The sequence below is a fragment of the Stomatobaculum sp. genome (assembly GCF_057248925.1).
Genome location: NZ_DBHIHF010000002.1, coordinates 1 through 57,671 on the forward strand (window position 1 = coordinate 1; position 57,671 = coordinate 57,671).

Genomic DNA, 57,671 nt, shown 5'->3' on the forward strand with positions numbered 1-57,671 from the left:
TTGCCGGGCTCGTCGGCTTGTCATTCATCACATAGGTGATCGGATAGACAATCGCCGGGCTCCACTTCATGTGGAAGTTCTTGTCCTCGAGATCCTGGACGTGAAGGCCGGTCACCGGAGTCGTGTACGCCGCATCCGCGTACCAGCCCTCGAAGGTATAACCGGTTCTCGTCGCCGGAGCGAGCGTAAAGTCGGAACTAAGGACATTGTAGCTTGTCACCGTGTTCGGGTTCGTCGCCGGGTGTGCCGCCGTGTCATGCGCGTGATAGTAAATCTGATAGTCGTTCGGGTTACTCCAGCGCGCGTAGTAGTGCTTGTCGGTAGCATCCATCGTGTGGAGGTTCGTGACCGGGCTTCCCATGAAGGTCGGGTTATCAAACCAGCCCTGGAAGGTGTAACCGGATCTGACAGGCGCTGCGATTGCGATGTCCGGATCCTCGACCGTGTAGCTCGTCACGGTGTTCGGGTTCGTGCCGCTTGTGCCTGCCGGGACGCTGTCATTCATGTCCCACTGCACCGTATAGCTCTTTGCCGCACTCCACTTCGCGTAGTAGTGCTTGTTCTCGGCATCCATCGTGTGGAGGTTCGTGACCGGTGCACCGGTGAAACCGGGGTTATCGTACCAGCCGAGGAAGTCATAGCCGGTTCTGGTCGCCGGGGCAATCGCTGTGTCCGGATCCAGAACCGTGTAGCTCGAAACGGTATTCGGGTTCGAAGCCGCATGGCCTGCCGGTGTTCCGTCATTCAGATCCCACTGCACGGTATAGGTCTTCGGCGCGCTCCACTTTGCGTAATAATCCTTCGCTGCAGCATCCGCCGTGTGAAGGGTCGTGACCGGCGTGCCGGTTAACCCAGCGTTATCGTACCAGCCCTCAAAGTCGTAGCCGGTTCTGGTTGCCGGGGCAATCGCGATATCGGAATCCAGAACCGTGTAGCTCGTAACCGTATTCGGGTTCGCAGCCGGGTGACCTGCCGGTGCCGCATCGTTCAGGTGGAAGTTCACCGGATAACTGTTTGCATTGCTCCACTTCGCGTAGAAGGTCTTCGGCGCCGCATCCATCGCAGAGAACTGCGTGACCGGCGTACCGGTGAACGCTGCGTTATCGTACCAACCGAGGAAGGTGTAGCCGTTCCGGAGCGGCTGCGCAACCGTAATCGGCGACGGCAGGGTCTCAACCGTATAGGAAGTGAGGTTCACCGCGGGATTGGTCGCCGGGGTTGTCGGCGTATCGTTCAGCACGTAGTTAACCGGGTAGCTAATCGGCGTGCTGTCCCACTTTGCGTAGTAGTGCTTATTCTCGGCGTCCATCGTGTGGAGAGTAGCCGGTGCCGGGGTTGTGAGCGCGGCATCCGTAAACCAGCCGAGGAAGTTGTAACCGGTGCGGGTTGCGGGCGCGATTGCGACATCCGCGTCCTCGACCGTGTAGCTCGAAATCGTATTCGGGTTCGCAGCGGGGTGACCTGCCGGTGTGCCGTCATTCAGCGTCCACTGCACGGTATAGGTCTTTGCGGCGCTCCACTTTGCGTAAACGGTATGGTTCGTCGCGCTCGCCGGGTTAATCGTCGTAACCGGCGTCGTGAGGCCCGCATCCGCATACCAGCCCTGGAAGTCATAGCCCGGGCGGGTCGGCTGCTGCAGCGTGATGACCGGATCCGTGACCTGGAAGCCGCCCGGATTTGCCGCGGCATTGGTCGCAGGGTGACCTGCCGGAGCTGCGTCATTCATCACATAGGTAATCGTGTACGGCAGCGGCGCACTCCACTTTGCGTGCAGCTGCGTCGGGTTCGTATCGCCCTGCGTCGTGTCGAGGGTCGCCGGAGCCGGGGTCGTATAGCCTGCATCCGTATACCAGCCGAGGAAGGTGTAGCCCGGGCGGGTCGGGGTCCCGAAGGTGTGATTCGGTGTCTCCACGGTATAGGTCGTGAAGCCGGAATCCGGGTTCGAAGCCGGGTGACCTGCCGGAGTTCCGTCGTGCAGATCATAGCTAAGCGTATAGTTCTTCCGCGTCCACTTTGCATAGTAGTCGCGGTTTCCTGCCGGTGCCGCACCGGTGACCAGCTGGCTCACAGGGCTGCCGCTTAAGCTGCTGTTGTCATACCAGCCGTCAAAGGTGTAACCGGTCATGGTCATCGGCGCCAGCGTGACATTCGGGTCCGTGACCTTGTAGTGCGCGATCGTGTTCGGGTTCACTGCCGTGGCTGCCGTGCGGGAGCCCGCCGGAATGTTCTCATGGTAGTGAATGTCATACTGGTTTTCCGTCCAGTTTGCGGTCATCGTAATCACGCCGTTATTCGTGGTCACGAGGTTTGCCGGGGTCGCACCGTCCGCATACGTTTGGCCGTTCGAACCGGTCCAGCCGTTAAAGGTATAGCCGTTCACGGCAAAGTGGTTCGTGAGGTTTGCGGTTCCCGTGCTGCCGGTAATCGTCTGATCCGGCATGGTGCCCGTCGCGGTCTGGCCTGCCGGTGCGTTCGCGACAAACTTGACCGTATAGTGGTGCGGGTTTCTTGTCACCAGGCCCGGGACATAGGTAATCGTATAGGTACCGATTGCCGTGCTGCCCGCCGTGCCGTTATCAAGGGTGGTCGGCGCAAGCGGCGTCGCATTGTCCGTCGTCGTGGTCGCGACCGGCTGGCTGTTGTCAAAGTTCACGGTGACGCCCGTCACGCGGTCGTTGCCAATGAGACCCGTCACCGTCACATCGGACGGACTCCAGGTGAGGGGCTCGGTCGCCGTCACGATGCGCTGATTCACGGTAATCGTGAGCGGCACATTGACCGCACCGCTGCCCGCGTTGGTGAAGCCGCCGTTTGTCCCCTGTGCCACAAACGAGCCGCCTGTGCCCACATTGATTGTGCCGTTGTTTGTGACATTGCTGCCAGCCGGAACGCCGAGCGTGTGCGCGCCCGTGTTGATCACAACGCCAGCCGGAATATTGGTGGTCACTGTCGTATTGTTGGTCAGCGTAATCGGCGGATTGCCGTTCTGGTTCGACCAGGCAATCGCATCGTCGAGGTTGCTGAAGTAATGACGCTGACCGCCCACTTCCACATAGGCGACATCGCTTGTGACCAGCGGAATCGACTGGTCGGTCGTCGTCGCATTCTGATTATAGGAGCTGAACTCAACAAAGAAACCAAAGACATAGATAGCCGGGTGCCAGTTATTCAGGTTCGGCAAATCGTTCCAGGTGCCGGTGCCATGGTGAACCTGCATAAAGCCCTCTCGATAGTTTGTGCCTCCCATCATCGCAGAGTCCGGCTGTCCGGGGCCCCAGTTCGTATAGGCACCGTTAATAGCACCGCGTCCGTTGGCTTCATAATACTCTGTGTTTGTCTCCGGACCGTCCTGCCATCTCCACTGATGCCAGCTTCCGCCCGCTGTGTTTCCGTGTTGCAGCAGGTTGGAGAAAATACCTGTGACGCCCGCTGTACTGTTGTCGTACCAGTGCGGTACACTCGACGCATCATTGACACCTTCGATACGCGCACCGCCGGACCAAGCGCCTTTCATTGTAATATTGTCAAGGGTCCGATCTTCCGCCTGCGATGTGATGGTAGCAAGATAACCCTGCATACCGTTCAGCTTATAGGACTTCGCGAGGTTATAGCTCTCTGCCCAGCTGATTTCCGTGTTTGCCACAGGCTCCACATACATATAATAGTGCTCTGCGCCATCGCCCGCGACCGGATTCGGAATGATTGCCTTGGTGATGGTCGCACCGCTCGGCAGGTTATTTGCGCCGTTTCCGAGCGTAATCTTGACCTGCTGCGTAGCCCCTGCGCTCGGCAGATGGAACTTGATATTGTTCTCGATAAAGGTCTGCGCGTCCGCCGCGGACAGAGCCGTCGGGAAAATAATCTGATAGAACTTGTGCGCGCTCAGAATGTCCGTAAAGGTCTGGACACCGGTCGGTGTGCTGAGAAGCTCAATGCTGCCCACATCGACCTGGAAGTTCATCGAGGTAATGCCGTTTCCGGGCGTGTCGGTGACCGTCACGTCCTTTAACTTGTAGGCCAGACGATTGTCGTCGTCGTAGTCGAGACGCTTAAATGCGACCGAGAGCGGCAGCGGTGTCGCGGAGGTCGGCGTATAGTTCACGACCGCGAACGGCGAGAAGTGCTCTGCCGCGGCCTGTAAGACCGGCAGGTTCTCATTGAGACCCTCGCGGAGCGTGTCGACCTTCTCGTTGGTCTCGTCGATATGGAGGACGGAGACCGCGTTCTTCTCGATTTCCGCCGCGTCGGTACCTGTCTCTGCGCTCGCCGCCGAGACTATCGCAATGTTCCGGAACGAAACCGCGAGGGTACCCTTCGCATTGTCCGGCTGAATCGGCTCACCTGCCGCATTCAGCACCGTGAGGTCGCAGAGGAACTGGGTCGTCGCGGACTTGCCCGCCGCTTCGGCGTGCTCGTTGATCTTTTCGAGCACTTCCTTCTCTTCCTCTTCGGTCAGTTTCCGCGCTTTCAGTGTTGCGCCCTCCGGGAGCACACCGGCCGGGGCGCTGACTTCAATCTCAACGCCGTCCAGCTGCGTGTGCAGCACTTTCACCGCATTGGAAGGTGTGCCCCAGCGCGCGGAACCGGCAGTCAGATCCTCTGCCTTCTTTTCCTTCGCCGCCGCATCAGAGGGGCTTGCGCTGCCCTTCAGCGAGAGCTGCCGCTGTACGTCCTTCGGAAGCGCGAGGTCGTTGATGAGCTCGGCATCCTCCCGGTACTCCTCGGCAGACGGGGCTGCGAAAGCGGGCGTCGCCGTCGAAATGTTCAGGGCGACCATTGCCGCACTGAGCACTCCGGCCAGCAGACGCTTTGACCAGTTCCTTCGTTTTCTCATATGCTATCCTCCTTGTTACACTAACCTGCTATAAGCTTTTCTTAATATTTTAGACGGGTTTGTAATGATTTTCAATATTATATGAAGAAATTTTTAAGCTTATTGTCAATCACTTAAGATATAAAGTGGGCTTTAATGAACAAAAACTTATAATAGTGATGAATAACAGGAGTGCAAGACAGCGCCCGCACCATCCTTTCGGTTGGTGCGGGCGCTGTCTCTATTCGAACTGTAAGGCAAATCACACTTGCCGGTACGGAGGCCTGCCTGAAACAATTACCTGTTCTTTCGCTGCTCCAGATAATCGTTCAGCTCGGCATTGACAATATCCGTGATGAACATGTGACCGGGGACATGGGTGATGACAATCGGCGGCTTTGCATGCTCCACCGCCGCCTGGGGCGTCACACCGCAGGGCCAGAACACGGGAATCTCACCCTCGCGAATCTCCACCGCGTCGCCGTAATCCGGCTTCATCACATCTCGAACGCCGATTTTCTCCGGCTCACCGATCTGCACCGGCGCGCCGTGGACATTCGGCATCTTCACCGTGATGTCATAGGCCTTCTTCGCCTGCTCCGGTGTCATCGGGCGCATCGAGCAGACCATGGGACCCGCAAAGGGGCCAACCGGCTCGGTCTGAATATTGGTCTTAAACATGGGGACATTCCGCTTCATCTCAATGTGGCGAACCGGAACCCCCGCTGTCATCAGCGCTTCCTCGAACGAGAACGAGCAACCAATCAGGAAGCCCACATAGCCCTCTTTCCAGTAGGCAGAGACATCGGTGAGCTCCTTGGTCACGACACCGTTCTCATAGACCCAGTAGCGTGGCACATCGCTGCAGATGTTTCCGTCCTCGCCCATCGCATGGGTCTCGGGGCTTCCCTTGACGATTTCCAGCACAGGGCAGGCAAACGGATTCTTCTCGGCGTAGCGCTCAAAATCGGCCGCGTACTCTCCGGGCAGAATGACCAGGTTTGCCTGGGCGTAGCCCCGGCACATCCCGGCGGTCGGGAAGTCAATCTTCCCCTCCCGAATCAGCCGCCGGACCTCAGAGGGTTTCCTGTCGATATAAGGGGTGATGTCAAAAGCCATAGGTTTGCTCCTTTCTTAAATCAACGCGCACTGCCTGTCTCTGTTACCTTCCGTCGCTTACCTGCATCGCAACCACAGTTCCGCTGCGCCGCAAATGCCGCGTCTTATGCGCGCACCGCCGTGACGCCGATCTCCACCTTTGCATTCTTCGGGAGCGCCGCGACCTGGAATGCCGCGCGCGCCGGATACGGCGCCGCAAAGAACTCCGCATAAACCTCATTCATCGCCGCAAAATCCGCGATGTCCGCGAGATAAACCGTCGCCTGCACGACATGCTCAAAGCCGAGACCCGCCTCTTTCAGAATCGCACCGATATTCCGGAACACCTGTCTGGTCTGTCCCTTGATATCATCCGCCGAGAACTCGCCGGTCGCCGGGTCCAGCGGAATCTGTCCCGAAATAAACAGGGTGCCGTTTGCCTCAATCGCCTGCGAGTAGGGGCCGATGGCCGCCGGTGCTGCCTGGGTTGCAATTGCTTTCTTCATACCAGATATCTCCTCTCTGCATCAATCAACTGTTTTTTCAGTATACTACTTCGACTGTGCCGCCGGTGCGAAAATTTTCTCTGCCTCCAGCGCCTCCGCAATCTGCTGCCGGATGTGTTCGGAGAGCGCGGCCTGCGTGCGGTTTGTTTTGCCGGGGCGCAGCGCAAAGGTTTCAAGCGGGAAACTGTCCGAAGTGAGCGGCAAAGTGACCGTATCGGGTGTCAGAGCCATCACGCGGCGCACCGGATGGGTTCTCAGCACCTTTCCTCTGCCGCCGTAAATCTCATCGCTGCACGCATTTTTATAGTAGGTCTCCAGCTGACCGAGACTCGAGCGCTTTCCGCTCCAAATCTGCGAAATCTTCCGGTACTTGCACTCGAGGATGATGCTGCCGACATACCAGCCCGTCCGCTTGCTGAAAATGTGCAACAGCAAATCCGGGTGGTTGTGGCTGCTGCCGTTGTGATCCGCCGCAAAGTAGAGCGGATCCCGCCCGGTGTCCCGGTTCCGCTGCTCCAGCGTCTGGTTATAGACCAGCGTGAAGCGCGCCGTGTCGTTTTCAAAGCCGACCCGGCTGCCGTCCCGCAGGGAAAGCCCGCCGCCCTCACCGACCGCGTAACTCTCCTCACGGATGGTCTCGGTCGCGAATTCCTCCAACACATGCTGAAGTTTAAAGTAGCACCAGAGCTCATAGAGAAGGCTGCTCTTTTGATAACTCAGGCGGTACAGCTCCTGCATGGTCACGCCGAGATGATCCCGTTTCAGCGCGAGATGCAACCGGTAAACCATGTAGTAGCGGCTGTCCGCCAAAATCCCCTGCGGCACGGTATACAGCTCAGTCATAGATACCGTCTGATACCAATGGCTGCTTCGAAGCTCTTCCAGCATGTGCCGGTAGCGCCGCACGGTTTTCGTGAACGCATACATGCGACCGCCACTGAGCTGCGGGTCCTCGGTATACCGCGAAAATTCCGTCAGCTTCGCGGCAAAGGCATCCGCCATAATGCGGAGCATCCGATTCTCGGGAATGTCATAGTCGAGGCGCTTTTTCGGAATCAGCTGCACATGCGACACGCCGCCGCGCGCCAGATCGGCGCGCAAACTCTTCTCATCCAAGCGACCTCCCGCTTCTATGGGCTCCTTCTCGTAGACAGTCTTAATCTCGTAGCGCGGTTGCTCTCTGATTTCAAGAAGTGCGGCAAAGAGCTGGCTCTCTTCGGTCTCGAGGCGCTCGAGATCCCGGAATGCGCGAAGCGGGAGCGCCTGCTCACCGCCGATACCGCGCCCCGCCTGTCCCTTTTTCCAGCTTCTGCTGAGCCCCTCGAACTCTGCCTCGAGCTCCTGCTGCATAATCTTCCACTCGCTGTGATCGAGTTGCCGCGGTGCCACCTCAAAACTGCCGTAGTAGCGCGTGCCCTCCGCGAGGACAAAAAATGCCATGCGCTCCACCAGCAGTCCCTCTTTGCCGGCGCCGCAGAGCCGGAACCGCTCTGCCGAAGGCGCGATATAGTCGCCCGCATCGTCATGCAACACACGGCCCGCATCTTCCGCGACGTCCAGACAGGGGAGATAGAGCCTTGCCCCCGCATCCGCCGACTCGAATAAGAGCTCCACGCCCTCGTTCTCCCGGATAAAGACCGTCGCAGCGCCTGTCAGGCTGTTTGCCCCAGGCAGGAGGACAAATTTCGTGGCCTCTTTCTCTGCTGTCACAGCCTGTCCGCCCGGCTCGTACGCGAACGTGCGGATCACCGACAGCGAAAAGGGAAGTTTAGTTGCAGTAACCATAGCTCTCGACTTCCTTCTTCTTCTGCGCGAGCAGTGCCCGACTCTTCGCAAACTGCGAGAGTGTCTCATACTTGTCCAGTACCGCAATAAGACTGCTCTCGCCGGTCTCCTGCAGCGCCGGTCCCACCACACTCTCCACACCGCGGAGTTTGGTCAGCACACGCTGTACCAGCTGCAGATCGAGCGCGCGGTCAAAATCCAGCGCCTCTTCCTTCGGCAGGTTACTCAGGTACTTTAAGACATTCTTTACGACACGCGGCCCCGCGCCGTACTTCGGGCTCAGGCTCTGCAGTGCGCAGTGTACCTCCCAGAGCAGGCTTCGCACCTCCCGTGCATCCGGAATCTGCTCCTTCACAATCAGCTTCTCATAGTCCTGGGTGCTCCAGATCTGTGTCTTACCGACCGCCGCAAAGGTCTTATCCTGCCACTCGGTCGCATAATTCAGGACCTCGAGCTCAATCACATTCGCGCGGTCCAGCACCTTGTCCGAGAAGTGATGCGTCGTCTCGTCGATATTGACGGTACCGATGAATTTCACATTGTTGCCGATTTCAATCTGGAACGGATAGTCTGCCGCGTTATAGAGCTTGCCCATGTACTGCTTGTCATAGAGCTGTAACTCCCGCTGCCCCGCCGGGCGCTCCAGAATCGAGAGGAACTGGCTAAAGTAGTGCTCGACCCGCGCGAGATTCATCTCCTCGAAGCAGACCAGGAAGAGCTTATTCTTATTCTCCTCCCGCTGCGCGCGCACCAGAAAGTCCACAAAGCCCGAATCCGCCGCGTGGTAAACCATATGCGCGAGATCCACATAGCCGAGAAGATCCGCGTCATCGCTCCAGGACGGACGCACCGGCACCATGAGCATCTGGCTGTCCTCGAGGTCTGCGCTCGCATTGAGGCCGAGCGCCTTTGCGTAGACATTGACGAGAGAGGACTTTCCGGTGCCGCTGAGACCCGAGAGAATCACGAGATCGCTGCACTTCACCGCCGTGTGGAAGTTCACAAAGTCGCTCCGCTTATAGTAGCAGCGGCTCTTCTGCGCGTAGTACTCCATCATGTCAAAAATCAGCGCCTCGTTCTTTTCCGTCGTCGCGATCTTCTCGAGCTCCGTTTCGTCGAGCTGTTCCTTCAGCTCCTGCCCCGCTGCGGACTGACCAGCCGTATCCTCTGTCTCCTCCGCCGCGCTCTCTTCTCTCCTGCCCGCGGCTTCCGCTGCCCGCAGCGCCGCCTCCGCCGCCGCGCGCTCCGCGGCAGCCTTCTGCCGCGCCTCTTCCTCGTCCTTCTCGGCCTGCAGCACGGCGCTCTTTAACTGGTTGTCAATCTTGCGGTAGATGTCGGCCGGCACATAGCTCACGCAGGGATTATAGCTGTCATCGTAGACAAAGTTCTCGATGTACTCGCTCATATCAATCGTGAACAGATGCTTTCCCTGCAGCACGCAGGCGCCGACCGGATCCGTCTCCGCGCTCTCGATGCTACCGGCGGCAAAGAGCTTTCCGTCCGCATCCCGCCAGAGCACAAACGCGGGCGCCGAGCTCTCAATGTCATAGCCGTAGAGACTGCCGAGCTGCTCGCCGACCTTGATATCCGCGAGAAACTCCGCGCGGGTATCGTAATTCCGGTACAGGTTCCAGCTCTTGTTGTACTCCCAGTCGCGCACCTCTTCATCGTTCTTGCTGCAGAAAACCGGCACCGCATAGAATTCCGTACTCTGGTCGAAAGACTTCGGCACCGGCACCAGATGCACATCCGTCATGCTGCGCACTTCCATGCCGTTGACATTTTTGGTCTGAACCTTAAAGATAAAGAGCTGATTCTCCATGAACGCCTCGAAATTGTCGATGCGCGCATCATCTCCCGCGTAGATGTCATCCGAAAAATCCGGCAGCAGATTTCCGAAACCCGTGACAAACGAAGTCGCGGCATCCGGCAGGAGCAATGTCTTTACATTATACTGAATGATATTCATGCGGTTAATGAAGATAGAGCTGCGCCCCGACTGATCATACCGCGCCAGACGTCCGATGTATTCCCGATAATTCTTGTTCATTTCCGTTTCATCTCCTCGATTGCATTTTTCAAGTTACCGATGCTAAGTACCTTAAGGCTTGTGTAGGGTTTGAGTTTCAGCTTGTCCGCGTAGCTCATGGTTCCGCTTACATTCCAGATTTCTTCGTATTCTTTCCAGGGCAGTTTCTCTAACCCCGTCAGATCCGAGCGAAGATCACAGTTTAAATCCTCTGCCTCCTCGCTGATATCCACGCGTGAGAAGATTAAAATTTTCGGGAGCTTGCTCTTTTCCCGGAGCTGCTTTTCCTCGTACTTTTTCAGTAATTCCAGTCGCTTTTGCAGCTCCTGTTTCTCATCTTCCGCAGCCTTTACTTTGTCCATCGCCTCGCGGACCTTTTCTTCCCGCACTGCGAGCTCCTTTTCGAAGTCGGACCTAAGCTCCTCTTTTTCTGCCTCAAGGCGCCGTACCTGCTTTTCGAGATTTCGCTTTTCTCCCTGCTCATTGTCGAGCTGTATGCGAAACTCCTGCTTGGCCTCTTTGCTCTGCTTCTTATAAGCCTGGAACTCCTGCTGTAACGCTGCCAGTTGCTGTTGGAGCACCTCTATCTTTCCCTGTAAAGTCGTTTCGTCCACGTCTTCCTCCTGCTTTCTTGTTTCCGTTTCTGTTGTCTGTCCTGTGCTGTCTGTTTCCTTTGGATCCGTCAATATCGCACCGGAGACATCCGCCTTCACCTCCTTGTAATACAGCTCCTGTAACGCAGCCTCAAACTCGGGCGATCGGTCTATCTGCTGATAGATAATCGGCAGCGGCATCAAATGCGCCCGTTTCAACGAGTAGCCCGGCAGCGTACAGCCCGCGCTCTCAAAGAATTGCTTCAGAATACGCTGCCGCTCCGCAACCGGCGTCTGTTTCAGCTGGTCTTTGAAGACCTGCCGATTCACAAGCGCTGGTTTCGATGGCTTCTTTTTACTCAACCTGTTGTACCTCCTTCTCTTCGGTATACATCCATTCTGCTTCAATTTTCCACAGAATGCAATTCCCACATTTGTCAAATTTTACATATCTTTTTTGGTCTAATCTCCCATTTTCGATATGTATCAGGTATGCTTCCACAAATTTTCACCGTAAAACCAGACAATTCTTACATGTATCAGAAAAATAAACTTATTTTTGATTGACATCACTTCATAATTTCTGTATAGTACGGTAGTTCGTTTTTGAGAGGACAGAGAAAGAGGGTAGCGACAGAAGTGTCGCCGCCCTCTTTTTTTGTAGCAATCAACCGAACTCTCACGGCGATATCAGAAAATAGCTCGCCAGTACCTGAGATGTACCTGTAGTGGTACAGTGAATTTGTAACACCTCTGCCTGATAGATTATAATGTCAGCAGAGGTGAAAAGCACATGACCCGAATATCAGACAAAACCAGACGAAAAGTTGTTCGTGCGCACATCCAGGACGGACGCTCGATTGCCAGCCTTGTGGCTGAGCACGGCATATCCAGAGCCGCCGTTTCCAACTGGGTACGCTCATATCGCGAAGAATGCCAAAACAATGATGAGGAGAAGTCTCAGTTGGAGATGATGGAAGAACTTCGTCGTCTCCGGCGTGAAAAAGCCGAATTAGAAAAGGGGAACAGCAGGAGTTCGGATTGAGATGGATCTCATTGTTGTCAAAGGATTCGAGCACTATATCATGATTCCCATGGGATCATGGGGCGCCGTAAGATGAGGGTGTTTCTGCAAAGAGAAGGACTCTCATTGAGTAAAACAACAGTCCACAAGTACATGAATCGTGGACTACAACTACACTTGATTTGTCGCCGAAAGAGACCTGCGTACCATCGGGGATTAGCTCATAAAATTTTCCCGAATCTATTAAAGCGGAATTTTTCTCCTGAGCAGCCGAATCGTGTGTGGTTACCGACTTCACATATATGACACTGATAAATGGAACCATGCGCTATAATTGTTCCATGATTGATTTATACGACAGAAGTGTTGTTTCCAGTGAAAACGGCTCTTTTATCACGAGTTCCCTAGCCGTGCGTACGCTTGAAAAAGCGTTGTCGAGTGCAAAGGCGATCCCACAAAACCTGATTTTGCACGCGGATCAAGGAAGTCAGTTTACTTCCACAGAGTTTGTACAACATTGCCGGAAGCTCGGGATTTCTCAAAGCATGAGCCGTGCGGGCTGTCCGTATGACAATGCGCCGATGGAGCGCTATTACAATACCTTAAAGACCGAGCTGATCTATCAGTATCGTTTTGAAACTGCCGCAGAACTGGATTATGCCGTTTCAGAGTTCGCTTACGATTGGTACAATCAGGTACGCCCACACACGTATAACGGATATCTGACTCCGTTTGAAAAGAGAGCGGAGTGTAACATTAAGCAGTGGTGTTACAAAAAGGGTTGACCACTACAATGACCTTCAAGCGATTCTGTCCTTTTATACCATATTCCTTATACCTTACAAAACATAACTCTTGATTTCTCACTACAAGGGCATATCTTCACAAGATATACCCTTGTTTCGACTGATAATCAATCAGTCATCTTCAGGTGAGTCTCAGTTCTTGCTTATTCGGCTCGCGCAAATTGCAATTATCTTCCGGTATGCGTCTGCAGGTCTGTGGTGTCCGCAATGATGGCAATACTCATATTCCATGAAATTCGGCCATCCGCAGTATTTGCAAGTCCATGTCATAGCTTTTCATCTCCTTTCTGTAAGTCTATATTAATCACCTTAAGCAGAGCCAAGCATTGGTTATGGAACGCATGTAAACTCACCTTCGTATGCAAACCACAAAGCAACCTAATCCTTATTTAGCTCTGCTATAAAGCAGCAAAATAAGTCATTATTTTTCTAGTTCAAATGAATGTATATAAGAATCACAAAATTCTCCTACTCTTCAATACTTAAAGCACTTCTTCCACCGAATATGCTCCGGCAATGATAAAATCTGCCAACGCTGGAACTACAAGTAAGAAACGAAGTTGTGTATCTATCGCCTCCAATCCATGTTTCCATATTCTTAGATCAACATATGTCCCCAGAACAAATGCAGCAATCAGAATAAATGTCTGAAGCACATTAATCTCCCAGTTGACTATACGATAAGTATAAATATTAATATAGTACCCCTCCGTTTGGTCAACAATCAATGCAGTCCCCAACAAGGCTGCACATATTAATACCAGCCAAAGAATAATTGCCACCGGTCCCTCGATAACCCCAAGAATCAAAAGTATAATTTCTATTGAAATAGCCAGCTCTGTCATAAGCCATGTTCCAACCAACCGATGGAATGACCCTGTTAGAAATTGAATCATCAACCACGCCAAAAAGACTAGTACAATGGGTATGATTGTTATTGCTTTGACTAGAGTTTCATTTGCCTGACCAGTTTTATAGAAATTTTCTAGATTTAGTAGAAAGAGAATCCCTCCTCCTGCTCCTAAAACTGAAATAATTATACAAATAACCTCAAATACTCCAGCTTTTCTGTTTGAACGCTTTTTTCTAATCTCCATATTCAACACAGGAGTAGCCAATCTTAAATAGCCTCCTGCCTCCTCAATGTGCTTATGTGTTTCTAAAACTATGCTGTCAAATCTCATGTTAACCTTGCTTTTGCAATGCAAGCAGATGCATAAGAAACAAGCCAAGTTTTATTTTTTGATTGAGTGCGGATCACAGGTAGAGGTATTTCCCGCTTCGTCCGTGTAAATTACATTACCGATAATCTTCCCATCCTTATAAACTCCTGTATAATGAGAGCCGTCCGGAAATGTTGTTGTGAATGCCCCATTCCACTTCCCGTTTTCCCAGGTACCAACTGTAATTTTACCATCTTCAAATCTATATGTTGATTCTCCAATGATATTGCCTTCCTTGTAGTTGTTTTCCCAATATTCTCCGTTGTCAAAAGTAGTTCTTACCAAACCTTCCAACTTCCCATTGACCATCGTTCCTCCCTCTTTTACATAATGATGATTATTATCGTTCACTCCCTCTTCTTTAAACTCACCAGTCCAAGTACCATTTTCTCGAGTACCTGTGAAAATCACACCATCGCTGTCTACATAAGTCGCAGCTCCGCTTTCTATCCCATTTTTATAAACTCTCTGAAAATAGCCGCCTTCTTCATAAACAGTTGTACATATTCCTTCCCATTTTCCATTTACTTTTTGCCCGAGTATTACATATTTCTTCTTGTCTTTATTCGTTCCTTCTTCTTTGCACCGCCCATTCCAGTTTTCATCTTTCCAATAACCAGTTGTTATTGTTCCATCAGTATCCACATAACGAACTTGTCCATCCACCTCTCCTTTTATGTATGTTCCTTCAAAGTAACTTCCATCTGGAAAGCTTTTTTTAAACTGCCCTTCCCACTCTCCATTTACCCTTGTTCCCTCTGTTACATTCCCATTCTCATTGCGATAAACACAATGTCCGTTTTCTTTTAATTCATTCGTTACCGATGTTGTACTATCTGTACTCTGCACCGACTTGTCAGAGTTTTCCGCAACTTTTACTTGTGCTGCCGTTGTCCCTTGACTGGATGACCCGGCTTTTCCCTTGGCTGGAGAGCATGCCACCAGAGAGCTGGCTATAACACTGAGCATAAAGGCAATCGCGATACTTCTTGATGTTTTTTTCATATTCTCCTCCTTACTCCAGTTGTAAAAAAGAGCTGTCATCTCATCATAAGGAATCGACAACAACTCTTTTTTCAAGGTTCTATTTCCCACTACTACAATTGTTAATATGTCTTATAAATTTTCTCTGCCACATGATCCTTGGATATCTGCTCATCGGAAATCAGAAAATAAGTATATCGCAACACGTCTTTCCCATCACTTCTGACGGGATCATCCCAAGTGCAGTCCACATAGTACCACCGGTTATCGAGCAGCACCCGGTTCCAACTATGATTTCCTGTCCTGCCGGATGAATCTGTCGTTTTTCCGCTGATGTGCTCATGTTCGATTCCAAGAACATACATAAAATAATCAAATGTCACTGCATATCCGGAACAAACAGCCTTACCGTTCAGCATGACGCCCGCAATGCTATACGAGTCTTCCGGTATCGTGTCGTTGTCAAAATTCTCTTTGTCATATCTGGTGTGATTCACAATCCAGTCGTGTACCGCTTTAATCTTATCCCGGTCACTCATCCTGTCATTCGTAATGCTTGCTGCCGTATCAAACACCTTAAGCTTTGCGTCCACATTATAGGAGGTCCCATAGGCAGTGCGTCCTTCCTGAAGGCCACGCGTCTTATAGTGATTCCAAAGTGCTGCCTTGTTATATCCAAAGGCTGCCTTTAAGTCCGGATTGTCATCCGCATAGCGCTTCGCATCAAAATAATAGGACTCATCTCCCTGATAATCGAAGACTACAATTCGCTCCGGCTTATCGGGCAATGTGTGGGCCAATCTTCCCTCTGCCTTTCCGGCGTTCTGATAATGCTGGTAGAGCTTGCCCTTGTCATAGCCATATGCTGCCAGAAGATCCGGGTTGTCATTGGCATAGCGCTCATAGTCAAAGGTCTCCGGTGTAATCCGCTCATACATGTAATACACTTCTGCATGCGCATCGGTCGTCGCCATAGCGAATAAGCTGCAAGCCGTCAGAATCACTGACAGAATACGCACTAGTTTTCTCATTGTGATGCCTCTCCCCCAAAAAAAGCAGCACAAAACTGTAAATATATTGTATATAGTGTCGATATGCCACCTCTTTATTCAGTTATTAATATATTTTTAAGTGAAAGTCAATGAATAAGTCTGAATATTCTACTTTCGGGCACCTATTATTCCACTTTCGGATACCCATCATTCTACTTTCGTCTACCACGCAAAGGAGCCTCCAGCAATCTTCCGATTGCCGGAGGCTCTCCTTTCTCATAGAGCAGACGATGTCTGCGTTTCATCCAGCCACAATGGAATAGCCATAGTACAGCCGCAACGAAAAAGTCCGCCGGACAATACCCTCGTATTGTCCGGCGGACTCTTTTCATACTTCTTCTGTTTTATAACGCTTCGCCTTACGCGCTCTCTTCCTCGTCGAGCAGGTTGGTCATGCTCTTTAGGCCTGTCACAATGGTGGAACCGTTGTGCAGGAGTGCACCGGTCGCCGGCGGCAGGATACCGCCGACACCGAGCGCTATGAGCAGCGCGTTGAAGCCGATGATGAAGTTGTAGTTCGAGTGAATGCGGCGCATCAACGCCATGCTGAGCTTCCGGAGGAAGACCAGCTCGCGCAGATTATCGGCCGCAATCGTGACATCCGCGACCTCACGCGCAATCGCCGCACCGTCCGAAATCGCAATGCCGACATCTGCCTCGGAAAGCGCCGGCGTATCGTTCACGCCGTCGCCGATCATGATGACCTTGCGGCCCGCTGCGTGTTCCTTCCGCACAAACTCTGCCTTCGTGCCCGGCAGAACTTCCGCGTGGAATTCGTCGAGATGCAGTTGTGCGGCCACGGCCGCCGCTGTCTTCTCCGCATCGCCGGTCATCATGCAGATTTTTGAAATGCCGAGTTTCCGGAGGCCGTCGATAATCTCCGGTGCCTCCTCGCGAATCGGGTCAAAGATGCAGATGACCGCGCAGAGCTTGCCGTCGATTGCGAGATAGAGTTTCGAGTACTCATCCGGCAGCGCTTCGAGCTTCTTCTCATCGCGCTTTAAGAGCTTGCACTTCTCATCCTCAAAGACAAAGTGATAGGAGCCGATGAAGGCTTTCTTTCCGTCAATCTCGGAGGCAATGCCGTGTGCGACCACGTACTGCACCTTGGAGTGCATCTCCTTGTGGCGGATGCCGCGCTTCTTCGCCTCTGCAACGACCGCATTGGCAATCGAGTGCGGATAATGTTCCTCCAGGCAGGCTGCAATCTTCAGCGCCTCGGATTCCTCCATGTCGCCGAAGGTCTCAATGTGCATGACGGTCGGCGTCGCACGAGTCAGCGTGCCGGTCTTATCAAAGACAATCGTATCGGCCTCTGCAATCGCCTCCATGAACTTTCCGCCCTTCACGGAGATCTTTCGATCACCCGCCTCGCGGATTGCGGAGAGCACCGAGAGCGGCATCGAGAGTTTCAGCGCGCAGGAGAAGTCGACCATCAGGAACGCCAGTCCCTTTGCCACATTTCTTGTGAGCAAAAAGGTCAGCGCCGCGCCGCCGAGCGAGTACGGCACCAGGCTGTCCGCAAGGTGGTAGGCTCTCGCCTCGGTGTTTGACTTTAACTTCTCGGACTCCTCAATCATCTTGACAATCTTGTCGTAGTGACCGCTGCCCTTTGCCTTTGCGACCTGAATCACGCACTCGCCTTCTTCGACGACGGTGCCGGCATAGACATAGGCACCCGCGTGCTTCTCGACCGGCACGGATTCGCCTGTCATCGAAGCCTGGTTCACGGTCATCTCGCCTTCGAGCACCGTGCCGTCGAGCGGAATTACGTTCGAAGTGCGAACCACGATGCGGTCGCCGACCTGTACGTCCTTGACATCAATCAGGACATCGGCGCCCTCGGTCTTCATCCAGACCTTCTCGACCTGGAGGCTCATGGCGCGCGCCAGATCGCCGACCGACTTCTTGTGCGTCCACTCCTCGAGAATCTCACCGAGCTCTAAGAGGAACATGACCGAAGAAGCCGTGTCAAAGTCACTGCGGAGAATGGACGCCGTGATTGCGGTCGCATCCAGCACCGGCACTTCGAGGCCGCGCGTCAGCAGGCAGCCGAGGCCGTGCACCACATAGCGGAGACTCTTGACCGTTGTCCAGACCGCGCGCACCGGCGCCGGCAGGAGCAACATGGTCGCCGCACGTCCCACAACCTTCCAAAACAGTTTGTCCTGGTAGTGGCGCGTCAGTGCGCGTCCGCTGTCTTCGGGCACTAACGAGAGCGCGTATTCATCCTGGTATGAAAAACCACAGAGAGCGTCTAAAAGCCGCTCTCTGTGGTCCGCCTCCCGATTGTACTTCACAATTGCGTCGCCCGTCCGCTCGAAGACCTTGACATCTTCCACAAAGGGCAGGTCACGCAGGTAGTACTCCAGAATATCCGCCTCGCCGAGGGACATACGCGTCCCCGCGAGGTGGATACGCATTACGCGTCTGGATTCGTGGCGTATCGTATATCTCATGCTTCCGTCGCTGCCTCGTGCTCCTCAACCAGAGCCTTTGCCTCCTGGTAAGCTCTCTCCGCGTCCGCTGCATAACGGCGCTCGTTCAGATCCTTTGCATCCTCATAGATGTCATCGCAGTTCTCGCGAAGCGTGGAGACAGTCTTCATCACGCAGTCCTTGCCGCGGAGCACCGCTGCGGTTGCGTGCGTGTAAGCGCACTTTGCGTCTCTCGACTTCAGAATTGTGATACCTGCCGTACCGAACACCGTACCACCGACAAACAGACCAAGCTTAAACAGCTGCTTTGTACCAAACATCATTCTTACCTCCTAGGTTGAAATTCATTGTCTATAGTTTAGCGTTTTTTCCGGAAAGTGCAAAATAAACTTATTTTGAAATCTCTAACCGCGCTTAGTGCAAATATCGCGGCAAAATATTCGCAAGAAGAAACAGACCGGACAAAAGCACCAAAACGAATATATGTAAACGATAGCTTATGCTAACATAACCCACATACTCGCGAATCAGGGCGTTCAGCGTGTAATACCACTTGGTTTTTGCCCCGAACCCCTTGCACGGAAGATGCATCCGTCGCGCGAGGAGCAAGGCCCGGAATACATGATAGCTTGTCGTCACCACAGCGACGCGCGGATGCGTTCGCTCCATCAGTTCTCTGGAATATTCCAGATTTTGTCTCGTATTTCTCGATTGTTTTTCGACCAGTATTTTTTCCGGCGGAACCCTCCTTGACAGCGCATAACGCGCCATAGCCTCGCCCTCTGTGATATCCTCCCCCGGGCCCTGTCCGCCCGAAAGAATGAGCAGCGCCTTCTTATTCTTTTTTAAGAGGGCAATGCCGCGGTCCAGTCTCGCCGCGAGCAGCGGCGTGATGCGCTCCCCCCGAATGCCCGCCCCCAGCACGACAATATAATCGAAGTTCTGATTGTCCCGCCGGTGAATCAGGTTCAGCACCGCGGAGACGGCATAGATTGCAAAGAGCATCAGTCCGTACACAATCCAGAGTCCCACCACCCCATAGACCATTCTACCCGCGAAGTTACTCTGCCAGTCGCCGAGCTGCGGCCAGAAAATCAGATAGGCAAAGAGTAAGATTGCAAAGAGAAGGGACAGCGCGTTCTGCGGACGCAGTCCTTCGCGCCGCAACACCCGTATTCCCTGAATGAAAAAGGTGAGCACCAGAAGTAACGGAAACAGCAGGATTGTCAGCATGAAGAGAATCATGAGCAGCACAAGTAAAAACCAGAGCGGCGGATGCACCTGCAACCAGTCCGAATAACGGAATAGCAACAACAGGAGCAGGATACCTACCCCCACAAGCGCGAACAGAAAGCTCACACCGCTCCAGAGCGTACGCGGCTCTTTTACCATCACATAGATAAAGATTCCGATTAGCAACAGCGAAAACAGCTGACTGCCGTGCAGAATCAGAAGTTGTGTATTCGGATTCAAATATTCACCTCCCAAGGCTTTCTCGAATTGCTTCAGAATAGCATAAACCCCGATTCTCCCGCCAGTTCCAATTCGCAATCACAAGGTATCACTTGAAAGCTATACCTCTTATAGACTTATGCTTACACAAGTTTGAGAAACTCTCGCACTGCGCGGGACATGTAGCGATTCCGACGGAAATAGAAATTGACTTCGCGCACGGCCTCCCGCGCGTTCAGCTTGTAGAAGCACAGATTGGTATCGTCAGGAACATGTTTAATCAAAACGTCGCCGTTGAATGAAATACCCATGCCGTAGCAGGAGAAGTTATAAGCTGTCACCTGCTGCTCCGGCTCAAGCCGCAGTTTCGGCGAAAATCCGGCCTCATGGCAGAGTCTGTCCGCCCGCTCTCTCGTGTCATTGCCCTCGCGGAGCAAAAGAAAGCGCTCCTCCCGGAATTCCTGCAGCGGCACCGGCGGGATGCGGGAATTTAAGTGCGCGTTGCGCTTGATATCCTCTGCGGTCAGCGCGTAGTTCCGCACTCTCTCATTCACTGCAAGCGCCTTCGGCACCGTGAGAAGGAGATGCTCTTCGCGAAAGAACTTTTTCTCATAGGCCGCGGCATTCAGCTCGGTGTTGTCGATCAGCAAATCCAGCGAGCCGTCCGAGAGCCTCTCTTTCAGTTCCGAGGTCACGGCCTCCACGAGCTCAATGTGAATCTGCGGAAACTGCTCGGTGAACTGGGAGACCAGCGGCGGCAGCGCATACGAGGTGAAGACATTGGTCCCGCCAATCGAAACCGCTCCGTTTTGCAGGGCGTTCCGGTCGTGCACATAGGTCACAAAGCCGTTTTCCACGTCGAGAATCAGTTCGACCGCGCGGATATATTCCCGCCCGAGATCGGTGAGGCCGATCGGATTCGTGCTCCGGTCAAAGAGCGGCGCGCCGAGCCGCTGTTCGGTCTTTCGGACCGCATTGCTGAGCGAGGGCTGAGAGATAAAGAGTTTTTTTGCCGCGCGTGAAAAACTCATCTCCCGGTATACTTCATAGACATAGCGCATGCCCTGAAACATATCTTCACCTGACATTTTTCTCCTTTTTATACTTTTTATCTGTCGGCAGTTATATTTCTTTTTTCGAATATTTTATATCATTTTATTGATATTTGTGAATAGTATAGCGCTCTGTTAGACTGGAGACAAGCACTTCAAAAAACCTATTTAGGGAGGTTTTACTATGACGGAAGTAAGAGAAGGGTATCGCCTGGAGCACGATTCGATCGGTGAAAAAGAAGTCCCGATTGACGCCTATTACGGCGTGCAGACGCTCCGCGCACATGAGAATTTCAACATCACCGGGCTCAAGATGCATCCGGAGCTCATTGTCAGCGTTGCCCAGATCAAGAAGGCCGCTGCGATCACGAACTTTGAGGTCGGCGAGCTCTCGAAGGAGCGCGCAAGCGCGATCGTAAAAGCCTGCGACGAAATCATCGACGGCAAGCTGCACGACCAGTTCATTGTCGACCCGATTCAGGGCGGCGCCGGCACCTCTCTCAACATGAATGCCAATGAGGTCATCGCAAACCGCGCCATCGAGATTCTCGGCGGCACCAAGGGCGACTACAGCATTGTGAACCCGAATGACCATGTGAACTTCGGCCAGTCGACCAACGACGTGTTCCCGTCCTGCGGCAAAATGGCGGCTCTCACGCTGCTCCGCCGTGCGCAGATTCAGCTGAAGCGCCTCGAAAAGGCACTGCTCGAGAAATCCGATGAGTTCGACGCTGTCATCAAGATGGGCCGCACCCAGCTTCAGGACGCCGTGCCGATTCGTCTCGGTCAGGAGTTCCACGCCTATGCGAGCGCCATCGGCCGCGACATTCGCCGCTTTGACAACGCAAAAGAAGAAATCCGCTCCCTCAACATGGGCGGCACGGCAATCGGCACCGGCTTAAACGCCGACACGACCTACTTCCACCGCGTCGTCAAGAACATGTCGACGATTACCGGCGAGGAACTCGTGCAGAGCTACGATACCATCGATGCGACCCAGAACCTCGACAGCTACGCGATGGTCTCGGGCATCGTAAAGAGCTGCGCCGTGAATCTCTCGAAGATGTGTAACGACCTTCGCCTCATGTCTTCCGGACCGCGCACCGGCTTCTGCGAGATCAACCTGCCCGCAAAGCAGAATGGCTCTTCCATTATGCCGGGTAAGATTAACCCCGTCATCCCGGAGGTCGTGAACCAGGTCGCATTCAACATCATCGGCAACGATGTCACGATTACAATGGCGGCCGAGGCAGGTCAGCTCGAGCTGAACGCGTTTGAGCCGATTATCTTCTATAACCTCTTCGAGTCGATTCAGACCCTCAGCAACGCGGTCCAGACCCTCGTCGACAACTGCATCGTCGGCATCACAGCAAACGAAGAACACTGCCGCGAGATGGTTGAGAGTTCTATCGGCATCATCACCGCCATCTGCCCCTATGTCGGCTACGAGACCGCGGCGAACATCGCGAAGGAGGCACTCCGCACCAATCAGTCCGTCCGAGAGCTGATTCTGCAGAAGAAGCTGCTCTCCGAGGAGCAGTTAAAAACCATCCTCGATCCCTACACCATGACGAAGCCCGGTATCCAGGGCAGAAATCCGGCGGATTTACTCTCCGACTGAGTGTCCCTCAAAACAGCACATACAAAAAGCGCTCTGCAGCGATGCAGAGCGCTTTTCTTTGCCGAAAACAATTACCACTGGGAAATCAGGTAGATGAGACCCGATCCGAACATGTCCGCCATCGAGTGAACCAGCACAATCGGGAGCAGGTTCTTGATGAACTTGTGGTAGGAAACATAGTAGAGCAGACCGAAGAAGATACCGATGATGAGCGCCGAAGCCATGCCCTGGTAGGTGTGGAACGAAGCGCGGATAATCGTCGAGAATACCAGCGTGCCCCACTTGTACTTCTCCTGCACGGTGCCGAGCAAGCCGAGGAAGTAAAACTCCTCATAGAACGCGTTCAGCAGCGCGTAAATAATCGCGACCTTGGAGAGCGCCGCAAATTTGGGAAATACCGAGAGCAGGTTGATGTGGCTCAGGCTCTCCGCCGAGAAGTAGTTATAGCCGTTGTCGAAGATCAGATACAGAATATCTGCGCTGAGACCCATGATGATGAAGAGCACCAGGTACTGCGGAACAATCTTCCAGCTCAGCTTGAACTTGACCTGCTTGAAGTCAAAGTTCCGGATAAAGAGGTAGATGAAGACAATCGCCAGCATGGTCGCCTGATACCTCAGGTTACTGGAGTAGGCGGCTCCCTCGGTTGCCACATCTGTTGTTGTCTCCGCGACCTCCGTTGCAGCTTCCGTGACCGCTGTCGCAGCCGCCTCAACGGCCGGTTTCAGGGTCGCGAGGTACATCTGCGTGGAGATGACAATAAACTTCCCGAAGAGAATCAGGGTGATGATGATGACATCAAACCATCTGAGATTTTTTGTCTTCTCTCTCGGGAGGATAATGTCGCGTATATTCATGCTAAGTTACCCCCTTTATGATTTTGAGTGTCCTCATTATAGCAAGGACAACATAAACTTACCACCTCATTTTAACATATGTAGAATTTTGCACAGAAAATATCCAAAACTTATCAGAAATTTGCGCACAATTCAGGTTCCGTCTCTTCCGGAACAGAAAAAGCGCCGCACTGTGGTGATTATCCACAGTGCGGCGCCGTCTGTCCGCTTTCCTCTCAAAGCTGTGCGTCCAGCTTCTCCTCCAGTGCCTGCTGCGGCACTGCGCCGATCACGCGATCCACAACCTTGCCGTCCTTGATGATGACAAAGTTCGGAATGCTCATGACCTGGAACATCTGTGCAAGCTCCGGCTCATCGTCCGAGTTGACCTTGCCGACCTTGACCTTGCCCTCGTACTTCTCCGCGAGCTTCTCAACCACCGGCGCCATCATTTTGCAGGGGCCGCACCAATCCGCGTAGAAGTCAATGAGCACCGGCTCCTTGGACTCCAGAACTTCCTTCTCAAAACTATCTTTTGTGAAACGATATTCCATCGCACTACCTCCTTAGAGTTTGATTTTATCTATAAAATCAATAACTGCTCCTATTTTGCCAGAGTCTGCGACAGATGTCAAGCCCCCTCAGAGACCGAATTCTGCCGGATCCAGCGTCACCGCTCCGTTTTCCCGGACAAAGCAGGGAATGCCGACATAGCCGCCCTCTCTGACCGGCCGGAATGCCTCCTCGCGGTCGCGCAGCTGTAAAAATGCCTTCAGATAGGCCACATGCTCGCCGATATTGATGATTTCAAACTCGCTCTCTCTGCCGCTCGCCTTGATGTTTGCCGCAACTTCCGCGCAATCCGGACAACTCGGCATCCCGTACACCTTAATCATTCTGCTTCTCTCCTCCCTGCTGAAAATGTCTCTTTGCAAATTCCATATCCTGCACAAACTCGGCGGTGCCGAGATAGTTGCCCTCCGCATCCCGCACGGCGCGGTAATTGACCAGCATGGTCTTTCCGCCCTTCTCGGCCCAAATCGAGACACTGCTCTGCCGTCCCGCGCGGAACTCTCCGATAATCTGGCGCACCAGCGGCTCTACCTTCGGCGGATGGCAGGAGAACACTTCGCGGTCCAACGCCATCTTCGGGCGCTTAAATGCCTTCTGTCCCTCGTTCTCGTTGAAGTAGCGGTTGATGTTGTCGGCGTCGACAAAGGTGATTTCCATCGGAATCGTATTCAACAGCCACTCGAGCTGATCCAACTTCAGGTGACCGCCCGGCATCACAATCTCGCCGACAAAGGAAGAGCTGCAGCGCTTTGTCACCGTCGTATCGACCGCAACCTGCACTTCCGTCTCCTTTGCCGCAGGCTTATCTTCCTCTGCCGCTTCATAGACCTTGCTCACGACACCGAGGCAGTTCTCATAGTCCTTGGAGTCGCGGTAAATCTGCTTCCACTCATCCTCCGTGAAATTCACGGCGCAAATCGGGAACAGAATGTTGGTTTCCTTGTAAATCATCTCGTCCGCGCGCTGCACAACAGCCTCTGCCGCCGCCTTCCAGGCATCGTCCTCGACTTCTGCCTTGTCAAGGCGCCCAAGCTCGTCGCGGATTTCATCGTCCACCGTCCACATCACAGAGGACGGACCCGTCACATCATATTTTACCTTTAACAGCGGATAGAGTAAGTCGCCCTTCTTTGCGTAGTGCACCGAGACCTCACGGATTGCGTGCACTGCATCCTTTAAGGAGACACCGAGTTTTGCCGCATCGCGGAAACTCTCGATGCGCAGCGCAAGCGCCTGATTTTCTCTCGTGAGGGTCTCAAGCGGATGGCCGGGAATCGCAATGAGTTTTGCAGCCAGTGCGTTCTTATCGCCATACTGCGCCTGCTGCTCCGCCTTCTCGTGGTCGGCAATGCGAATCATCGACGCCGCGACTTCGCGCTCGGCATTCGCAATCCGCTCTTCCTTGGTTGCCCCGTGGAACAGCGCCGAGTGAATGTCGCAGAGCTTCTGCACCTCCTCGAGCGGCATGCCGTCCTTCATGAGCTGCTGCTCCGCCTGCATGATTTCGGACGCTTCGACCGAGTGGAACTCTTTCCGGAAATCCTCCCGCACCGTGTCGAGCGACTCACCTTGACTGAGACGCGTGAGGTAGCTCTTTAATGCCTCCGCTCTCTCCGGGTTTGCATTCGGAAAATTGTACTGTGCAGTCGGCGGCACCGGAGGCTTTGCCGGGGGGGTCGGCGGCGTGGGGGGCGTCGTCTTGGTCGGCGGCACCGGCGCGCCGTCGGCTCCGCTCACCTGAAACCCCTTCTCCTCAAAGGCCTTTACAATCTTTTCCATCGGGATGCCCTTCATCCGGGAGCCCTTCGGCACCGTCATCACCTTACCCGCCGAAGCCAGAATCTCCGGCTCCGTAATCTCCTTGAAGCCGACACTTGCCATAATCTCCTTGAATTCCGGGTACTCCGTTGCGAGCTCATATACTGTTTTTCTGAAATCTATGATTTTATCCATGGATATGCCTCCAAAGTGGTTTGTTCATCCTTACCGTTCCACTATAGCATATCTCCCGCAAAAAACCGTGATTACGGCAACAAAAGCTGAAATTTCATCTCCCTACATCCTGTACAGCGTCATTTAGCCTCGTCACGCCTTTGCCTGCCGCATGAGTAGCAGACGAACAGGACACTTAGCGCTACCGGTCCGTTCCGCAAACGCGTTACCTCAGAAAGAGAGACTTTTGTTCCCATGTCTTAATCAGCCCTCAGTCTAAGTTCAGCTTATAATAATGGGCGTCAAAATAGGTTTCTTCGCCCCATTTCCGATAGCGCGTTTTTCTGTCCTCCGCAAACCCGAATTTGCGAAGCAGCGCGATTGAAGGGAGATTCGCGTCGGCCACTTCTCCCGTAACGGACTTTCCGCCTTTTGCTTTCACCCAGCGAAGGATGGCATCGACCATCTCGGTTCCGAGGCCTTCTCTCCAATGCTCCTTCGCAATACAATACCCAATGTCATAATTATCGTTTTCGGGGAATATACAACAAGTCCCGACAGGCATCCCATCCGCTTTCCGTTCGGCAAGCAGATAATATCCCTCCGGATTATCCTCCATCTCGTCGACACATTTGAGATACGCTTCATCCATATTCTCACGAACAGGATCACTCATGTACTTTCCGTTTTCTCTGTCACCCCACAGAGATAAGGTAAAGTCTTTGTCGGATTTTCGCCAAGAGCGGAGCCTCAACCTTGGTGTTTCCGGATTTTTGATAAGAAGCATTGTGTACGGTCCTCCTAGCTCATAGGGCTTCCCTCCCCTTTCGGCGTCAGGATGTCCCCGTATATCTCATATTTTCCCCCGCATGTATCTCATCAGGGCTGTGTCCGGTTCCTTTTGACTCGGCTTGCGGTGATAGTCATTCCAGCTGAAATACGCCGCAAGAGCGCCCAGGCCCAGGATTACTTTGGGGAGATAGCCGAGCAGGAGATGTCGTTTCCACCGGTGACTCTTTTTTGTACTCTTGCTGCATTCCTTGTCCTCCCTTGCGACTTACATCTCTGAACGCTCGTCTAATTTACCGCAATTCGGTTGCAACGCTCGCAGAAGGCTGCCTCTGCTTCCTGACAGCGGCGCATATAGCTTCCGAGTGCTTCCCGGTGATGCAGTTGCTGTGCCCGCCAGCGGTTTATAATCCCCGTCATTTCGTCAAGCCCGTCATGCGACACCGAGACATAGCGAAGCCCGGAAAGCGTATGCCGGAGTTCGCCGATATCGCTTAGAATGTAATTGCACTGCAAAGCCATCTCTTCACAGTTCTGCATAGACTCTCCGGCATCCGCATAAGAGATACCGACTTCTCCCCGGTAAGTACTGCTGTTGTCTGCCGGTTCCTTCGCGAGGAAGCCCTCTGTATCAAACAACTTTGCTGCCTCTCCTGCTGCGCTCCCCGCGGGAAGACACGCAAACTGTGCCTGTAATCCCTTCTCCAGGCGTGCCGCATAGTGCAGCAGAATTTCTTCGGTCTCGCGCGCATCGTAAAGAACTCGCTTGGCAAGCGCAAACAGCGGCCGCTTACCCGGCATATCTGATTTGAGCTCTTCCAGTGTGGAAATTCCGCAGGTTTCCAAAATGCATGACTCCAGCGCTGCTTTGTCACGCTTTAAGCTATCAACACCCGCCTGAATTTCTGCCGTATGCTGTTTCCGCAAAAGTTCAGCCAGTTTCCAAGGATACTGTGCCCCGGCCGGAATCCAAAAGAGCGGATAGCAACTCTCCTCACAGCTTCCGATTGTCTGATCTACACTTCGACAAACATAAGCAACATTCTTGCTCAGCGCAAGAGAAGGCGGTGCCTGGAATCTTGGGGGCCAGGGATATCCACCTCTGCTCATGCACCCCGAAATCGGATCTGACACCTGCTTAAACGGATAATTCAGATTGCAAAACACCCTATAATCATCCAAATAATACGCTTGTGTGACATCCATCCATGCGGATTTCACCCAATCACAAGCTCCTGTAATTGCTTCACTATACGCCTCGATTCCAAACTGAAGCATACCGATTGTACAGCGATTAAATGTCTGATCATGGCGTATCATCGGCAATCCGCCTTCATCCCGATAGAATGAGTTCGGCCTTATACCGTCATTGTCAGCCAGTTGCTTCGCTGCCTCCAATTTTTCTACTATGAATTTGCTCATAGATTGACACAATACCCCCGGCAATCCAATAACGCATCCGATTCCTTCCCGATAAAAATCCAAAGATTTATTCCAGGCATCCCCCGCTTCATTCAAACCGTTCTGTATGTCTTTGGGAAGCATCCCTTTCAGTTTTAGTACGATTTCCCCGGCTCCTGTCGGCCATCGCTCAAGCGGATGCTCCTTTGAGTAACTTTCAGAATAATATCGATAGGCAGAAAAATGTAACAGCGGAATAATGTCAGGAAGAAATTTCATTGTTCTCCCGCCGAGTTTGAGGTGCTCAATAAAATTATAATTATGCGGTAGTGAGTTTGCGTGAAATACCTGTATCAGCGCCATTGTGGGGTGCATGAGATCAGCCCGCTTGTCCGGCGGGAGTTTCATCAGTTCATCCGAAACAACCTTGGCATATTCGGCCCAATTCCCTTCCTTTTCTACTTTCTCCTGTAACCTCACGCTCCCGTCTCCGTCGATATGGAGCAGCCGAAATGCATAGTGATATGCCATTACATTTGCATTCCGGTCATTATCTACTTCCGGCACATCTAAGGCCATCTGATTTCGCGCAAAATATCCTCGCTGTTCTGTATATCCGATTCCGTGTACAATATCATTATCGGCATAGATACTATATATATCATTGCGCATCTCTTCTACTTTTTCCGCGCCCCAGTGTTGCACAAGCTCATCCCAATGTTCCGGCGGAATTCCCGGCGCATCAAACACATAGCAGCGCGTATTCTGCAATTCCGGAAAAACTCCCTTTGCGGTAACCGCACGTTTCCCTCCCTGTGAATGAGCGCTGAGGACCAGTTTATTCTCTTGCATGAACTGCCTGCACATTTGGGCAGTCTCATCATCTCCTTCTTCGATTTGCCGTAAGGTATCCTGCATGTTCAATAAACTTGCTCTGTCAAGCGGAGAAATCCGCTCGTAAGTAAATCCGTCCTTTTGAAAATGACCGGTACAGTCACTCTCCATATTCGCATTGTCACTCCAGGCTGCTCTCGGCGTCCCGCGAAATACCATGCTCACGCCTTCTTTGATTCCCTGTCTTTCACTACCTTTGTAAATAAAAACCGCAGCTGAAATTGCCTTTGCGTCTGTGATAGAGTCTGCTTCCTTTCGCGTGACTCCGTGCGCAATCAGATCATTGGTATTTTTGTTGAAACTTGTATAGTATATCTTCGCATTTCCAATATCGGAGATACCGGACTCCTCTTTGAGGCAGGCTTCTAATGTCTCTAACGCACCATCCTCCACCTTACCATTCATATTCTTGTAAGCCCGCGCCCTATTTACAATTTCTCTAATTTCGGTCCCGTCTGTAATCCCCATTTCAGCCAAAGGCAAATATTCAACAAGATTGTACACAACCTCCTGAGTTATCTCCGATTTGCTCGGATTCTCTCTTATTTTTATTCGCATACTTTCTCTATATCTCCTTAATATTCTTTCTTCAATACCTCTTTTCTCTTTCCTTCCAAGAGTAGATATAATAGGAATCATCTCCTCTATTCCAATATACATTTACAGATAATTCGCAAGGAAACTCTCTCGGACTCATCCATTCTCTTTTTCTAATATCGCTATCAAATTGATTCTGCGTAACATAATAAATACGCCCATCTATATCATATCCATGCTCTTTTAATATCTGCAAAAGTTTCTGCATATCATTTTCTCTTTTTTCAGGCTCTCTTATCACGCAAACATTGACACGGTTCCATGGTATGATTTTCAAGTATTCTGTAATCAATTCTGTTGCATTTTGCTCACGCCCGTTATATGGCACTATGGGTACTATGACGGCAAGCTCGTATGTTCCCGGCTCATAGATTCGATCAAAGATCTCCCGGAACTTTTCTTCCGCCTGATTGCGCAATACAAAGCTCATATAGTTGTCATGCAGCGTATTCTTCTCATAATCATAGTCAAGGACGATTTCTTCTTTTTCTTCTTTCTTCGGAAACTTCTCGGAAGTAAACGCGAGTTCATAGGTATTGCTGGTCGAATAGAAAATATCACTCGCCAGATACGTTACACTTCCCTCTCCCTTCGGTGTCAGGGTATCTCCGTATATCGCATACTTTCCCCGCATGTATCTGGTCAGGGCTGTGTCCAGTTCCTTTTGACTCGGCTTGCGGTGATAGTCATTCCAGCTGAAATACGCCGCAAGAGCGCCCAGACCAAGGATTAATTTGGGGAGATAGCGGACACAAAGACGTTTCCTTTTCTCCGCCGCTCTCTCTGTCTTCGTTTGTTCTTTCATGTCCGGTTGCATGTCTGTTTTCCCCTTCCTATGCCTCTTATCTCATCAGAAGACAACTGTCATCCGTATTTCCCTCGCATAGCAGACCGCACCGGTACAGAGCAAGGTAGCGAAGCAAATCCGGTATCTCATGACCGGGTATCTCCCGCTGACGGATTTCCACTGCATTGTGCGAAACCGAGCAGTTGCTTTCCGCTTCCCGGCAAGCAGCCGGTCCTTGAAAAAAATTCTTATCCTGCGTTTCTCCCGCTGTATTTTGCCGGGATGTTCCGGCTGTTTTCTGTCTCTCAGTCATCATCATCCTCGTGGTAGGCGTCATCTTCCTCCTGCATTGCCGCAAGATCGTCTTCTGCCGCCCAAATACAATTTTCCAGATAGCGCTGGTATCTCTGCTGCGCTTCCAATGCCCGCGCAGAGAATTCTTCCGTTTTTTGTCGCATCCGTGCCCGCAGGCTCTCTTCAACCGGATAGGCTCTTTCATCCTGTTCTTCTCCCGCGTGTCCGCTCGCCGCAAGTGTACGGATGCGCTGCCCCAGTTGTCCGTTATCCCGCAGCGCTCTTTGCAGCACATGCAAATCCCGCTCACAGTCGCGAATATCGCTACAACGACAGCTCATGCTTTCCTTCCTCCTCTCTGAATCATCGTCCCGAGTGCTCGGTCAAAGTCCTCTGCCGTGTGGTTGACTTCGTCCAGCTGTGCGAGCAGCGATTCAAAAATATCCGAGAGCTGTGAAGCCTGCGCGGTCGAGCGCTCCGCAGCTGCCCGATAGGCACTCTGCATGTCTCCCGTGAACATCTGCGCGAGGTCTTCATCTACCGCTTGAACCCCATCCCAAATTTCCCGCAATTCTTCTCCGAGTAAGCCCCACTGATCGTGCAGCAATTGCAAAGCCTCATGGCGTAACTCTATTTTCATGGCCTTCCCCCTCAGCTCTCCGCAGCCGTAAACGCCTCACAAAAGCCTTCGGTTTCACTTTGCAGACACTGTCCTGCCTCAAGAGCAGCCTCGCCAAGCAAAGTCTGCTTCTCATCCAACGTAGCCTGCATGCCGTCCAGCGCCTGCTCAAAAAGCCGAAAGAGCCGCACAAACCCATCTCTTCCCTTGCCGCTCCAGACGCTCTGATCCATGCCGCGCTCCAGCGCCCGGATATCCCGCGCCGCGCAAGCGAGTCGGCGCTGCAGAACATGTGTCTTTTCCCGCGCCGCTTCGAGCTGCGGCAAATTCACATAGAGATCCATCTTCCCTCCTTTTACGATTCCGACGATGCAAACACTGTGCCTTCGTGAAACCCGCCTTCGTCATCATTGCCGGGCCAGAATTCGAGATACATGCGGATGTGCTCATTGCTCGCCTTCCACAATTCCGTCCGGTTATCCTCTCCCTCTTTGACAAGCGGGCCTCCGTGCCCCGCCCGGTACGAGAGCAGCAAAATATAGCTTTTTCGAAGCGGTTTATATTTGGCTTGCCCAAGCTTCGCGCGAATGCTCTCATAGGCAAACAGCTCCTCCCGGTTAAATCGGTCTTTGCGGTAATTTGCCTTTCGCAGGATGTCGTCCAATGTCCAACCGGTATTGACGCCCATTTTTTTGAGCGGCAATTTCAGCACCGCGCGATAAATCTCGTCCTGCGTCTTCTGTTTCTCCGGATCCGCATAAGCCTCTCTCCGGAGTGCCCAGAGATCCGGCATATAATTTCCGGCTCTCCACTCGGCCCTGCACGCTTCCCCGCGCTGCGGATTGCAGGTCACCACAGCCTTGCAGAGGCAGTTGCCGTCATACTGTCCCTGCGCTAACACTTCTGCCATGTCGGCGGCACCGAATTGCTCGTCGTCGACATAATAGAGCAGCAGATTCACACCGAGGTCTCGTGCCTTCAGGAGTTTCCCGAGTTTTTGGATATCCTGCTTCTTTTCCTTTTCGTCTTTTCTCACCAGCGCGATGATTTCCTGCTCGTCGACAAGCTGCATATAGGTCTCAAAGCTCGTATCGCCGTCGATTTCTTCGTCGGTCCAGATGTAGGCAACCGGCTCTGCAACCAGTTTCACATGGTCCGCACCGTAAACTTCGGCCAACAGATTTTGATACTCTGTCTCAACCCGTTCGCGATACACAAAGGACATATAGTTATCCTGTTCCCGCAACGGATTCCCACTGTAATAAACATTGACCAGCTGATTGGTCCCGGCATACCTCTTTGTCTGAAAGGTCGCGGAAAGGGCAGTATGAGGCGCTGTCTTAGGCGTATACTCTGCCTCATAATAAGATGTCAGTGTGTCGCCGTATTTCGCGTATTTCCGGGACAGATAGTCGGCCGTCTGCCCTTTCGCCGCTGTGAGCGCCGCCGAAATCCGCTCATCGGTCTGTACCGCAGCTGTGTCCTTTGGCTGCTTCACCGTACCGCAGCCTCCCGCTGTGCACAAAAACAGCGCCGCCATTGTCAAGGCGACGCCTCTCTTCCATCCCTGCGCGCAGTTCTTTCCCATTCCGCTTCCCCTTTCAACCATCTGCCTTTCGGTCCGGTCTCTCTCGTTTTGCTCATACGGCGCAATCACTCTTCTGTTTATTTCCCGAAATTCATTCGTAATCTTGTACTATTGAATCTGTTTTATATCAACATTCTATGGCTTTTATTTACTTTAGTCAAGCTTATTCCCGCTTCCGTAAGCCGTCTGCGTTGACTTTCCACGGCTTTCCCGCTATTCTGACAATAAAAAAAGGATATTTTCACAATATGATGCGAGCAGCAACTTATGTCTCTCCCGTGCAGGCTGTCGCCGCCGTGCGGGACGGTGATTATATCGACTACGGTTTCGGCGGCAGTTTTCCCGAACTTCTGGACAACGCGCTTGCCGCGCGCACAGGTTCCGTCCGCCATGTGACCGTGCGCGGCGGTCTGGTCATCGCTCCGAAAATTGCAGTCCTCGAGGCCGATCCGGAGGGACAGTCCTTCCGCTATGAGAGCATTCACCTCGGCGACTACGAGCGGAAACAGTACCGCGCGGGGCGCATTACCTTTGTGCCGATTGCCCTCCGCCTGGTTCCGTTTTTATACCGCCAGGGCAAATTCCGCTCGGATGTCGCCTTTGTCCCGGTATCCCGCCCAGATGCCGACGGCAATGTGAGTCTCGGCACAGGCTGCTACCTCTGGAAGACCATCATCGACTGCGCAAGGACGGTCATCTTTGAGATCAACGAACACCTTCCCTTCCTGCCGGGTGTGGACGGCTCCAACCTCTGCCGCCTCGATGAAGCAGATATGATAGTCGAGGGCACACACGCGCCGCTGGCCGAGCGCACTTACCGCGCGCCTTCGGAGATTGACCGAAGAATTGCGGAGCTCGTGGTGAACGAGATTCCGGACGGCGCCGTACTCTCGCTCGGCGTCGGCACGGTTCCGTTTGCGATTGCCTCTGCCCTCGCGGACTCCGACAAAAAAGACCTCGGCTGCCACACCGGCACCATCAGCGACGCCTATCGGAAGCTGTATCTCGCGGGTAAGCTCACGAATGCAAGAAAGGAGTTCGACACCGGGCGCAGCAGCTTTAATCTCGCGATGGGCAGCTCTGACTTTTACGACTGGCTCCGCGAGAACCCGGACTTGTTCCGCCCCGACTCGATCGACTACATCCACGACCCGGCGCGCATCGGGAAACTGAGCCGTGTCATCAGCATTAACGGCGGCGTACAGGTGGATCTCATGGGGCAGGAGAACGCCGAGTCGGCAAACGGCATGCAGCTCTCGGGCATCGGCGGCCAGATGGACTTTCTCGAGGGCGCGTTCCGCTCGGCGGGCGGCTGCGGCTATATCTGCATCAATTCCTCCCGCCTCACAAAGGACGGCGTCCGGAAGTCGAACATACTCCCCTTTATTCCGGGCGGCAGCACGGTCTCCGCACCGCGCACGCTGATTGAGGCAATCGCAACCGAGTACGGCATTGCGCATCTCGCGGGCAAGAGCCTCGCCGAGCGACGCGAGGCCATGATTGCGATTGCACACCCCGACTTCCGCGATGCACTTCGCCTTGAAAAACCGGATCTCTCGCTCTTTCTCTGACGCGGGCGCAAAGGAACCGTGCTCATGAATTTCAATTTACTGCTGATTACACTGATTATTTTTTCCTGTATCTTCTTCAATAAAATCTCGTTCCGTTTCGGCATTCCGACTCTCTTTGTCTTTATTCTCCTCGGAATGGCCTTCGGAAGCGACGGCTTTGCGCGCATTTCCTTCAATAACTTTGCGCTCTCGGAGACGGTTTGCTCCGTCGCCCTGATTTTTATCATGTTTTACGGCGGTTTCGGCACCAACTGGAAAATGGCGCGCCCGGTGGCGCGCCAATCCGTACTGCTGTCGACGGCGGGCGTGTTTCTGACCGCTCTCTTTCTCGGGCTCTTCCTCTTTCTCTTGCTTCGGCGCGAGCTCTGGCTCTGCTTTCTGACCGGCTCAACCCTCGCCAGCACGGACGCGGCCTCCGTCTTCTCGGTGCTCCGCTCCCGGAAACTTGACTTAAAAGAGAATACCGCCTCGATTCTGGAACTCGAGAGCGGCAGTAACGACCCGATTGCCTACATGCTGACACTGGTCTGCCTCTCCTTTCTGACCGGCAAAGCCGATGTCGGCAGCATACTCCGCCTCTTGACCGCGCAGCTTGTCTTCGGCATCGCAATCGGCGTGCTCTGCGGCCTTCTGTCCTACCGCATTTTAAAGAGCGTTTCCTTTGAGGTAGACGGTTTCGACGTTATCTTCATCGCGGGCATTGCGCTCTTTTCCTATGCGCTCTCCGCGGCGCTCGGCGGCAACGGCTATCTCTCGACCTACCTGACCGGCATCATCCTCGGAAATGTGAAAATGAGCGGCAAGAAGAACATTGTCCACTTCTTTGACGGCTTGACCGGCCTCATGCAGATAGCGGTCTTTTTCCTGCTCGGCCTGCTCGCGACGCCCTCGCTGCTCCCGGGTGTTCTGGTCTCCGCGGTCTCGGTGTTTCTGTTCCTCACCCTGATTGCGCGCCCGCTCGCGGTGAAACTCCTGCTTCTGCCGTTTCGCGCGAGCAAGGGACAGAGCCGCCTCATTTCCTTTGCGGGACTCCGCGGAGCCTCCTCGATTGTCTTTGCGATTATGGCGGTGCAGACCTTAAAGAGCGACACGCGCTTTTTCCACATTATCTTCTTTGTCGTTCTCTTGTCTCTCCTGGTGCAGGGCAGTCTCCTGCCCTTTGCAGCGCGGCGCTTCGATATGATTGACTTAAGCAACGATGTCATGAAGACCTTCACCGACTACAGCGAGGAGCTACCGGTGCAGTTCATTCAGCTCACACTCGCCGAGGACAATGAGTGGGTCGGGAAACGCATTTTCGAGCTTTCCCTGCCGCTCCAGTTCCTGTTTCTTCTCATTGTGCGCGGCGAGCAAAAGCTGATTCCGAAGGGCAGCACACTGCTGGAAGCAGGCGACTCTCTGATTCTCTGCGCCCCCGCGGTGCAGACGAAAAACGCCATGCAGCTCTCGGAGATTGAGATTGACAAGTCGAGCGAATATCTCCACAGCCATATTCGAGACATAAATTTACCGCGCGGAGAGATTATTTTCCTCATCCGGCGCGGTAATCAAAGTATTATTCCGAACGGTCAGACCGAAATTCTTGAGGGCGATACCCTGATGCTGACGCGCCTCAAAGAGAAGGAGCGCTCGCCTCACTCACCGTCAAGAGTTCTGACATCAGGGCAATGAGCCCGACCCGGTAGCCTGCTGCGGAGAAAATCGCGCAGTCACGGCCGCGACGCAAAATGCTGAGCGGCAACTGACCGGGTTCCAGGAAGAGCTTGCGAGCCAGGACTTCCTCCTTGGCATCGTAATCCTCCGGGCAGGAAAATGCCTCGGGGAACAGGCTCTTCAGTGTCTTACAACTTCCTCTCTCTGCCGCGGCTACCTCTCTGAGGTAGAAGCGCAGGGAGAGTTTTTTTTGCGCGCAGAGCGCCTTTAGAGACTCTGTCTCCGCGAGAATTTCATTTGCGATGTGCTCACTCGGCTCTTCGCCCGGCGCCAGGAAGAACTCCATGGTAAACGGGGTCTCGTAAGCCTGCCCGCCGATTTCCGGAATGACAATCTTTCCGAGCAATTCCTCTGCCGTCACCTCCGGGAAGCTGAGCAAATGCGTTTTTTCTTCGCCGCCTGCGAGCGCAAAGGCCACGCGCTTTCCGTAGGCATTGCCGTTCGGCAGGCGCTTCTCGGTAAAGAGCTCATACTTGCCGTCCGGCAGAAGCAGCGTGAGCGTATTCTCTTCCCACTGCTTCTTTTCAAAATCCAGTTCCTTTCCGTCTCGGTAGAGCGTCCAGTGCTGTTCGTAGCGGAGCTCTCCCTCCGGCTTTTGAAGCGTGAGATGATTTCTCGCCGCATCCACCTCGCGGAAGGGGCGGAAGTCGCCGTCCGCAAAGAAGAGCGGTGCGCCGTCCTCATTTCTGAGTTTCACCGGAATGCCGCTGCCTCTTAGGCGGCGGAGTGCCGAAAGGATCTCCGCATCACTCAAGTTTTCGCTCGCAAGGCGTGCGCCGAGCATCTTCTGCTCGGCTGCACTGAGTTCCGCTTCGCCGCGGAAACGGCAGAGCGGCTCAAGGCCAAAGCGCTCCGGGAGTACGCCCTCCAGAAAGGCGCGCGCCGTGAGCGTTCCGACCTGCCGCATGGCAGCCTGAAACTCTGTCTCAAGCAGTTCTTCTCTTACGTCTATCCTGTCTTTTTCGGAGAGCGAAGCCACAAAGGCATTCCGATACATGCGCTCTTCCTGCGATGTCGCTCGCTCCAAAAAGGCACGCGTGCGGTCGCGGCGTGCAGCGCGCTTTGCCTTAAGCTTTTCATTGCAGCGCACATACTTTTCGCGGCCGAGTGCCTGCTCTTCCGCGGTCTGCTTGGGCGCGCTGCGGCTGCCGTTCGGCGCAAAGAAACGGAATTCTTGCTCTTCTGCCTCTTCTTTGCAGTCGCACTCCGCAATGCGCAGATCTCCCGCGCGGAGGTCAGCCATGACAGCCTTATTCTTGCCCGGGTGACGGAAGCGGACATACACACTGCCCTTTCCGAGGGAAACGGTCTTTTCGACACCCGCCTCCGGCTTGTACATTGAGATGGGGCGTATGCCCGCGCTGTTTAGGAGGCAAAGCTCCACGAGTTCCGCATCTTCCGCCTGAACGGTCAGTTTCACCGGATCCGCATAGCGCGCAAGCTGATTCAAGTAGAGGACACCGTTCTGACCGCCGAGTATCTCTTCTCCCGCGAGGGTTGCGCGGTCCAGCGCCGTGTCGGCCGCGGGTGTCAACGGATAATAGCGGGCGTGCACAAGCATGGCGCGCGCAGCCGCCGCAATGAACCAGCCGTTGTCATCCTTCTCCGTGGGCTCGCAGGCACCCGCAAAGTGCCAAGCGCCGTCCACCCAATACTCAACCCAAGCGTGATTGTCCTCGCAGTGCGCCCACCAGGGTGCATAGACCTGGCGCGCCGGAATGCCGACTGCGCGGAGCGCATTGACATAGAAGACCGACTCTTCACCGCAGCGCCCCTGCCCGGACTCCAAAAAGCCCGCCGCGGAAATGGTTCTGCTGTCGCTCGACACATAGCTGCCCTCGGAAGCGCAGGCATAGTTCACCGCGCGCGCAAGCGCTGCACCGCTCAGTGCCTCTTCGCCCTGTTCCGCCAAGTGAGCGGCAATGCAGTTTGCGAGCTTTTCCCGGACCGGGCGGAACTCCTCGTTGTTGACGCGCGGCAAAAGGACGTACTGGAGGAAATAGCTCTCCGGGAGTTCACGAACTGCCGCACGCTCACGGTAAAGCCTGAGCGTGGGGCGAAGGAAGGAGAGCAAAGTCTCGGGCGAGAAGTCATAGCCGCAGAGATCGCTCTCCGGAAGCAGCGCATAATAGTAGCGGAGCGCCGTTCTCTCACCGCTGGTCAGCGTTCCCGCAGCGGCAACACTCGCGCGGTAGCCCGCTCTCAGCCCTTCACACTTTTTGAGGCGCGCAAAGAAAGCCTCGTTGATTTCCCGCTCCGTATCCGCCGTGGGGTGCCAGTCCTCCGGATTCCGCTCGCGGTCAAGGCGCTCCAGCACTTCTCTTGCCGCTTTCACCTTTTCCGCAGAAGTATAGCTCCTACTGTACTCGCTGAAGCCCGGCAGCCCCATGGAGACGCCCTCTCGCCGGAACTGCATGGGACTCTCCCCGTTTACCTTGCCGGACATATGATACGAGAGAATCCCGGTCTCGCGGTAAAGCGCCTCGATTTTTTCCGCCGAGACACCGGAGCCCGCCATAAGCCGAAGGCTCTTTGCCTCCTGTGCGAGAGAGGCAAGGGCTACGACGCCCTCTTCAGCGGTATTTGCCTGACCGGAAGTAAGGATGCGCGCTATCCCGAGTTCCTCCGCTGTCCGAAGCGCCTCAAAGGGATCCTTACAGAGATCAAAGCAGCGGTGCAGGGTGACCGGTCTGCCGCCGCAGTGCTTCATGAGTTCCGCAATGCGCTCACGGTCCAAGCTTCCGTCGGGTTTCAGCATACCGAGCACAAACCCATCCGCCCCGGCCGCCTGAAAGCGCTCTGCCTCCGCCGCGAGCTCTCGGCACTCTTCCTCCGTATAGCAGAAATCGCCGAAACGCGGACGCAGCATGACAAAGAGCGGCAGCGTGACCCGCTTTCTCAGTTCTGAAAATAAGCCGAAACTCGGCGTGACGCCACCTATCTCTAAGCTCCCGCAGAGTTCCAGACGGTCCGCCCCGCCTGCTTCCGCAGCAATGCCGGACTCCACGCTGTCCACGCAAACTTCAAGTTCAAATCCCCTATTCTCGTTCTCCTGCACTTCTTTTTCCTCCACCGGATGTTGTTAACGCAAGAACAGGAAAAACAACGCGAGTATCCCGGCAATCACCACCACGGCGCCTGCCAGTAAGCTCACACCGAAACCGATAATCCCGATTGCCGCGAGCAGTATGTAGCCGATCACGCCAAAGGTAAGGCTGAGCGCCTTACCGATAATACGAAACAGAAGACCCGTGCACTTTAAGATGAGCCACATGAGCAAAGCAAAAATTAAAAACGGCATATATCCTCCCTTCTCTTACGACTCCAGAAATTTCATATTCGGCCAGAGCTTTCTGACCCTTTCTTCCGGATAGTAGCGGTCTATAAATTCCTCCACGACGTTTGCCGCCTCGGGCTTTGTAAGCCTCGCGTTGGCGCGCACCATGACGGCCGCCGTGACCAGCATATCACAAGTTAGGAATATCGCGATGCCCCAACTGAGCACCAGGCCGAGTACCGGTGTGATTTTCTCAATCTGCGCGGAAATCGGCGGGTACGCGTAGCGGAGCCAGACAACCGAGAGCAAGCCCCAGAATACCATAAAGGGCACATTGGTTCTCCCGTCTATATTCAGCGGGATATGACTGTAATCCCAAAACTTCATGCCGAAAAAGGCCTCGGTAAAGACCGAACAGAGATACTCAAAGGCACCGCCGAAGAAGAAGCCGGCAAAGAATATGCTCAAATTATTTTTCTTCTCGACACGGGATAAGACCAGCGTCAGGACGACCGCCCCAAGTCCCCAGACAATGCTAAACGGCCCGAGCACCAGACTGGAGCGCCGCATCCAAACGCCCGCCGTAAAATAGACATAGAAGGTCTCGATGACATCGCCGATCAGAGCACAGAGAAACAGCATCCAGACCAGTTTTCCGAAGCTGATACCCTCCGCAAAGACCACGCCCTGCGCGCGGAGTTCCCGCTCTGCCGCCTCAATGCCGCCGCTTTCGGTCTGCCGGAGTGAGGGATACACGCGGTATACCCTGTCCCAGAGATGCTCGGACAGCCGTTCACCGAGTTTTTTCTTATGCATCTGCAAAAATTGCCGTTCCGCGGAGTCCGCGACATAACGCGCCAAAACAGCCACCAGCACGAGGTCACTAAGTAAAACGAACATCAACACCCCGGCAATGATGCGCAGCGCGAGTACAGGCAGCAGAGAAATGAAAGAAAAGAGCAAAGGCTGCACGACGATCAACAGGGATTCATAAATTGCGCTGAGCCCGAGCGCCCATAATAAGCGCAACATAAAATTAGGTCGCAGTTTGATTCTGCCTAGGGCAGAGCGCTTCTTTCGGAGCAAACGCTCCGCGAAGAACTCCGAAAGGTACCCGATTGCCAAGGTCTGCACCAAGCCGAACAAAAAGCGTGAGCGCTCCGGCATCTCCCCGCTGCTCACCAGAATTAAATTTGCCATGGCCGCACCGTGCGTTAGGAGCAACGGTAAATCCAGAATACCGCAGTTTACAAAGCGCTGTTTTTTGAGGCTGAAAAATAAAGTCTCAAGCACCCACGCCGCAAAGGCGTAAAAAAAGAAGTACAGCACCAAATCCGTGCCGCCGAATAATCTCATGCTTTTCCCTCACGACGCTCCCGGGGAGACGCCGCTGTCAAAAAAGCTGCGGCTTTGACCCCGCAGCTCTCTCTTATTTTTTCAGTACCAGACCGTCGTGGTACGCCTTGCCGACCACCGGCCCGATCACGCGGTAGCTCATGCTCGAAATGTCAAACATGATGGGGCGTAGCTTATCATAGTCCACTTTGCCGTCCGTTAAGACCGCTTCGTCCGCCTGCATCGCCACAATCTCGCCGACCAAAAGGCCGGTCTCATCGCTGTAACTTTTCACCTTGCACTCTAAGGTGACCGGGTACTCTTCAATAACGGGTGCGTTCACATGCGCGCTCTTTCTCACATGGCAGTCCGCTTGTTCGATCTTATTGATCTTATTGCCGCTCTCGATGCCGAAATAATCGGAGATGACCACCGTGCTCTCGGTTGCAAAGGCGACCGTAAAGCCGCCCGTCTTCTTCAAATTATCCGTGGTCTTATGCTTTGCGAGCTGGATGGTAATTTCCCCGTAGTCACTCTGCATGCCCCAGGCTGCATTCATTGCGTTCGGAACACCGTTCTCATCGTAAGTTCCGATAATAAATACGGCCTCCGGTGTGATAATCGACTGTTTTGCACTGAATTCCCGCTGCATACGCCTTTCCTTTCCGAGCGCCCGACATGGGCTTCTCTCAGCCTGTTATAGCAGGTCTATCACAATCTTGCAATGCGAACCGCCCGCGCACACGCGCTAGCATGGTCTCAAGATCCAGCACGCCGCGCGCAAAACCGCGGCGCACGAGTTCCTCCGGTACATAGCAGTCAAACTTTTCAAAGACCGGGACCTCGCGCTCGTAGAGCAACTCTTCCGGCGCAAAGTCTTTTTGGGCCTCGTCGAGCAAAATCTCAAAGAACTCCTCTTCCCCGACCTCCATTGAAAAGATCATATAATACGGCCGCGCGGAGGTGAAGCCCCTGAGACCGAGCCTATCCTTACAGCGCAGCTTTAAAAAGCGCTCCAGCGCGAGAAAGGCATAACTCCCAAGCCAGGGAAAGAGCGCCCATATTTTTTCACCGAGCGGCAAGAGCGAAGTCTTTTTAAGCCGCGTGCGCGCTGCCAGCGTTCGCGCTTCCAAAAGCCGCCCCGCCGCATTCCTCTGTAGATAGGGATAAATCTGCTCTTCCAGAAGCGCCTTCCGCATGCGCTCCAGAATGCGCGTTTCGATCGAGCCCGAAACATCGCCGAAGTACGCCGGAACCCTGCCCTTGATTAAGGTGCAGAGCACGGTGTGCGCCTTATGATCCACCTCGTCCACGGCCCAGACCCGCCCCGCAATCGCGATTTTTTCGCCCGCGGGCGGCGGCTTCACAATGGTTCCCAGGGTCTCGCTCCCGGTTCGCACCGTGTACTCCACATTCTCCTGAAAAACCGCATAGAACTTATGATTGTTCACCACACGCTCTCCCGCGATGCCGATGATGAGCCCGCCTTCCGCCGTGCGGTTGATGTGATCGATGCGGAGTAAATGCTGTAAGAGGAAGCCGTACTCCTCCTTCGAGATGCGTTCAAACGGCGTGAGCGTCAAGACGCGGAGCACAAGCTCCCGTGGTGTGAGTTCTCCCTCCGAGGCAAGTGTACTCATGGTCTGGTGGTAGAGGAGACTGTAGGGCAGACGCCGCGTGTCCGGCGGCTCCACATAGCGCTCCTCCGCGTAGAGCTGCACCAAGGCAATGCCCTGCAAAAGATACCAAGGAAAGGCCTCCGGAAGCGAAGCCCGCGCTTCGGCTGGCTCTTCCCGCATCACGAACCAGAGCTCCGCGGGGGCACCGCGCCGCCCCGTTCTGCCGAGCCTCTGCAAAAAACCGGAGACCGTAAACGGCGCATCGAGCTGAAAGGCGCGCTCCAGCCTGCCCACGTCAATGCCGAGCTCCAAGGTTGCCGTCGCGCAGATGCTCTTTAAGGAGTCCGCGCGCTGCATCTCCTCCTCCGCGCTCTCGCGGTAGGAGGCCGAGAGATTCCCGTGGTGAATGAGAAAACGATCTTGTTCTCGCATGGCCTCGCAGTACTGCCTTAACTCCTGACAGACCAGCTCGCACTCCTCGCGGGAGTTCGTAAAAATGAGGCACTTTTTGCCGGCGCTGTGGGCGTAAATATAGCCGAGACCGGGATCTGCCCCCCGCGGCGCGCTCTCTAACGCCCGGTCAAGCGGCAACGTGGGAAAGCGCGTATCCCCTGTGCCCGACTGCGGCCCCGTCTTCCAAAAGTGTTCGAGCGATAAGCGCCAGTGCTCCTTCCCGGGCTCCATGCGCGGAATCGCGGTCGCACGACCGCTCCCCGCGGCGAGCAGGCGCCCCACTTCCTTCGGATTGCCTATGGTCGCGGAGAGCCCCACCCGCCGCGGTCTGCAGCCCGAGAGCCGCATAAGACGCTCAATCAGGCAGAAGGTCTGCCGCCCGCGGTCCTGCCGAAGCAGCGCATGAATCTCATCGATCACAATAAAGCGTAAATCCGAAAAGAGAGTCGGAACCGCCGCCTTCCGATGGAGAAGCAGAGCTTCCAGCGACTCAGGCGTAATCTGTAAAATCCCCTCCGGGTGCTTGATAAGCCTCTCCTTTGCGCTCCGCGAGGCATCTCCGTGCCACTTGGTAACCCGTATGTCCGCGCGCTCGCAAAGCCGGTCGAGGCGCTCAAATTGATCGTTGATCAGCGCTTTCAAGGGTGCAATATAGAGCACGCCGACCGAGGTAGCGGGTTCCTCCGAGAGCAAGGTTAAAATCGGAAAAAAAGCAGCCTCCGTCTTTCCGGAGGCTGTGGCCGCTGAGAGCAGCAGGTTATCCCCGCTGTTAAAGAGCACATCTCCCGCCGCATTCTGCACGGCGCGGAGCGACTGCCAGCGCTCGCGGTAAATAAAGTCCTGAATGAAGGGCGCATAGCGCCGAAAGATATCCATGCTCTGTCCTCAAAAGGAAAAATCAAAGGGCGCATCGTCCCCGCCGCCGGTTTTCCTTAACTCGCTCGCAACACTCTCTAACGCCTCGCCGCTCTCTTCCGGCTTAAGCAACTGCTCCATGCTGCTCTCCGGTTCCCGATGCAGCGCGTCCAGTAGAAAAATAAAGTCGCGCGTCATCTCCCGCGGTGTAATCTGTGCGCTCGCCCCGACCCTCGCATAGCAAGTCCGCACAAAGAGTTCCAATTCGTCGGTGCGGAAACACCGTGCATCCCCGTAGAGTGCCGCATGCATGTCGGAGAGCTTCTCCGTAAGCACCAGCATCTCCTCCGGCGTGAGCGCCTCGAGGCGGAGCACCGGCGAAAATAAATCTTTGCTTCCCGCCCGGGAAAAGCGGCTCTCCGCAAGCCGCGAAGAAAGTGCCTCGTAGCTAAAGAGACCGCGGCGCTTATCCTCGAGTGCCTCCGGCGTCGCTCCCATCCAGATTCCGATGTGCTGCGCCTTCCCCTGCATCATGTCGTTGTACATGGTGAGCAGCACCTCGTAGTTATACTGCCTTGCAATCGCATTCGGAATCTTACAGAGATTCGCCGCCTCATCGAGCAGAATCAGTGTGCCCGCATAGCCCGCGCGGCGAAAGAACTGCGAGAAGAGTTTGATGTAATCGTACCAGTTCTCATCGCTCACAATGAGGTTGATGCCGAGCGCCTCCCGCGCTTCGCGCTTATTCTCATACTCCCCGCGAAACCACTTGAGTATCCGTTCTTTTCTCTCATCGTCGCCCTCCGCCCCCGCGAGATAATAGCCCCGCAGGAGCTTGGCAAACTCAAAGCCGTGCACCATGTCTTGCAGCGAATCGACCGCAGTCGCAATCTTTTTTTCGACCAGCGCAAAGAAAGCCCTGTCCTCCCGGAAGCCGCCCTGCTCCTCCGCAGCTGCCTGCTCCGCCTGAGAAACCCAGCGGTCTAAAATAAGACGCAGCGCGCCGCCCTCCGGTTTGGTCTTGGTCGCCAGATTCGCTATCAGCTCGCGGTAAGTCGCAAGCCCCTGCCCCTTGCTGCCCTGCAAACGCCGCTCCGGCGATAAATCCGCATCCGCAACCACAAAGCTCTGCTCAAAGACATAGTTCCGCATGGTCTGCAAGAGAAAGCTCTTGCCCGCGCCGTATTTTCCGATCAGAAAACGAAAGGAAGCGCCGCCCTCCGCAATGAGTTCCGTGTCGCGAAGCAGCGCCGCAATCTCCTCCTTCCTCCCGACCGCAATGTACGGCAGGCCGACGCGCGGCACCACGCCGCTCTGCAGGGAATTTAAAATTGCCTGTGCAATGCGCCGCGGCACGGCGCGTCCCGTCTCACTCATCCTCTGTCTCCCACAATAATGTCTCAATCTCTTCCCGGTAATCCGGCACGAGGAAGAGTTCCTCACCCTCGGACGCAAGGCAAATATCTTGAAAACAATCATACAGCTTCTCGTTGACCCGCTCGGCAAAGAGGCTTGTCAAACAATGCGCCGCGCGCAGTTCCGCGCGCACGCTCTCCCCGCGAAGCAAGGCCGCAAGGCAGCGGCGTTCGAGCGCATCCAACATTTCTGTTCTTTCCGCTTGGTCTCTTTGCTTCGTTTCGCTTCTGTTCGCAAGCTTTGCACCGGCCGCCGCAAGGCGAATCCCCTCTATCTGCCGCGATGCGCCTTGTTGTCCCTGTTTGCCCTCTCCGCTCGCATTACTCTCTGCGGTGCCTGTCTGCTTGCAATCCTCGCCGTTCATACGCTCCGCTAAGCCGGAGCCCTTCTCCGCAGGAAGCTTCTGCGCTTCCCGCCGCCGCAGTTCTTCCCGCTCGGCCCCGGTCTCTGCCTCCGTGAGCAGGGCCGCCGTTGTGACTGCGGCCGCCGCGCGTATGTCCGCGAGCTTTTCCCGCCGCACGGGGACCGCCGCAAGCTTTTGCGCCGCCTCCATAGCCTCACAACTTTCAAAGGCACGCGAAAAGGACTCTTGCAGCGCGGCATCCTGTGTCGCAGACGCGGTTTTCGAAGCCTTGCCGCGCAAATAACGAACGCGAAGCGCTGTATCCGCCTCTTTTAAAAAGGCAAAGAAGCGCTTGCTGTCAAACTGCTGCCGCAAGTAGCTGTATTCCGTAAAGCCGTTTCCCGTCGCCGCGAAACTGCGCAGCTCATTCAGTTGATAGGAAAACGCTTGTCCCGCGTTCTCGCAGACCGCATTAAGCCGCGGCGCATCCGAAAAGGGCTTCCACTCGCGCATGCGCATGTTTCCGAAGCAGGCCGCAAATAAAAGCGGCGCACAGCTTCTCCAGATTGCGGCATAGTAAAACGCTGCCTTGTCCCCGAGTCCCTTGACGCTCCGCGCTTCTGTTAGCTTCTTGCCGCCTAACTCCGCAAGTGCCGCAAAAACGGCTTCATCGCTCTGCTTCTCCGGCTCCCGCAGCACGGTGAGCGCCTCGTCCCAATGCCTGAGCGCGGGGTTTTCATACGCCCGCACGCGCGCCGCATCCACACGGTTTAACACCGCGTACTCAAAACGCCAATTTTTAAAATTCCGCTGCAGAGCCTCGCTCCCGTGCCCCGCAGAAAAAAAAGCAGACGCAAAGGCATCCATGCAATCAAGCGCCTCGGCAGCATTCGCCGCGCCGACCCCCAGCATGAGTTCGCTGAGATAGAGATACACAAAGGCATCGCAGTGTGCAGAGACCTCTCCTCGCCGTAGCGCCGCGCGCCAAGTGAAATAACCGCGGAGCTCGTTCGGCGTCAAATCGCGATACTCCGGCTGATAGAGAGGGACCGTGCCCGCAAAGGGGCTATTGTCCTCATAGTCCTCCATGGCACGCGCCGCAGAGAGAAAGTCCTCACAGGCGTAGATTGCCTCTATCCGCGCCGGAAGCTCGCTACGCCCCGGTATAGCCGTCTCACGGTAATACCCTTCCACCTTCTCTGCCTCTTCCTCCACTGCAAGATCAAACACATGTAACAGGAATGCTCGCTCCGTTTCCGCACCAAAGCGCACACCGAGCCAGCCCGGCATGCGAAAGCCCTGCGTGAGATAGTCCCGCGCAGGCAGCTCGCGAAACGCGCTGTACTTTAAATCACAGCGCTCCCTGATTCTTCCGCCCGCATCCCGCTCCCGCATGAGCAGCGCAATCCACTTTCCGCTTGCCGGAGAGACTAAGACCGAGAGTCCCGGCATCTCCCGCCACTTGTGCAGCTCTTCGATATGATGGCGCTCCCGCGCATAGCTAATGAGTTCCGACAGTCGCACAGCCCGTTTCTCCGAATGTATGTTCTGATTTCAGTGTAGTCAAAACATACGTTCTTGTCAAGTTTCGTCCTCAAACCAGGCGACTGCCCGCACCGGTGCACCGTCACTGTTTTCGAGCTTCAGCGGGAAACAACTGAAGGAAAAGAGTTCTTCGCCGCAGAGCCCCAGATTCTTGAGATTCTCGATGTTCACGATATCCTTCTCGCGGAACAGCTTCTTATGCCGCGGCAGTCCGGCATCCGCAATCGGGTCGAGGCCTATCACATCAAAACCGATGCCCTTATATGCGCCCCGAATTACGAAGTCGAGCGCCGCATCATTCAGACAGGGATAGTCGCCGAAATAGTTCTCGCTCCCCCAACGCTTGTCCCAGCCGAGGTAAAAGAGAAGAAAGTCCGCCTTCTCGGCCTTCTCCCCGTAGCGGGTGATGTGGGCAAGCGTAATCTCTTCCCCTTCCTTCAGGCTGCTGCAATCAATCACAAGTGCCTTGCCGATGAACTGCGACGCCGGGAATTCGTCCAGCGTGGTGCGCCCCGGAAAGAGGTGCGACGGCGGGTCCATGTGCGTACCCGTGTGCGTGGTCATCCTTAAAAGACTCTCCCGAAAACCATCCTTTTCATATACGCTCACCGCTGTGAGAGTCGGCGTCTCCGTGCCGGGATACACCGGCATGTTTTCTTTAATCGTGTGGCTTAAATCAATGACTCTCATTTCTTTCCCTCGTAACGTTCCAAGCGGTTCTTTTATTGGCGCAAGCGAGCACTTTGACTGCTTCCGCTCCTAAACTGAAGCGACAACGTGAACTGTCGGGACTCAGCTACACTGAATCTGACAGGAACGCAGAGTCTCCAGCGCCGCCGCATGTTTTTCCGGCGTCACACCGGCGCAGCAGGCGGGATCCACGGAAATCTTCACTTCCGGAAGCCACGCCTTTAAGAGCAGTGCGTTCGAAACCACGCAGATATCCGTGCAGAGGCCGATGAGTTCAAGTTCCACGCTCTCCCGCACCGCGCGCTCTTTCACAGCCGCTGCGAGTCCCGTCGAAGCAAAGGTACCCTTGTCGAAGATATGGTCTTTCGGAATCAACGCCGCGATTTCCGGATTTAGTTCCCAGCCCGCCGTCCCGCGAATACAGTGCTGCACCGGAAGATAGTGCCCCTCCTGCGTATTCAGATAGTCCTCGCCGTGCGTATCCCGCGTCGCAAAGACATCCTCCGGCGCATAGCCCTTGATTTTCTCTATAACCGCCGGGACTATGGCACGCGCCTCCGCCGTTCCGAGTGCGCCGTCGATAAAGTCTCGCTGCATATCTATAACCACTAAGATTTTCCGCATGATTCTCTCCTTTTATCTGTCAAAGCTATCCATTAAACCTTCAACGAAACAGTTAACCCGCAATGCCTAACAAATCTCGCTCCGTGCCTTAAAACACAGCGGCTCCGGCGAAACAGTTGTCCTCTTGATGCCTGTTATTCCGTTCTCCACTCTGCGGTCTCCGAAAGGGCACGCCGCGGCCCGGCAGCCGGTGCTTCCGCCGCATAGCCGAGCGCCAACAACGCGTAGAGCTCACTGTCTCCGCCCGCCTCCGCTCTTAACTCCGCCTGCGCAAAGAAACTGTCGCAAATCCAGAGACTGCCGATACCGAGCGCCGTCGCCTGCAGACACATGTTCTCGATGGCCGCACCGACCGACTGTGCCGCGCAGATTTCCGTGACCCGCTGGTCTAGCGTCATGGTCGCAGAGAGCGGCCGTGCAATCGGCGATGTGATTAGGATAACTGCTGCCGCCTCCCGCATCACCCGCAGGGTCTCAAATGCCCCGTCCAGATAGTGGCGCGTATCGGGCAGCATGGGGGAATGCCGCTCCCGCTCGATACCCGCCTCCATGGCCTTGCAGACCCGTTCCTTTGCCGCCCCCGTTGTCACGACGAAATGCCAGGGTTGCAAGTTCTTCGCCGAGGGTGCCATAGAACCCGCGTTCAAAATTTCCTCCACTTGCTCCTTGGAAAGCTCCGTCGGCAAAAAATGTCGTATACTCCGCCTCGCCTTGATTGCATCCACCATCATCATGCTCCTCCTAAATCAAATCATAGCATAGACAACGCACATGCGCGCGGGCAGATTGACAGCGCTTTTTTGCTTTGCTATACTCCCCTGAAATTTACGAGACACGCGGAGGACATATCAACACATGATAGAACGAAACGAAATACCGCTTTTTGAATATGATGCGACTTCCTCCGAAGTGATTCCGCCTGCGCATGAATTCGGAGACTGCCGCTTTCCGAAAAAGTGCCTTTTTGCCTTCCTCGGCGATACCATCCACCGCTACGCCGAGGCAAAGCATGCAGAAAAGCGCTGCGAATTTCGCACCGTCTCCGCCACCTACCCCATCTATGTGTTTGAGGAAAACGGCGAAGAAATCTGTCTTGCGCAGGCGCCGATCGGTGCGCCGCCCGCAAGTTCCCTGTTGGATGCACTGATTGCAAGCGGTTGTCACAAAATTCTGGCACTCGGCTCCTGCGGTGTGCTGGAAAGGCTCCCGGAAAATGCGTTTCTGGTTCCGACCCGCGCGCTGCGCGACGAGGGCAGCTCCTACCACTATCTGCCCGCTTCCCGCTATATCGAACTTGACAGCGCAGTGCTCACGGTCATAGAAAGCGTACTGAAAGCAGAAGGCCTCCCCTTTGTCCCCTGCACCACTTGGACCACGGATGCTTTTTACCGCGAGACCAAGGATATGGTCGCATACCGCCGAAACGAAGGCTGTCTCTGCGTCGAGATGGAGTGTGCGGCGCTCGCAGCCTGTGCCCGCCTCCGCGGCGCAAGCTTCGGACAGCTGCTCTTTACGGCCGACTCCCTCGCCTGCATCCATGACTACGACGCCCGTAACTTTGGGCGGGATGCGCACGAAGACGCCCTCTTACTCGGGCTGCGCATCTTGCGGGAGATGTAAACCGCGCCCCTATTTCGCTGACACAGAAAGGAGTTCCATGTCCGAGACCGCCGCGCTGAATGATGACTTTGCCTATGCCGTGCTCTCCGCCGTCGCGGAAATTCCGGAGGGCAAAGTTGCCACTTACGGACAAATTGCCCGCTTAATCGGGTATCCAAAAAACGCGCGCCTCGTGGCGCGCGTTCTCTCGCATGCGGACTATTACGGCGACTATCCCTGTCACCGTGTGGTAAATGCAAGCGGCCGCCTGGCCCCCGGCTGGGCAGCGCAGGCTAAGCTACTGCAGGAAGAAGGCGTTGCGTTAATCGACGCAACACATGTGTCCCTCCAAAAATATCAGTGGAGTATGTGACCCTTTTATCATACCTTCTGCATACAAGCAGACAAACACTTGCCTCAGTTCTTTCTGCCGAAGTTCTGAACCCAGTGCGGCGTTCCGTCCTGTGCCGAATAGCCGACGCCAATCGAATCATAATTCGGATTCAGAATATTGGCCCTGTGTCCGCTGGAATGCATCCAGGAATCCATAACCGAAGCCGGGTCCTGCTGGCCCATGGCGATATTCTCACCCCGATAACTGTAGCCTCCCGGATAAGCCGTATAGCACTTTGTGCCGTCCGGTCTGTCATGCGAGAACAGCGTTTCCAGTTCCTCCGCGCGTACATCTGCCGTATTCATCAGAGCTGTGTCCTTTTTGAGCGGCGAAAGTCCCTGCTTTGCTCTCTCCTGATTGACCAGCGCAATCACCTGATCCTCGTATTCTTCCGGAGAAGCCGAATCGTTTCCAGCATTCGAACGCTGCCAAGCGTCCGCATCATCTGCGGTCGTATCGGTATTGTCGGTGATGATTCGATTGACAGTCGTAGTCTGCCTATTTGACTGCGGCTGATATACACCGTTGCCATCGACATAATAACCGTCCGGCGTATAGCCGTTTGCAAGCATACGACCGCCATCCGTCGGGCTCAGATAATACCAGTTTCCGTTCACATTAACCCAGCCGACACGCATCGCACCGCTCTCGGTATCCATGTAGTACCAGCCGCCGCCATCCCGCACCCAGCCGGTCTCCATGTATCCGGCACTGTCCATACTGTACCAGGTGCCGTTGATTGAAAGCCAAGACGACTTCACATAGCTTCCGTTCGAGAGCTGATACCACCAGCCCCGACCGTCCCGATTCCAGCCGTAGTTGCCGGCAAAAACAGGCGTAGCCATGAGCATGGTGCCAAGTGCCACTGCCGCCGCAAGGAAAATGTTCTTCTTCATCTCTGCCCCCTGTTTTGAAATGATTGCTTAACTTTAAGCAATCTTAACAATTATCATTCTACTCATACGCCGAACAAATGTAAAGGCAGCCCCCTCCCTTGGCATCATGATGCATCTCAAAGATGCATCATGATGAAAGTTCCCAGCCAAAAGCAGAAAAAAGAAAGCAGCCCTCTGATTGCGATATTGCGATTCCTTCTGTGACCTGTCAGCTTATATTCGATATCCGAAAGGTATGAGCTTATCCCGGCGCCGATAAACAGATAAAGGCCGATTAAATAGATAATTGCCGCATATCCCATAGTGCTACCTCCTTAGACTATCCCAACGCGTTTCTATATTGAGAGTCTACCACAGGACCTGTACCAAATTTCGGACTCGATAGGCTTTCGTATTCTTCTTCTAATCACGGCACTCGTCTAATTCGACTTCTCGGATTCCGGCAAGATACCCTCTATGCGGGCTTGTCTTTCCAGTTCAGCTATGATCAATCGCAGAAATCGAGAAACAGAACCGGTTGCATATTACCGATACATGGAAGTATAGTCCTCGCATGCGGATGAACTGTTTCGCGCGAACAGGAACACGGTATATCGTAGGCATTCATATAAACATGTTGTATAGTAAGAATCGCAAACGCCGAAAGGAGACAGAAAGGTTGAAGAAGAGAATTTTTGTTTTGATAACAGCAGTGGCAATGCTTGGATCTGTCCTCGTTGGTTGCGGAAGCGAGAAAAGCGAAGTTGAAACCACAGCCAGCACTTCTGTTCAAGCGTCCGCCGAAACAAGCGCAAGCCCTAAGCGCGAAGTAAAGATGTATACCTATAATGACGGAACATACGGCCCCTACAACATTCCGTCCTATGACGAAAACAACCAATATGCGCAGAGACTCAAAGAAACCTACGCATCCGATGCATACCCAGGGGTTTACATTGCCAAGGTAGATAAGGGTTGGATCTGGTATTGGGAGCCTGAGACGGACGACGGAAATTATTACTATATCGGCAGCGTAGATAATCCCAATTATCTTCAGGGCGATGATCTGAATCGCTTTCTTATGGATATTAGAATCAACCTGAATAAGTTCATTGAGAAGTGTGATGCGGGAGAACTGCATCCTATCGATCTCGATGGCGACGGAAGCATTTCTTATCCCGAAGCGTATATTCAGTCCTTCTTTGCGATTCAATCAAATCAGGATAAGCCCTATAACGGTTTGATTACCTTTTTTGATTTTGATGATATTCTATGGGAATAAGCCCGAAAAAATGCTTTGATTGATTTTCCTAAAGAAAACGCATGTAGCGTGATCCCCGTTAAGCGCGAAAGGAGGTTTGAATGAGAATCAAGTTCACCGAAGAAGAGAAGCGATTGTTTGATAAAGTCATGCCTTATGCAGCGAAAGGAGGAGGAATTCGCCCGGATGCACCTCCGGAGATTCAAGCTATCTATGCCAGACTGGTAGAGATAACCAACCAATATCTGAGCCCGTATTCGACACCTATGACACCTATTCATAAGGATTCTTGCGATTTATCGGACGATAACCAAGACAACTGAATCACAGCGATGAAAGCACAGCTATAACGGCTGTGCTTATTTTGTGCTCAGGGTGGCGGGGTAAGGTCGACATGCCGCCTTCATTCCATTAATCCCAGTAAACGTGATTCTGGGCAGCGATGTCATCATATATTCTCTGAATCTTTCTCCCTTCCTCATCCGGTTCGTCGTTATGCGCGACAATGTTATCAACGACCGCATCATCTACAGCATCTAATAGCGCATCAACATCATCGGCAGATATCAATTCTTCAATATTTTCGATATAAGGTCTCAGCACCTCAATCTGCTCAACCGTTATAATCACGTTTTTCTCCTTTCGCTTTTGAATGGGAAGAAGTTACTTGCACAATATTTCCCGGGTCCGGGTGACTGATACGGATTATTGCCGCGGGTGCGGGGAAGTCACCATTAGGAACACCGGGCGCGGGCTGTAAAGGCAATTATTGCCGCGGGTGCGGGGAAGTCACCCATCATAGCTCCAACCATAGGTGGCTTCAAACACCTTCCGGCGATGCTCCTTAATCATTTCCAGGTAGCGCTTTAAAGCGTCTTTCGCCGCCTGTGGTGCGTTTTCTCGTAGCTTTCCGGCTTCCAGATAGGGCTCAAAAATAGCTGCTAATGCGAGTTCCTCTTCGGTATACCTAAGAACCATCCCTGTTTTCTTTCTTCTGCATCATCTATTTAACTCATTTCAAGGCCTCATGCCCTCTTAACGCATCAGTACTATCTCCGTCCTGAAATCTCATCCGCACTGACTTCAATCGTTTCCCAGTCAGGCCCTTCCAGATCCACGTCTACAATGTACTCAACATTTTCCTTTAGGATTTCTACGATTGTAGCTGTTCTGCCATCTTTCAAAATGACTTTAGAATACTGCGGATACTGTTCCATTATTTTGCTCCCTATTCGTGACTTATACACCGGTCATACGGTAGATACCTACGTCCCGGATTCACAAGGCCAGAAGCACTCTTGTGTGCGGGGAAAACTGCCCTTAATCATTCAACTCCTCTTCAGAAGGCACAGAAAACAGATCTTCTCGGCTATACTCGCCCTCTTTGATTTTGCCTTCTTCCAGCAAAATTCTTATAATTTCATCCTGTATCTCCTGTCGGGTCATCTTTTTTATCCGCTCCGGGAGCTCGAACTTGTCATTGATTACTTCTACAGCGTCGCTCTTCTTCCTCATCTAATTTCCTTTCGTGTCATGTCGTACGCGGTACTGAATTTCAGAAGCGCCACCTTCTGCGCATCCGCTGTAGCTTCTGTTCAACGCATAGATTGGAATCACTCCCGCGTGAGTGAGAAAACTATCCAACTCTTTCTACGTTTTGATTTTATCATATTATCTGTCCAAAATTTCGGTCTCAATTAAAACTTCGGTTTCCTCAATCCCCAACAAAGAAAAACTATCAAGTAAACAAGCGCGCAATCAAAGCATGGGGTGACGGGAGTCGAACCCGTGAACAAATACCGGCTCGATAAGTTTGATATTCCCTTGCACACTTAATAATGACTCATGTTGCCAACTTCTTTGATATTTTCATGCGTGTTTTCTCCTAAAATCTCCGCCCTGTCAAAAGCGCATCTTTGTTGGATCACCCCCGCGTATGCGGGGAAAACATGACTGTATCATCTTCTCAACAGTTGCCCGCGTCTTCTCGTCAAGTCCCGCGAGCGGGTCCTCCGGTTCCGGCTCTCCGCCGTCCGGATCTCCCGTGTCATCCTCACAGGTCGGCAGGAGCTCCTTATACTCCTCCTCTGTGACTGCTCCGCTCTTCAAAAGCTCATCCAATTTCGTCTTCTTCATACTGCTCCTCTCTGAGTGCTATCTTCGATAGCCCACTTGTGTTTTTCGGAGTGCGCGCCACATCCCCACCGTCCGGAGTGTCCGCCAGTGCGCCCACCTGCGCATCAAAAAAGCACAGCCGCTATGACTGTGCTTACGTTACTGTTATTCAGTTGGTGTTGCTGTGGCCCAGTTATCAGGTAGCGGACACGGGCTCAGGTATGGGTTGGTTATCTCAACAAGTCTGGCATAGATAGCTTGAATCTCCGGAGGCGCATCTGAGCGGATACCTCCTCCTTTCGAAGCTGCATACGGCATGACTTTATCAAACAATCGCTCCTCCTCTTCGGTGAACTTGATAATCATGTAAACCTCCTTTCTCGCTTTATGCGTCTTTGCATCGCCGCTGATTCCAGTGCATTCTTCGTCTCAAAGAATCACCCCCGCGCATGCGGGGAAAACTTCTTTCCCGTATATCTATATCAATAAAATCTCTCTTAGTCAGAAACCGCACCACTCTGATCCGCCTCTCCCGCGTTTTTTCCCTCTCTCTGCATCTGTGCGGATATCGCTCTTTTTATGTAGGCGTTGACAGACTCACCCGCCTCGTCCGCAGCAATTTTTATCCGATCCCGCTCCCCGCGCGGTAGGTTTAGCACGACTCTATCATACGCTTTCGAAATGTATTTGTATGTCGCGCGTTTACGCGCCTCGCTTATCGCCACTCTCTCACCTCCCACCTCTGTTTTTATAGTATATGCTGCCGTTGTATTGCAATTAATATATAAAACGCACAAATAATCCCTCGTTTATTTGTTCATTCTGCTGATTGTATGTTGCTGGCAATATTGGGTCGCCCCCACGTGTGCGGGGAAAACGGCCTGCTGCTGTGGAGCTCGCGGAGTAGGTGTGGATCCCCCCGCGTGTGGGGGGAAAACCCGCCCTTTTGTTGATATCCCCTTTTTTGCTCTTCTTACTTTCCCGCTGGTCTAGCCTAACCCTCCGTATCACCTATATGCTCCGCAAGCACACGCTTTATAAATCCACTCATCGTCTCGCCCGCCGCGTCAGCGGCGGCGCGTAGGCGCTCATAGTCCGCCCTTTTTAGCTCTAGCGGTACGCGCTTGTATGCGCGTTTTTTGTAGGCGTTGATCTCCTGCGTCCTACTCTGACTCTCTCTATCGTCCATGTCGTCCCTCCTATCTCCTCTCCTCATATATAGTAGCACACACTGCCACAGTTATATCCACAGCATAGGATCACCCCCGCGCATGTGGGGAAACTCCATGGACTTCTCCAAGCTGCGTAGGAGCTAGTAAGTTGCCCACAGGTTAACCATTACGAGTTTCTCCGTGCTAAGATAACAATTCTTCCAGACTGATATCAAATCCGAATCTCTTCACATCCGCATCGCGAGCCAAAAGCTCATTTTTTATTGTGTCCAACGTCTCATAATATGCGAGCGCTCTCCCTGCCTTGTATTCCCTATAGGGAAGTTGTCTTGCCTCTTCGGCCGCGTCTTTGGCGTTTTGCAGAACTCTTGACACTATGTACTCCCATTCATCGTTTGTCAGTTCTCTCATATTCTCCGCGCTCCTTTAACTCTATAAACTTATTCTCTATTGATTCCTTAAAAGGATTACCTCCGAGTGTGCAGGGAAACGCCACAACTTTTTCAATACATTCAGTTTACCACATTACTTGTCCGAAATTTGATACACAATCAGCACTTCTGTTTTCTCCATATCCAAACAAAGCAAAAAGTCTCTCGGGTAACAGGCGCGCAATCAAAGCATGGGGTGACGGGAGCCCCCCATGTCAAAACACCAAAAAACAGCGCATATACGTGGTTTTATGCTTTGCGTGTGACAGTTTGTAATCACCACACTTCCCGTGACATATCCTACTATATTCATGCTCTCCGGGGCACAGTACAAAATTTTTGTCTGGCGATAAGGGGAATGATTATGCTATACGGTAGATACAAATACGTGTAAAGTCAAAAATTCAAACACGGACATAAACGCCTGTTTGCACGTATTGAACCTCTTGCTCGCACCGAGCACCGGCACTCTCTTGTGGCGTTGAAAGACACCTTTACAGCGGTTCCGTCCAAGTATCTGCTCTATTACGATGGGAAAGGAAATGCCGGTTCTTTTTCAGATACCGCACTGCCCAAAACGATGACACCGGGCACGTACGAAAGCTGCTTTCCGAGCAGCTGGGTGTTCCGAAAAATCCGATCAAAGTGAAGCGGGTTACAGAAAGAGTATTTACAAAACAATCTCCGACTGGCGAGAAAACCTATGAACACAAGCTATACAACGCAAAGCTGAGTCGCTTTCCTGAAGTCTTGAAAGCTGTAGAGTTCACCCTGAACAGAACGAGATATTGCCGGATGACGCTGCAAAAAAACGGAAAAGCTTTCGGAAATCCAAAAACAGAAATTAGATGTCGTTCACTTCGTAGAAGAATCTTTGTAAGAGCCCTTCGGGGGCTCTTTTTTATGCCTCTATTCCGAGCCGCTCCTTCAACGCCTCCTGAAGCACCTCAGAAAAATCAAAGCCTTGCGCAAGCGCAGCGGCATTGAGCCACGCGGGAAGGGTTACTGTGCGCGTAACAGCCCTGTTAATGCCTGCCAGGCGGACAGCCGGCATATAGACATCAATCAGTGCTGCGCGCTGGTTTGGCGCAAGGGAAAGAGCTGAGAGCTTGGCGGGTGTCGGAATGTCCTCTCCGTCCTCCTCAAGACCAAACAGAGTGATTCCGAGCAGCTCACGGGCAGAGAGCAGCGCGTCGGCGTCATCCTTGCCACAAGTGGCCACATCCAGATTCGGAAACTCTACAGCGATTTCCCGATCGTTCTCATAGGTGAAAACTGCGGGGAAAAAGTATCTGTCAGGACTTTTGCGCATTTTCCTTTGCCTCCTTCCTTTTCCGGCATTCCTCCCTTTTTCTGTACCATATGGTATTCCCGAGAATCCAGTTAACAAAAGAACCGGCAGGAGCGGTCAGATGTTCGGACGGAGCGGGCGGCGTAGTATTCTCTCGATCAAAGCCAAAGAGAGTGAACGCTAACACATCCTCCGCCATATAAATCGCATCCGCCAGTGTATCGCCACAGGTATAACATCCTTGTAAGTCGGGAAAATGAACGGAATATCCACCCTCTGCTTCCGGTTCAAAAATCGCGGGATATG

General features: G+C 53.6%; 54 protein-coding genes and 1 pseudogene (1 of these 55 running past the window's edge). 8 read left to right on the forward strand and 47 right to left on the reverse strand.

Annotated elements, in window-relative coordinates; genetic code table 11:
- From ACO4XG_RS00575 to ACO4XG_RS00600, 6 genes are all read right to left on the reverse strand, one after another.
- Positions 1–4,834: InlB B-repeat-containing protein (locus ACO4XG_RS00575; RefSeq protein ID WP_485129626.1), on the reverse strand; the 4,834-nt coding region annotated here is incomplete at its 3' end.
- Positions 4,835–5,110: 276 nt separating this feature from the next.
- Complete coding sequence (locus tag ACO4XG_RS00580; protein WP_308508659.1) at positions 5,111–5,932, reverse strand: putative hydro-lyase; 822 nt, start codon at positions 5,930–5,932, stop codon at positions 5,111–5,113.
- A gap of 104 nt (positions 5,933–6,036) precedes the next feature.
- On the reverse strand, positions 6,037–6,417 hold the full coding sequence (locus ACO4XG_RS00585) for a RidA family protein (protein WP_009533434.1): 381 nt from the start codon (positions 6,415–6,417) through the stop codon (positions 6,037–6,039).
- Between the two features lie 45 nt (positions 6,418–6,462).
- Positions 6,463–8,202, reverse strand: a complete 1,740-nt coding sequence (locus ACO4XG_RS00590) for a DUF2357 domain-containing protein (protein ID WP_308508660.1) — start codon at positions 8,200–8,202, stop codon at positions 6,463–6,465.
- Complete coding sequence (locus ACO4XG_RS00595; RefSeq protein WP_308508661.1) at positions 8,186–10,252, reverse strand: McrB family protein; 2,067 nt, start codon at positions 10,250–10,252, stop codon at positions 8,186–8,188. Before ACO4XG_RS00595 ends, ACO4XG_RS00590 begins: the two co-directional genes overlap by 17 nt.
- Entirely contained in the window at positions 10,249–11,187 is a 939-nt protein-coding gene (locus tag ACO4XG_RS00600) for a hypothetical protein (RefSeq protein WP_308508662.1), read from the reverse strand. Before ACO4XG_RS00600 ends, ACO4XG_RS00595 begins: the two co-directional genes overlap by 4 nt.
- A gap of 430 nt (positions 11,188–11,617) precedes the next feature.
- On the opposite strand from ACO4XG_RS00600, the pseudogene ACO4XG_RS00605 reads away from it, so the two are divergent.
- Positions 11,618–12,633 (forward strand): annotated as a pseudogene (locus ACO4XG_RS00605) (IS3 family transposase).
- A gap of 503 nt (positions 12,634–13,136) precedes the next feature.
- On the opposite strand, the gene ACO4XG_RS00610 reads toward ACO4XG_RS00605, so the two are convergent.
- From ACO4XG_RS00610 to ACO4XG_RS00640, 7 genes are all read right to left on the reverse strand, one after another.
- The gene (locus ACO4XG_RS00610) at positions 13,137–13,838 is read right to left on the reverse strand and encodes a hypothetical protein (RefSeq protein ID WP_308508903.1); all 702 of its coding nucleotides are present in this window, start codon (positions 13,836–13,838) and stop codon (positions 13,137–13,139) included.
- Between the two features lie 51 nt (positions 13,839–13,889).
- Entirely contained in the window at positions 13,890–14,957 is a 1,068-nt protein-coding gene (locus ACO4XG_RS00615) for an MORN repeat-containing protein (RefSeq protein ID WP_308508902.1), read from the reverse strand.
- 26 nt (positions 14,958–14,983) lie between these two features.
- Complete coding sequence (locus ACO4XG_RS00620; RefSeq protein WP_308508901.1) at positions 14,984–15,892, reverse strand: transglutaminase domain-containing protein; 909 nt, start codon at positions 15,890–15,892, stop codon at positions 14,984–14,986.
- A 380-nt stretch (positions 15,893–16,272) separates the two neighbouring features.
- Positions 16,273–18,372, reverse strand: a complete 2,100-nt coding sequence (locus tag ACO4XG_RS00625; RefSeq protein ID WP_308508900.1) for a heavy metal translocating P-type ATPase — start codon at positions 18,370–18,372, stop codon at positions 16,273–16,275.
- Positions 18,369–18,674 (reverse strand): DUF6110 family protein, encoded by a 306-nt coding sequence (locus ACO4XG_RS00630; protein WP_308508899.1) that lies wholly within the window; start codon positions 18,672–18,674, stop codon positions 18,369–18,371. The genes ACO4XG_RS00625 and ACO4XG_RS00630 overlap by 4 nt, the downstream gene beginning before the upstream one ends.
- 91 nt (positions 18,675–18,765) lie before the next feature.
- Entirely contained in the window at positions 18,766–19,824 is a 1,059-nt protein-coding gene (locus tag ACO4XG_RS00635) for a YdcF family protein (protein WP_308508898.1), read from the reverse strand.
- 122 nt (positions 19,825–19,946) lie between these two features.
- A complete protein-coding gene (locus tag ACO4XG_RS00640) occupies positions 19,947–20,891 on the reverse strand; it encodes a LysR family transcriptional regulator (protein ID WP_308508897.1) in 945 nt (314 codons plus the stop codon).
- Positions 20,892–21,039: 148 nt separating this feature from the next.
- Between ACO4XG_RS00640 and ACO4XG_RS00645 the strand changes: the two genes are divergently transcribed.
- A complete protein-coding gene (locus ACO4XG_RS00645) occupies positions 21,040–22,476 on the forward strand; it encodes an aspartate ammonia-lyase (RefSeq protein ID WP_009533425.1) in 1,437 nt (478 codons plus the stop codon).
- A gap of 71 nt (positions 22,477–22,547) precedes the next feature.
- Here ACO4XG_RS00645 and ACO4XG_RS00650 read toward each other — a convergent pair whose 3' ends face one another.
- The 11 genes from ACO4XG_RS00650 to ACO4XG_RS00700 all read right to left on the reverse strand — a co-directional run bounded on the left by ACO4XG_RS00650 (position 22,548) and on the right by ACO4XG_RS00700 (position 32,786).
- A complete protein-coding gene (locus tag ACO4XG_RS00650; protein ID WP_308508896.1) occupies positions 22,548–23,333 on the reverse strand; it encodes a CPBP family glutamic-type intramembrane protease in 786 nt (261 codons plus the stop codon).
- Positions 23,334–23,548: 215 nt separating this feature from the next.
- On the reverse strand, positions 23,549–23,866 hold the full coding sequence (gene trxA, locus ACO4XG_RS00655; RefSeq protein WP_009533423.1) for a thioredoxin: 318 nt from the start codon (positions 23,864–23,866) through the stop codon (positions 23,549–23,551).
- A gap of 87 nt (positions 23,867–23,953) precedes the next feature.
- Complete coding sequence (locus ACO4XG_RS00660) at positions 23,954–24,208, reverse strand: glutaredoxin-related protein (protein WP_308508895.1); 255 nt, start codon at positions 24,206–24,208, stop codon at positions 23,954–23,956.
- The gene (locus tag ACO4XG_RS00665) at positions 24,201–25,838 is read right to left on the reverse strand and encodes a DUF438 domain-containing protein (protein WP_308508894.1); all 1,638 of its coding nucleotides are present in this window, start codon (positions 25,836–25,838) and stop codon (positions 24,201–24,203) included. Before ACO4XG_RS00665 ends, ACO4XG_RS00660 begins: the two co-directional genes overlap by 8 nt.
- 250 nt (positions 25,839–26,088) lie before the next feature.
- Positions 26,089–26,604, reverse strand: a complete 516-nt coding sequence (locus ACO4XG_RS00670) for a GNAT family N-acetyltransferase (protein ID WP_308508893.1) — start codon at positions 26,602–26,604, stop codon at positions 26,089–26,091.
- 290 nt (positions 26,605–26,894) lie between these two features.
- Positions 26,895–29,459, reverse strand: coding sequence for an alpha/beta hydrolase family protein (locus ACO4XG_RS00675; RefSeq protein WP_308508892.1), 2,565 nt, complete (start codon positions 29,457–29,459; stop codon positions 26,895–26,897).
- 31 nt (positions 29,460–29,490) lie between these two features.
- Positions 29,491–30,315, reverse strand: a complete 825-nt coding sequence (locus ACO4XG_RS00680) for a hypothetical protein (RefSeq protein WP_308508891.1) — start codon at positions 30,313–30,315, stop codon at positions 29,491–29,493.
- A 275-nt stretch (positions 30,316–30,590) separates the two neighbouring features.
- Positions 30,591–30,920: a hypothetical protein gene (locus tag ACO4XG_RS00685; RefSeq protein ID WP_308508890.1), complete on the reverse strand. Its 330-nt coding sequence runs from the start codon at positions 30,918–30,920 to the stop codon at positions 30,591–30,593.
- Positions 30,917–31,219, reverse strand: a complete 303-nt coding sequence (locus ACO4XG_RS00690) for a hypothetical protein (RefSeq protein ID WP_308508889.1) — start codon at positions 31,217–31,219, stop codon at positions 30,917–30,919. Before ACO4XG_RS00690 ends, ACO4XG_RS00685 begins: the two co-directional genes overlap by 4 nt.
- Before the next feature lie 11 nt (positions 31,220–31,230).
- Complete coding sequence (locus ACO4XG_RS00695; protein ID WP_308508888.1) at positions 31,231–31,542, reverse strand: hypothetical protein; 312 nt, start codon at positions 31,540–31,542, stop codon at positions 31,231–31,233.
- A gap of 11 nt (positions 31,543–31,553) precedes the next feature.
- The gene (locus ACO4XG_RS00700; protein WP_485129627.1) at positions 31,554–32,786 is read right to left on the reverse strand and encodes a hypothetical protein; all 1,233 of its coding nucleotides are present in this window, start codon (positions 32,784–32,786) and stop codon (positions 31,554–31,556) included.
- Between the two features lie 248 nt (positions 32,787–33,034).
- Between ACO4XG_RS00700 and ACO4XG_RS00705 the strand changes: the two genes are divergently transcribed.
- Together ACO4XG_RS00705 and ACO4XG_RS00710 are read left to right on the forward strand one after the other, a co-directional pair.
- Entirely contained in the window at positions 33,035–34,357 is a 1,323-nt protein-coding gene (locus ACO4XG_RS00705) for an acetyl-CoA hydrolase/transferase family protein (RefSeq protein ID WP_308508886.1), read from the forward strand.
- Between the two features lie 24 nt (positions 34,358–34,381).
- Positions 34,382–36,028, forward strand: a complete 1,647-nt coding sequence (locus ACO4XG_RS00710) for a potassium/proton antiporter (protein ID WP_308508885.1) — start codon at positions 34,382–34,384, stop codon at positions 36,026–36,028.
- Here the strand turns inward: ACO4XG_RS00710 and ACO4XG_RS00715 are convergent.
- The 10 genes from ACO4XG_RS00715 to ACO4XG_RS00760 all read right to left on the reverse strand — a co-directional run bounded on the left by ACO4XG_RS00715 (position 35,970) and on the right by ACO4XG_RS00760 (position 48,958).
- Positions 35,970–39,128, reverse strand: a complete 3,159-nt coding sequence (locus ACO4XG_RS00715; RefSeq protein ID WP_308508884.1) for a copper homeostasis protein CutC — start codon at positions 39,126–39,128, stop codon at positions 35,970–35,972. The genes ACO4XG_RS00710 and ACO4XG_RS00715 overlap by 59 nt on opposite strands.
- A 24-nt stretch (positions 39,129–39,152) precedes the next feature.
- Complete coding sequence (locus ACO4XG_RS00720; protein ID WP_308508883.1) at positions 39,153–39,371, reverse strand: hypothetical protein; 219 nt, start codon at positions 39,369–39,371, stop codon at positions 39,153–39,155.
- A 15-nt stretch (positions 39,372–39,386) separates the two neighbouring features.
- Entirely contained in the window at positions 39,387–40,703 is a 1,317-nt protein-coding gene (locus ACO4XG_RS00725; RefSeq protein WP_308508882.1) for a putative ABC transporter permease, read from the reverse strand.
- Between the two features lie 73 nt (positions 40,704–40,776).
- A complete protein-coding gene (locus ACO4XG_RS00730) occupies positions 40,777–41,334 on the reverse strand; it encodes a flavin reductase family protein (protein WP_308508881.1) in 558 nt (185 codons plus the stop codon).
- 37 nt (positions 41,335–41,371) lie between these two features.
- On the reverse strand, positions 41,372–43,630 hold the full coding sequence (locus ACO4XG_RS00735) for a DEAD/DEAH box helicase (RefSeq protein ID WP_308508880.1): 2,259 nt from the start codon (positions 43,628–43,630) through the stop codon (positions 41,372–41,374).
- Between the two features lie 9 nt (positions 43,631–43,639).
- Positions 43,640–44,986 (reverse strand): ATP-binding protein, encoded by a 1,347-nt coding sequence (locus ACO4XG_RS00740; protein ID WP_308508879.1) that lies wholly within the window; start codon positions 44,984–44,986, stop codon positions 43,640–43,642.
- A complete protein-coding gene (locus ACO4XG_RS00745; RefSeq protein ID WP_308508878.1) occupies positions 44,979–46,892 on the reverse strand; it encodes a TerB N-terminal domain-containing protein in 1,914 nt (637 codons plus the stop codon). The genes ACO4XG_RS00740 and ACO4XG_RS00745 overlap by 8 nt, the downstream gene beginning before the upstream one ends.
- Before the next feature lie 57 nt (positions 46,893–46,949).
- Positions 46,950–47,603 (reverse strand): cyclase family protein, encoded by a 654-nt coding sequence (locus ACO4XG_RS00750; protein WP_308508877.1) that lies wholly within the window; start codon positions 47,601–47,603, stop codon positions 46,950–46,952.
- Positions 47,604–47,705: 102 nt separating this feature from the next.
- Entirely contained in the window at positions 47,706–48,227 is a 522-nt protein-coding gene (locus ACO4XG_RS00755) for a cysteine hydrolase family protein (RefSeq protein ID WP_308508876.1), read from the reverse strand.
- A 134-nt stretch (positions 48,228–48,361) separates the two neighbouring features.
- Complete coding sequence (locus tag ACO4XG_RS00760; protein ID WP_485129628.1) at positions 48,362–48,958, reverse strand: nitroreductase family protein; 597 nt, start codon at positions 48,956–48,958, stop codon at positions 48,362–48,364.
- A gap of 124 nt (positions 48,959–49,082) precedes the next feature.
- Here ACO4XG_RS00760 and ACO4XG_RS00765 point away from each other — a divergent pair, with 124 nt between their 5' ends.
- Positions 49,083–49,847, forward strand: coding sequence for a nucleoside phosphorylase (locus ACO4XG_RS00765; RefSeq protein ID WP_308508874.1), 765 nt, complete (start codon positions 49,083–49,085; stop codon positions 49,845–49,847).
- Positions 49,848–49,884: 37 nt separating this feature from the next.
- Entirely contained in the window at positions 49,885–50,199 is a 315-nt protein-coding gene (locus tag ACO4XG_RS00770; protein WP_308508873.1) for an MGMT family protein, read from the forward strand.
- A gap of 44 nt (positions 50,200–50,243) precedes the next feature.
- Here ACO4XG_RS00770 and ACO4XG_RS00775 read toward each other — a convergent pair whose 3' ends face one another.
- Both ACO4XG_RS00775 and ACO4XG_RS00780 read right to left on the reverse strand, forming a co-directional pair.
- The gene (locus ACO4XG_RS00775; protein WP_308508872.1) at positions 50,244–51,116 is read right to left on the reverse strand and encodes a CAP domain-containing protein; all 873 of its coding nucleotides are present in this window, start codon (positions 51,114–51,116) and stop codon (positions 50,244–50,246) included.
- A 116-nt stretch (positions 51,117–51,232) separates the two neighbouring features.
- The gene (locus tag ACO4XG_RS00780) at positions 51,233–51,418 is read right to left on the reverse strand and encodes a hypothetical protein (protein WP_308508871.1); all 186 of its coding nucleotides are present in this window, start codon (positions 51,416–51,418) and stop codon (positions 51,233–51,235) included.
- A 356-nt stretch (positions 51,419–51,774) separates the two neighbouring features.
- On the opposite strand from ACO4XG_RS00780, the gene ACO4XG_RS00785 reads away from it, so the two are divergent.
- Together ACO4XG_RS00785 and ACO4XG_RS00790 are read left to right on the forward strand one after the other, a co-directional pair.
- Positions 51,775–52,377 carry a hypothetical protein gene (locus tag ACO4XG_RS00785; protein WP_308508870.1) on the forward strand — a complete coding sequence of 201 codons (603 nt, stop codon included), beginning with the start codon at positions 51,775–51,777 and terminating at the stop codon, positions 52,375–52,377.
- A gap of 80 nt (positions 52,378–52,457) precedes the next feature.
- Complete coding sequence (locus ACO4XG_RS00790) at positions 52,458–52,679, forward strand: hypothetical protein (RefSeq protein WP_009533394.1); 222 nt, start codon at positions 52,458–52,460, stop codon at positions 52,677–52,679.
- An 88-nt stretch (positions 52,680–52,767) separates the two neighbouring features.
- Here ACO4XG_RS00790 and ACO4XG_RS00795 read toward each other — a convergent pair whose 3' ends face one another.
- The 11 genes from ACO4XG_RS00795 to ACO4XG_RS00845 form a co-directional block, all read right to left on the reverse strand.
- A complete protein-coding gene (locus ACO4XG_RS00795) occupies positions 52,768–52,986 on the reverse strand; it encodes a hypothetical protein (protein WP_308508869.1) in 219 nt (72 codons plus the stop codon).
- Positions 52,987–53,145: 159 nt separating this feature from the next.
- Positions 53,146–53,334, reverse strand: coding sequence for a hypothetical protein (locus ACO4XG_RS00800; RefSeq protein WP_308508868.1), 189 nt, complete (start codon positions 53,332–53,334; stop codon positions 53,146–53,148).
- A 71-nt stretch (positions 53,335–53,405) separates the two neighbouring features.
- On the reverse strand, positions 53,406–53,573 hold the full coding sequence (locus tag ACO4XG_RS00805; protein ID WP_308508867.1) for a hypothetical protein: 168 nt from the start codon (positions 53,571–53,573) through the stop codon (positions 53,406–53,408).
- A gap of 103 nt (positions 53,574–53,676) precedes the next feature.
- A complete protein-coding gene (locus ACO4XG_RS00810) occupies positions 53,677–53,871 on the reverse strand; it encodes a hypothetical protein (protein WP_308508866.1) in 195 nt (64 codons plus the stop codon).
- 387 nt (positions 53,872–54,258) lie between these two features.
- The gene (locus ACO4XG_RS00815) at positions 54,259–54,492 is read right to left on the reverse strand and encodes a hypothetical protein (RefSeq protein WP_308508865.1); all 234 of its coding nucleotides are present in this window, start codon (positions 54,490–54,492) and stop codon (positions 54,259–54,261) included.
- Positions 54,493–54,636: 144 nt separating this feature from the next.
- Positions 54,637–54,837: a hypothetical protein gene (locus ACO4XG_RS00820; protein ID WP_308508864.1), complete on the reverse strand. Its 201-nt coding sequence runs from the start codon at positions 54,835–54,837 to the stop codon at positions 54,637–54,639.
- Positions 54,838–54,968: 131 nt separating this feature from the next.
- The gene (locus ACO4XG_RS00825) at positions 54,969–55,196 is read right to left on the reverse strand and encodes an antitoxin (protein WP_308508863.1); all 228 of its coding nucleotides are present in this window, start codon (positions 55,194–55,196) and stop codon (positions 54,969–54,971) included.
- 269 nt (positions 55,197–55,465) lie between these two features.
- The gene (locus ACO4XG_RS00830) at positions 55,466–55,660 is read right to left on the reverse strand and encodes a hypothetical protein (protein WP_308508862.1); all 195 of its coding nucleotides are present in this window, start codon (positions 55,658–55,660) and stop codon (positions 55,466–55,468) included.
- Positions 55,661–55,826: 166 nt separating this feature from the next.
- Positions 55,827–56,054, reverse strand: a complete 228-nt coding sequence (locus tag ACO4XG_RS00835; protein ID WP_308508861.1) for a transposase — start codon at positions 56,052–56,054, stop codon at positions 55,827–55,829.
- A gap of 921 nt (positions 56,055–56,975) precedes the next feature.
- Entirely contained in the window at positions 56,976–57,386 is a 411-nt protein-coding gene (locus tag ACO4XG_RS00840; RefSeq protein WP_308508860.1) for a type II toxin-antitoxin system HicB family antitoxin, read from the reverse strand.
- Positions 57,370–57,671, reverse strand: partial view of a type II toxin-antitoxin system HicB family antitoxin gene (locus ACO4XG_RS00845; RefSeq protein WP_308508859.1) — the 3' portion only. 13 nt of this gene lie beyond the right edge of the window; only the last 302 of its 315 coding nucleotides appear in the window; its start codon lies beyond the right edge, outside the window; the stop codon is at positions 57,370–57,372. The genes ACO4XG_RS00840 and ACO4XG_RS00845 overlap by 17 nt, the downstream gene beginning before the upstream one ends.

Coding starts and splice junctions, on each gene's coding strand:
- ACO4XG_RS00765 (WP_308508874.1), top strand. CDS start 49,083: ATGATAGAACGAAACGAAATACCGCTTTTTGAATATGATGCGACTTCC.
- ACO4XG_RS00595 (WP_308508661.1), bottom strand. CDS start 10,252: ATGAACAAGAATTATCGGGAATACATCGGACGTCTGGCGCGGTATGAT.
- ACO4XG_RS00835 (WP_308508861.1), bottom strand. CDS start 56,054: ATGAGAGAACTGACAAACGATGAATGGGAGTACATAGTGTCAAGAGTT.
- ACO4XG_RS00800 (WP_308508868.1), bottom strand. CDS start 53,334: ATGGTTCTTAGGTATACCGAAGAGGAACTCGCATTAGCAGCTATTTTT.
- ACO4XG_RS00665 (WP_308508894.1), bottom strand. CDS start 25,838: ATGGATAAAATCATAGATTTCAGAAAAACAGTATATGAGCTCGCAACG.
- ACO4XG_RS00790 (WP_009533394.1), top strand. CDS start 52,458: ATGAGAATCAAGTTCACCGAAGAAGAGAAGCGATTGTTTGATAAAGTC.
- ACO4XG_RS00780 (WP_308508871.1), bottom strand. CDS start 51,418: ATGGGATATGCGGCAATTATCTATTTAATCGGCCTTTATCTGTTTATC.
- ACO4XG_RS00730 (WP_308508881.1), bottom strand. CDS start 41,334: ATGCAGCGGGAATTCAGTGCAAAACAGTCGATTATCACACCGGAGGCC.
- trxA (WP_009533423.1), bottom strand. CDS start 23,866: ATGGAATATCGTTTCACAAAAGATAGTTTTGAGAAGGAAGTTCTGGAG.
- ACO4XG_RS00805 (WP_308508867.1), bottom strand. CDS start 53,573: ATGGAACAGTATCCGCAGTATTCTAAAGTCATTTTGAAAGATGGCAGA.
- ACO4XG_RS00585 (WP_009533434.1), bottom strand. CDS start 6,417: ATGAAGAAAGCAATTGCAACCCAGGCAGCACCGGCGGCCATCGGCCCC.
- ACO4XG_RS00710 (WP_308508885.1), top strand. CDS start 34,382: ATGAATTTCAATTTACTGCTGATTACACTGATTATTTTTTCCTGTATC.
- ACO4XG_RS00830 (WP_308508862.1), bottom strand. CDS start 55,660: ATGGACGATAGAGAGAGTCAGAGTAGGACGCAGGAGATCAACGCCTAC.
- ACO4XG_RS00725 (WP_308508882.1), bottom strand. CDS start 40,703: ATGAGATTATTCGGCGGCACGGATTTGGTGCTGTACTTCTTTTTTTAC.
- ACO4XG_RS00675 (WP_308508892.1), bottom strand. CDS start 29,459: ATGCGAATAAAAATAAGAGAGAATCCGAGCAAATCGGAGATAACTCAG.
- ACO4XG_RS00760 (WP_485129628.1), bottom strand. CDS start 48,958: ATGATGGTGGATGCAATCAAGGCGAGGCGGAGTATACGACATTTTTTG.
- ACO4XG_RS00640 (WP_308508897.1), bottom strand. CDS start 20,891: ATGTCAGGTGAAGATATGTTTCAGGGCATGCGCTATGTCTATGAAGTA.
- ACO4XG_RS00705 (WP_308508886.1), top strand. CDS start 33,035: ATGATGCGAGCAGCAACTTATGTCTCTCCCGTGCAGGCTGTCGCCGCC.
- ACO4XG_RS00740 (WP_308508879.1), bottom strand. CDS start 44,986: ATGAGTGAGACGGGACGCGCCGTGCCGCGGCGCATTGCACAGGCAATT.
- ACO4XG_RS00650 (WP_308508896.1), bottom strand. CDS start 23,333: ATGAATATACGCGACATTATCCTCCCGAGAGAGAAGACAAAAAATCTC.
- ACO4XG_RS00775 (WP_308508872.1), bottom strand. CDS start 51,116: ATGAAGAAGAACATTTTCCTTGCGGCGGCAGTGGCACTTGGCACCATG.
- ACO4XG_RS00620 (WP_308508901.1), bottom strand. CDS start 15,892: ATGAGAAAACTAGTGCGTATTCTGTCAGTGATTCTGACGGCTTGCAGC.
- ACO4XG_RS00680 (WP_308508891.1), bottom strand. CDS start 30,315: ATGCAACCGGACATGAAAGAACAAACGAAGACAGAGAGAGCGGCGGAG.
- ACO4XG_RS00690 (WP_308508889.1), bottom strand. CDS start 31,219: ATGAAAATAGAGTTACGCCATGAGGCTTTGCAATTGCTGCACGATCAG.
- ACO4XG_RS00590 (WP_308508660.1), bottom strand. CDS start 8,202: ATGGTTACTGCAACTAAACTTCCCTTTTCGCTGTCGGTGATCCGCACG.
- ACO4XG_RS00735 (WP_308508880.1), bottom strand. CDS start 43,630: ATGGATATCTTTCGGCGCTATGCGCCCTTCATTCAGGACTTTATTTAC.
- ACO4XG_RS00720 (WP_308508883.1), bottom strand. CDS start 39,371: ATGCCGTTTTTAATTTTTGCTTTGCTCATGTGGCTCATCTTAAAGTGC.
- ACO4XG_RS00755 (WP_308508876.1), bottom strand. CDS start 48,227: ATGCGGAAAATCTTAGTGGTTATAGATATGCAGCGAGACTTTATCGAC.
- ACO4XG_RS00840 (WP_308508860.1), bottom strand. CDS start 57,386: ATGCGCAAAAGTCCTGACAGATACTTTTTCCCCGCAGTTTTCACCTAT.
- ACO4XG_RS00670 (WP_308508893.1), bottom strand. CDS start 26,604: ATGCTTCTTATCAAAAATCCGGAAACACCAAGGTTGAGGCTCCGCTCT.
- ACO4XG_RS00810 (WP_308508866.1), bottom strand. CDS start 53,871: ATGAGGAAGAAGAGCGACGCTGTAGAAGTAATCAATGACAAGTTCGAG.
- ACO4XG_RS00770 (WP_308508873.1), top strand. CDS start 49,885: ATGTCCGAGACCGCCGCGCTGAATGATGACTTTGCCTATGCCGTGCTC.
- ACO4XG_RS00645 (WP_009533425.1), top strand. CDS start 21,040: ATGACGGAAGTAAGAGAAGGGTATCGCCTGGAGCACGATTCGATCGGT.
- ACO4XG_RS00580 (WP_308508659.1), bottom strand. CDS start 5,932: ATGGCTTTTGACATCACCCCTTATATCGACAGGAAACCCTCTGAGGTC.
- ACO4XG_RS00660 (WP_308508895.1), bottom strand. CDS start 24,208: ATGATTAAGGTGTACGGGATGCCGAGTTGTCCGGATTGCGCGGAAGTT.
- ACO4XG_RS00750 (WP_308508877.1), bottom strand. CDS start 47,603: ATGAGAGTCATTGATTTAAGCCACACGATTAAAGAAAACATGCCGGTG.
- ACO4XG_RS00815 (WP_308508865.1), bottom strand. CDS start 54,492: ATGAAGAAGACGAAATTGGATGAGCTTTTGAAGAGCGGAGCAGTCACA.
- ACO4XG_RS00700 (WP_485129627.1), bottom strand. CDS start 32,786: ATGGGAAAGAACTGCGCGCAGGGATGGAAGAGAGGCGTCGCCTTGACA.
- ACO4XG_RS00610 (WP_308508903.1), bottom strand. CDS start 13,838: ATGAGATTTGACAGCATAGTTTTAGAAACACATAAGCACATTGAGGAG.
- ACO4XG_RS00625 (WP_308508900.1), bottom strand. CDS start 18,372: ATGAGATATACGATACGCCACGAATCCAGACGCGTAATGCGTATCCAC.
- ACO4XG_RS00695 (WP_308508888.1), bottom strand. CDS start 31,542: ATGGATCTCTATGTGAATTTGCCGCAGCTCGAAGCGGCGCGGGAAAAG.
- ACO4XG_RS00685 (WP_308508890.1), bottom strand. CDS start 30,920: ATGAGCTGTCGTTGTAGCGATATTCGCGACTGTGAGCGGGATTTGCAT.
- ACO4XG_RS00820 (WP_308508864.1), bottom strand. CDS start 54,837: ATGATTATCAAGTTCACCGAAGAGGAGGAGCGATTGTTTGATAAAGTC.
- ACO4XG_RS00630 (WP_308508899.1), bottom strand. CDS start 18,674: ATGATGTTTGGTACAAAGCAGCTGTTTAAGCTTGGTCTGTTTGTCGGT.